The 57,671-nt window shown below is 36.6% G+C and carries 46 protein-coding genes, 9 tRNA genes, 1 other RNA gene and 1 pseudogene (2 of these 57 cut by a window edge); 27 read left to right on the top strand and 30 right to left on the bottom strand.

Translation table 11 applies throughout. The annotated features are described in order from the left end of the window. A protein-coding gene (locus E7Z79_RS00550; protein ID WP_303738029.1) for an NAD-binding protein crosses the window boundary here: on the top strand, window positions 1–444 show its final stretch. 687 nt of this gene lie to the left of the window's left edge; the window shows 444 of its 1,131 coding nt (coding positions 688–1,131); the start codon falls outside the window, past its left edge; it ends in the stop codon at window positions 442–444. Between the two features lie 6 nt (window positions 445–450). Here the strand turns inward: E7Z79_RS00550 and E7Z79_RS00545 are convergent, their stop codons facing one another. The 4 genes from E7Z79_RS00545 to E7Z79_RS00530 form a co-directional block, all read right to left on the bottom strand. Then, on the bottom strand, window positions 451–2,229 hold the full coding sequence (locus tag E7Z79_RS00545) for a hypothetical protein (RefSeq protein WP_303738028.1): 1,779 nt from the start codon (window positions 2,227–2,229) through the stop codon (window positions 451–453). Between the two features lie 241 nt (window positions 2,230–2,470). Next, complete coding sequence (gene fhcD / locus E7Z79_RS00540) at window positions 2,471–3,355, bottom strand: formylmethanofuran--tetrahydromethanopterin N-formyltransferase (protein WP_303738027.1); 885 nt, start codon at window positions 3,353–3,355, stop codon at window positions 2,471–2,473. Window positions 3,356–3,474: 119 nt separating this feature from the next. Beyond that, window positions 3,475–4,539 (bottom strand): acyltransferase, encoded by a 1,065-nt coding sequence (locus tag E7Z79_RS00535; protein WP_303738026.1) that lies wholly within the window; start codon window positions 4,537–4,539, stop codon window positions 3,475–3,477. An 11-nt stretch (window positions 4,540–4,550) separates the two neighbouring features. Beyond that, a complete protein-coding gene (locus E7Z79_RS00530) occupies window positions 4,551–5,603 on the bottom strand; it encodes a UPF0104 family protein (RefSeq protein WP_303738025.1) in 1,053 nt (350 codons plus the stop codon). A gap of 63 nt (window positions 5,604–5,666) precedes the next feature. On the opposite strand from E7Z79_RS00530, the gene E7Z79_RS00525 reads away from it, so the two are divergent. After that, window positions 5,667–7,100, top strand: a complete 1,434-nt coding sequence (locus E7Z79_RS00525; protein WP_303738024.1) for a TrkH family potassium uptake protein — start codon at window positions 5,667–5,669, stop codon at window positions 7,098–7,100. A 55-nt stretch (window positions 7,101–7,155) separates the two neighbouring features. Continuing rightward, entirely contained in the window at window positions 7,156–7,806 is a 651-nt protein-coding gene (locus E7Z79_RS00520) for a TrkA family potassium uptake protein (protein WP_303738023.1), read from the top strand. On the opposite strand, the gene E7Z79_RS00515 is transcribed toward E7Z79_RS00520, so the two are convergent. From E7Z79_RS00515 to E7Z79_RS00480, 8 genes are all read right to left on the bottom strand, one after another. Continuing rightward, the gene (locus E7Z79_RS00515; RefSeq protein WP_303738022.1) at window positions 7,795–8,400 is read right to left on the bottom strand and encodes an MBL fold metallo-hydrolase; all 606 of its coding nucleotides are present in this window, start codon (window positions 8,398–8,400) and stop codon (window positions 7,795–7,797) included. The two genes, E7Z79_RS00520 and E7Z79_RS00515, sit on opposite strands and share 12 nt — an antisense overlap. A gap of 60 nt (window positions 8,401–8,460) precedes the next feature. Continuing rightward, a tRNA-Trp gene (locus E7Z79_RS00510) sits at window positions 8,461–8,609 on the bottom strand. Between the two features lie 51 nt (window positions 8,610–8,660). After that, window positions 8,661–9,071, bottom strand: a complete 411-nt coding sequence (hjc, locus tag E7Z79_RS00505; protein WP_303738021.1) for a Holliday junction resolvase Hjc — start codon at window positions 9,069–9,071, stop codon at window positions 8,661–8,663. A gap of 93 nt (window positions 9,072–9,164) precedes the next feature. Beyond that, window positions 9,165–9,240, bottom strand: a tRNA-His gene (locus E7Z79_RS00500). A 34-nt stretch (window positions 9,241–9,274) separates the two neighbouring features. Beyond that, window positions 9,275–9,357: transfer RNA gene (locus E7Z79_RS00495), tRNA-Leu, on the bottom strand. A 56-nt stretch (window positions 9,358–9,413) separates the two neighbouring features. Continuing rightward, window positions 9,414–9,488, bottom strand: a tRNA-Glu gene (locus tag E7Z79_RS00490). 26 nt (window positions 9,489–9,514) lie between these two features. Continuing rightward, window positions 9,515–9,588 (bottom strand) — tRNA-Ile (locus tag E7Z79_RS00485). Between the two features lie 5 nt (window positions 9,589–9,593). Beyond that, window positions 9,594–9,666, bottom strand: a tRNA-Asn gene (locus E7Z79_RS00480). 191 nt (window positions 9,667–9,857) lie between these two features. Between E7Z79_RS00480 and E7Z79_RS00475 the strand changes: the two genes are divergently transcribed. The 10 genes and pseudogenes from E7Z79_RS00475 to E7Z79_RS00430 all read left to right on the top strand — a co-directional run bounded on the left by E7Z79_RS00475 (window position 9,858) and on the right by E7Z79_RS00430 (window position 20,037). Continuing rightward, on the top strand, window positions 9,858–10,838 hold the full coding sequence (locus tag E7Z79_RS00475; protein WP_292751886.1) for a radical SAM protein: 981 nt from the start codon (window positions 9,858–9,860) through the stop codon (window positions 10,836–10,838). A 26-nt stretch (window positions 10,839–10,864) separates the two neighbouring features. Then, complete coding sequence (locus E7Z79_RS00470; RefSeq protein WP_292751889.1) at window positions 10,865–11,836, top strand: NAD(P)H-dependent glycerol-3-phosphate dehydrogenase; 972 nt, start codon at window positions 10,865–10,867, stop codon at window positions 11,834–11,836. Window positions 11,837–11,875: 39 nt separating this feature from the next. Further along, entirely contained in the window at window positions 11,876–12,643 is a 768-nt protein-coding gene (locus E7Z79_RS00465; RefSeq protein ID WP_292751892.1) for a phosphocholine cytidylyltransferase family protein, read from the top strand. Window positions 12,644–12,791: 148 nt separating this feature from the next. Beyond that, on the top strand, window positions 12,792–14,144 hold the full coding sequence (gene gatB / locus E7Z79_RS00460; RefSeq protein WP_292751895.1) for an Asp-tRNA(Asn)/Glu-tRNA(Gln) amidotransferase subunit GatB: 1,353 nt from the start codon (window positions 12,792–12,794) through the stop codon (window positions 14,142–14,144). Between the two features lie 11 nt (window positions 14,145–14,155). Next, window positions 14,156–14,959: a CBS domain-containing protein gene (locus E7Z79_RS00455; RefSeq protein WP_292751897.1), complete on the top strand. Its 804-nt coding sequence runs from the start codon at window positions 14,156–14,158 to the stop codon at window positions 14,957–14,959. Beyond that, the gene (gene hisE, locus E7Z79_RS00450) at window positions 14,959–15,249 is read left to right on the top strand and encodes a phosphoribosyl-ATP diphosphatase (protein ID WP_292751900.1); all 291 of its coding nucleotides are present in this window, start codon (window positions 14,959–14,961) and stop codon (window positions 15,247–15,249) included. Before E7Z79_RS00455 ends, hisE begins: the two co-directional genes overlap by 1 nt. Window positions 15,250–15,286: 37 nt before the next feature. After that, window positions 15,287–16,054, top strand: coding sequence for an ABC transporter permease (locus E7Z79_RS00445; protein ID WP_292751903.1), 768 nt, complete (start codon window positions 15,287–15,289; stop codon window positions 16,052–16,054). Window positions 16,055–16,142: 88 nt separating this feature from the next. Then, window positions 16,143–16,892, top strand: a pseudogene (locus E7Z79_RS00440) (ABC transporter ATP-binding protein); the annotation flags it as partial. Between the two features lie 8 nt (window positions 16,893–16,900). Beyond that, complete coding sequence (locus E7Z79_RS00435) at window positions 16,901–17,473, top strand: hypothetical protein (protein WP_292751910.1); 573 nt, start codon at window positions 16,901–16,903, stop codon at window positions 17,471–17,473. 8 nt (window positions 17,474–17,481) lie between these two features. Continuing rightward, the gene (locus tag E7Z79_RS00430; RefSeq protein ID WP_292751913.1) at window positions 17,482–20,037 is read left to right on the top strand and encodes a CDP-glycerol glycerophosphotransferase family protein; all 2,556 of its coding nucleotides are present in this window, start codon (window positions 17,482–17,484) and stop codon (window positions 20,035–20,037) included. Here the strand turns inward: E7Z79_RS00430 and E7Z79_RS00425 are convergent. Together E7Z79_RS00425 and larB are read right to left on the bottom strand one after the other, a co-directional pair. Continuing rightward, a complete protein-coding gene (locus E7Z79_RS00425) occupies window positions 20,026–20,586 on the bottom strand; it encodes a GNAT family N-acetyltransferase (RefSeq protein ID WP_292751916.1) in 561 nt (186 codons plus the stop codon). The two genes, E7Z79_RS00430 and E7Z79_RS00425, sit on opposite strands and share 12 nt — an antisense overlap. Continuing rightward, window positions 20,587–21,348, bottom strand: coding sequence for a nickel pincer cofactor biosynthesis protein LarB (gene larB / locus E7Z79_RS00420; protein ID WP_292751919.1), 762 nt, complete (start codon window positions 21,346–21,348; stop codon window positions 20,587–20,589). 55 nt (window positions 21,349–21,403) lie between these two features. Between larB and hypF the strand changes: the two genes are divergently transcribed. Continuing rightward, the gene (gene hypF, locus E7Z79_RS00415; RefSeq protein WP_292751922.1) at window positions 21,404–23,644 is read left to right on the top strand and encodes a carbamoyltransferase HypF; all 2,241 of its coding nucleotides are present in this window, start codon (window positions 21,404–21,406) and stop codon (window positions 23,642–23,644) included. A gap of 6 nt (window positions 23,645–23,650) precedes the next feature. Here the strand turns inward: hypF and E7Z79_RS00410 are convergent, their stop codons facing one another. Both E7Z79_RS00410 and E7Z79_RS00405 read right to left on the bottom strand, forming a co-directional pair. Then, window positions 23,651–23,815, bottom strand: coding sequence for a hypothetical protein (locus E7Z79_RS00410; RefSeq protein WP_292751925.1), 165 nt, complete (start codon window positions 23,813–23,815; stop codon window positions 23,651–23,653). Between the two features lie 198 nt (window positions 23,816–24,013). Then, window positions 24,014–24,589: an ArsR family transcriptional regulator gene (locus E7Z79_RS00405; protein WP_292751928.1), complete on the bottom strand. Its 576-nt coding sequence runs from the start codon at window positions 24,587–24,589 to the stop codon at window positions 24,014–24,016. Between the two features lie 245 nt (window positions 24,590–24,834). Between E7Z79_RS00405 and E7Z79_RS00400 the strand changes: the two genes are divergently transcribed. The 3 genes from E7Z79_RS00400 (at window position 24,835) to dnaJ (ending at window position 28,573) form a co-directional block, all read left to right on the top strand. Beyond that, a complete protein-coding gene (locus E7Z79_RS00400; RefSeq protein WP_292751931.1) occupies window positions 24,835–25,377 on the top strand; it encodes a nucleotide exchange factor GrpE in 543 nt (180 codons plus the stop codon). A 43-nt stretch (window positions 25,378–25,420) separates the two neighbouring features. Further along, a complete protein-coding gene (dnaK, locus tag E7Z79_RS00395) occupies window positions 25,421–27,298 on the top strand; it encodes a molecular chaperone DnaK (protein ID WP_303738020.1) in 1,878 nt (625 codons plus the stop codon). 129 nt (window positions 27,299–27,427) lie between these two features. Further along, window positions 27,428–28,573 carry a molecular chaperone DnaJ gene (dnaJ, locus tag E7Z79_RS00390; RefSeq protein ID WP_292751941.1) on the top strand — a complete coding sequence of 382 codons (1,146 nt, stop codon included), beginning with the start codon at window positions 27,428–27,430 and terminating at the stop codon, window positions 28,571–28,573. A 230-nt stretch (window positions 28,574–28,803) separates the two neighbouring features. On the opposite strand, the gene E7Z79_RS00385 is transcribed toward dnaJ, so the two are convergent. From E7Z79_RS00385 to E7Z79_RS00375, 3 genes are all read right to left on the bottom strand, one after another. Beyond that, the gene (locus E7Z79_RS00385; RefSeq protein WP_292751944.1) at window positions 28,804–33,234 is read right to left on the bottom strand and encodes a hypothetical protein; all 4,431 of its coding nucleotides are present in this window, start codon (window positions 33,232–33,234) and stop codon (window positions 28,804–28,806) included. Between the two features lie 200 nt (window positions 33,235–33,434). Then, complete coding sequence (locus E7Z79_RS00380; RefSeq protein ID WP_292751947.1) at window positions 33,435–37,856, bottom strand: right-handed parallel beta-helix repeat-containing protein; 4,422 nt, start codon at window positions 37,854–37,856, stop codon at window positions 33,435–33,437. A gap of 106 nt (window positions 37,857–37,962) precedes the next feature. Continuing rightward, window positions 37,963–42,729: a cobaltochelatase subunit CobN gene (locus E7Z79_RS00375; protein WP_292751950.1), complete on the bottom strand. Its 4,767-nt coding sequence runs from the start codon at window positions 42,727–42,729 to the stop codon at window positions 37,963–37,965. Window positions 42,730–43,034: 305 nt separating this feature from the next. Between E7Z79_RS00375 and E7Z79_RS00370 the strand changes: the two genes are divergently transcribed. Next, the gene (locus E7Z79_RS00370; protein WP_292751953.1) at window positions 43,035–43,871 is read left to right on the top strand and encodes a DUF1002 domain-containing protein; all 837 of its coding nucleotides are present in this window, start codon (window positions 43,035–43,037) and stop codon (window positions 43,869–43,871) included. Between the two features lie 21 nt (window positions 43,872–43,892). Here the strand turns inward: E7Z79_RS00370 and E7Z79_RS00365 are convergent, their stop codons facing one another. Continuing rightward, the gene (locus E7Z79_RS00365) at window positions 43,893–44,219 is read right to left on the bottom strand and encodes a hypothetical protein (RefSeq protein ID WP_292751956.1); all 327 of its coding nucleotides are present in this window, start codon (window positions 44,217–44,219) and stop codon (window positions 43,893–43,895) included. Window positions 44,220–44,350: 131 nt separating this feature from the next. Between E7Z79_RS00365 and E7Z79_RS00360 the strand changes: the two genes are divergently transcribed. Genes E7Z79_RS00360 through E7Z79_RS00345 form a run of 4 tightly spaced genes read left to right on the top strand, consistent with a single transcriptional unit; the run spans window position 44,351 to window position 48,384 of the window. Beyond that, window positions 44,351–44,638: a hypothetical protein gene (locus E7Z79_RS00360; protein ID WP_292751959.1), complete on the top strand. Its 288-nt coding sequence runs from the start codon at window positions 44,351–44,353 to the stop codon at window positions 44,636–44,638. A 2-nt stretch (window positions 44,639–44,640) separates the two neighbouring features. Next, a complete protein-coding gene (locus E7Z79_RS00355) occupies window positions 44,641–44,913 on the top strand; it encodes a hypothetical protein (protein ID WP_292751962.1) in 273 nt (90 codons plus the stop codon). Window positions 44,914–44,954: 41 nt separating this feature from the next. Further along, a complete protein-coding gene (locus E7Z79_RS00350; RefSeq protein WP_292751965.1) occupies window positions 44,955–46,793 on the top strand; it encodes a YhgE/Pip domain-containing protein in 1,839 nt (612 codons plus the stop codon). A 46-nt stretch (window positions 46,794–46,839) separates the two neighbouring features. Further along, window positions 46,840–48,384 carry a hypothetical protein gene (locus E7Z79_RS00345; protein WP_292751968.1) on the top strand — a complete coding sequence of 515 codons (1,545 nt, stop codon included), beginning with the start codon at window positions 46,840–46,842 and terminating at the stop codon, window positions 48,382–48,384. A 252-nt stretch (window positions 48,385–48,636) separates the two neighbouring features. Here the strand turns inward: E7Z79_RS00345 and E7Z79_RS00340 are convergent, their stop codons facing one another. Further along, window positions 48,637–49,278, bottom strand: coding sequence for a site-2 protease family protein (locus tag E7Z79_RS00340; RefSeq protein ID WP_292751971.1), 642 nt, complete (start codon window positions 49,276–49,278; stop codon window positions 48,637–48,639). Window positions 49,279–49,659: 381 nt separating this feature from the next. Between E7Z79_RS00340 and E7Z79_RS00335 the strand changes: the two genes are divergently transcribed. Further along, a complete protein-coding gene (locus E7Z79_RS00335; RefSeq protein ID WP_292751974.1) occupies window positions 49,660–49,848 on the top strand; it encodes a 2TM domain-containing protein in 189 nt (62 codons plus the stop codon). Between the two features lie 100 nt (window positions 49,849–49,948). Here the strand turns inward: E7Z79_RS00335 and rnpB are convergent. The 4 genes from rnpB to E7Z79_RS00315 all read right to left on the bottom strand — a co-directional run bounded on the left by rnpB (window position 49,949) and on the right by E7Z79_RS00315 (window position 51,341). Beyond that, an RNA gene (gene rnpB, locus E7Z79_RS00330) (RNase P RNA component) lies at window positions 49,949–50,229 on the bottom strand. A gap of 20 nt (window positions 50,230–50,249) precedes the next feature. Then, window positions 50,250–50,324 (bottom strand) — tRNA-Met (locus E7Z79_RS00325). An 85-nt stretch (window positions 50,325–50,409) separates the two neighbouring features. Beyond that, window positions 50,410–50,928, bottom strand: a complete 519-nt coding sequence (locus E7Z79_RS00320) for a hypothetical protein (protein ID WP_292751979.1) — start codon at window positions 50,926–50,928, stop codon at window positions 50,410–50,412. Between the two features lie 8 nt (window positions 50,929–50,936). Further along, a complete protein-coding gene (locus E7Z79_RS00315) occupies window positions 50,937–51,341 on the bottom strand; it encodes a hypothetical protein (RefSeq protein ID WP_292751983.1) in 405 nt (134 codons plus the stop codon). Between the two features lie 98 nt (window positions 51,342–51,439). Between E7Z79_RS00315 and map the strand changes: the two genes are divergently transcribed. Further along, window positions 51,440–52,357 carry a type II methionyl aminopeptidase gene (gene map, locus E7Z79_RS00310; protein WP_292751986.1) on the top strand — a complete coding sequence of 306 codons (918 nt, stop codon included), beginning with the start codon at window positions 51,440–51,442 and terminating at the stop codon, window positions 52,355–52,357. A 166-nt stretch (window positions 52,358–52,523) separates the two neighbouring features. Here the strand turns inward: map and frhB are convergent, their stop codons facing one another. From frhB to frhA, 4 genes are read right to left on the bottom strand one after another with little or no spacing between them, the layout of a single operon-like run. Beyond that, a complete protein-coding gene (frhB, locus tag E7Z79_RS00305) occupies window positions 52,524–53,375 on the bottom strand; it encodes a coenzyme F420 hydrogenase subunit beta (RefSeq protein ID WP_292751989.1) in 852 nt (283 codons plus the stop codon). An 11-nt stretch (window positions 53,376–53,386) separates the two neighbouring features. After that, entirely contained in the window at window positions 53,387–54,235 is an 849-nt protein-coding gene (gene frhG / locus E7Z79_RS00300) for a coenzyme F420 hydrogenase subunit gamma (protein ID WP_303738019.1), read from the bottom strand. Next, window positions 54,235–54,804: a hydrogenase maturation protease gene (locus E7Z79_RS00295; protein WP_303738018.1), complete on the bottom strand. Its 570-nt coding sequence runs from the start codon at window positions 54,802–54,804 to the stop codon at window positions 54,235–54,237. The genes frhG and E7Z79_RS00295 overlap by 1 nt, the downstream gene beginning before the upstream one ends. 19 nt (window positions 54,805–54,823) lie before the next feature. Beyond that, on the bottom strand, window positions 54,824–56,038 hold the full coding sequence (gene frhA, locus E7Z79_RS00290) for a coenzyme F420 hydrogenase subunit alpha (RefSeq protein WP_303738017.1): 1,215 nt from the start codon (window positions 56,036–56,038) through the stop codon (window positions 54,824–54,826). A gap of 156 nt (window positions 56,039–56,194) precedes the next feature. Here frhA and E7Z79_RS00285 point away from each other — a divergent pair, with 156 nt between their 5' ends. From E7Z79_RS00285 to E7Z79_RS00275, 3 genes are all read left to right on the top strand, one after another. Next, the gene (locus E7Z79_RS00285) at window positions 56,195–56,713 is read left to right on the top strand and encodes an endoglucanase (protein WP_303738016.1); all 519 of its coding nucleotides are present in this window, start codon (window positions 56,195–56,197) and stop codon (window positions 56,711–56,713) included. A 90-nt stretch (window positions 56,714–56,803) separates the two neighbouring features. Further along, window positions 56,804–56,877, top strand: a tRNA-Arg gene (locus tag E7Z79_RS00280). Window positions 56,878–56,932: 55 nt separating this feature from the next. Continuing rightward, window positions 56,933–57,006 (top strand) — tRNA-Arg (locus E7Z79_RS00275). A 3-nt stretch (window positions 57,007–57,009) separates the two neighbouring features. On the opposite strand, the gene E7Z79_RS00270 is transcribed toward E7Z79_RS00275, so the two are convergent. Then, window positions 57,010–57,671, bottom strand: partial view of a TIGR00375 family protein gene (locus E7Z79_RS00270; RefSeq protein ID WP_303738015.1) — the 3' portion only. The gene runs 517 nt beyond the window's last position; the window shows 662 of its 1,179 coding nt (coding positions 518–1,179); its start codon lies off the right edge, out of view; the stop codon is at window positions 57,010–57,012.

Raw genomic sequence — 57,671 nt, 5'->3', positions numbered from 1 at the left:
GACAAGATAGTGTCTCCCGAAATAATAGGTGGAGAAGATCTCTACTACGAATCCACAAGACCTCATATATTAAGAGTTACAGTGAAACACTCAGCTGATGAGATATATGACGAATTTAAGATTTTTGCAAAACATCATTGCACATTGGAAAACATCGAATACCACATTCCAGGAATCGAAACACCACTGACCCGTGAAATCAAGGCTATGAAATTGCATGACGGCAAAAGATATCAAAATTACCTAAACAGCCATGACGACCAAAAAAATGCATTAGAAAACTTATATAAAACTGTGAATAACGTACATTCCCACCGCATTTCAGGTCCTGACCAAAAAACATTCGATAAGCTGCTAAAAGATCTGGAAAAACAGGAAGAGATAATCGGAGTTAATCTGACCAATGAAGAAATAGCTACAATCACATCCAAAGAAATAAGATAAGTACAATTAAGTTATTTTAATTGTACTTGTGGCGGATACATGATATTTAAAATTGGCAGAATATATTTTGACCTTATGGGTGCCCGCCTTTAGGAATTTCGGATTAAACTTCGCAATTCCTTTTGAATTTGTTTTAACCGCATAAACCTTTTTGCCTATCTTTAATCTTAACTTGAGATTTTTGATTGGCTCTTTAGTTTTTTTATTTTTAACGGTTATCTTTAACATCTTAGATTCATTGCGCATTTTAGTTAATTTATAAGCTTTGACCTTGGTTTGTGTTTTGACCAACTTGTCAATGCTTCCAAACTTATGAACGCCAAGACATAATCTTGAAGGCGGATTCGGCAAGTCATATTTGGAGTAAAACTTTCCTTTAAAACTAATGTCATCAATTAGATATCCTGTGCTTCTTCCAACCATATTGCCATTATCGTTTGCAGCAAAAACCTTAAGATATGAAGAGGTCTTGCCCTCTTTTGTTGTTGATTTCCAATGGAATATGGTTATATCTCTTCTGTTAACCCCATAGGAATCTGTTGCTGCAACTTTCATTCCAGCTTTCACCGGATTTTTGGAAAGTCCCTTCCAGTTTCCATACCTGAAATAAGACTGAAGATTCGGAACATCAATATATTCGCCAGGGTTTAATTTGCCTGTCCAAATGCCGCTGCTCCAAACAGCACCATAGTTTCCATTCGGTGCCTTGATTGAAAAGTGACCCAAGGACAATCTCCTTTCATAATCCTGAATTGCTCCAAGGTATGATTGCTTAATCTTACCTGATTTGACTATTTTGCCCGCTATTCTTTCAATAGCTGCGTTGATATCCGGATCATCAATGCCTCCTGTTGCAAACATCCATCCATCTGCGGTTGTAACAAGGTGGAAAAAGTAACTGTCGGTTTTAAATTGCTTGATTGCGGATTTGCCTTCCAGCTTATATTTCACAATATGCAACAACTTCTCATTTGTTGCATCCCTTCTAAATCCTGCAACGGATTCGTATTTGCTTACCTGAAGAAACACTGAAGAACAACCCATTTCAGCAGTTTGCTTGATGGTCAATTTCGCTTTTGACTTTTTAGCCTTCAAATACTTGTTCTTCTTAATGAAGGTCACTACCTTATAAGACCCAACCTTAAGATTTTTCTTCAATTTTGCAATGCCCTTTGAATTGGTGGTGGCCCAGCAAGTTTTCTTATATTTGTTGTTTTTATAAACAATGAACGCTAATTTTACGCCTTCAACTGGTTTTTTAGTGACTTTATTAATGACTTTTGCCTTGAAATAAAACCCAGATTCGAAATAGGTCTTGAAATTTTTAGTGGTGATTTGCAAATCTGCCTTATTGACTTTGACGATAGCCTTTGCGCTGCTTGGAGCATATCTGTCATCACCCATAAAATCAAATTTTGCAGTGTATTTGCCAGTTTTTAGATTTAGCTTTAAAATTACCATGCCCGCTTTATCTGTGAGCTTATCATAATTCTTGTTGTCAATAAATATAGAAACCTTCTTGTTTGAAATTGGTCGATTATCAGCATCTTTTAAATAGGCAACCAAATCAGATTTTTCCATATAATATGTTTTTACATCTTTAGCTTCAATTTTAGTGGTTTCCTGAGAAACAGTTACATTTTCGTCAGCAATGCTTTCAATCTCCTCAGCAATAGGAGCTTCAGAAATTTCCTGATAAGGGATTTCCTCATCAACGGAGATTTCATCAGTGCCATTCTGATTGGCTGAAACCATCCCAACGGTCAAAAATATTAAAATTACCATTAATGGCAGCATATATTTTCTGTTTAGCATATGTATTACCGTAGTTACTTGTTTAACTGAAATTTTTTGATTATTATTTAATGAATTACTGAGTTTATGTTTAAATTTTCAGTTTAATCTGCTAATATTATATCTGTCAATGAAACTTTATATTAGTTTTGATTTGATTGTTTAAAAAAAATAGAAGTTATACAATTAGAGAAAAAAAACAAAAAAAGAGAAAAGAAGAGAGTTTAACTCTCTAGAATAATTCTTGTAAGTGGATTTGGTAAGGACCTAAGCTTCCGCCGTAGTTACCAGCACCAATTTCGATAACACCAGGTACTTGACAAGCAGCTTCGATACCTGCTTTCATAGCAGCTTTGACAGCTTCTTCGTCAACACCGTCAATAACGATTTCCATGTTACCGAATACGTTTTCTGGTAATTCAGTTTCTACTTGATCTTTTAAAGTTACACATTCTTTTTCGTTGGTGGATGCGCTCATGAAAGAGTATTTGGAACCAGTTTTAGAACCGGAAGCAACCATACCACCAGAGAAAGGAGTGATTACACCAGGAACAGCGTGAATAGCATCAACAGCAGCTTCAGCAGCAACGATAGAAGACATTTGACTGTCAGCCATGATGAAGAAGTTTCCACCAGCTACTCCGTCTTTGCATCCCATTTCATCTTCTACTAAGAATTCACCGGACATGATAGGAATCACGTGCATTTTTTTACCGTCAACATCTTTTTCAGTTTCGAATCCGTCACCGAAGAATTTGAGTTGTTTTCCGGTTGGGAAGGATTCTTCACTTTCTAAAGCATTGAATGCTGCTGCAGTAGGAGCGGTTAAAACACATTGTCCGATTCTGTCCATGATTTGTCCGCCTAAAGCTTTTTTGGACATGTGGCAAATCATAATTGCATAACCTGGTCTTCCATCTGGGGATTCAGTTGGAGGAACATATTGGTCAATACCTGCTTCTGCAGGACATCCGATAACTGAAGTAGCAAATCCGGTAGCTTCAGTAGCTGCAATTTTAGCTAAATGTTTAGTAGCTGCAGTAATAATCAATCTAGATACTTTAATTCCAAAACCTTCAGCAAAGGTATCTTGTATTTCTACGCCATTAATTTCCATATTTTCACCAAAATTTTTTTAAAATTTAATTTTTTGTGATAAATAAATTTATGATAATATATTAAAATAAAGTTTTCTATTTTTACTGAAAAATACTATTTATTTAACCAGAAAAAAAGTCATTTGACTCCAATATAATCATCAATAATTGGTATTTTTGCCAAAACATAAATTACAAGCCATGATAAAATAAACCCGACAATGAAAAATACAATAAAGTCAAATGCAAAATTCATGTGAAATATCCTACGGGTAACCATAATCATCTGACTGTGAATCAAATACATCCCATAACTGCACACCGCAACTGATGAGACCACACTTTTAACCTGATTTCGAGGATTATTTAAACTTGGAGTTGTTTTGAATAAGCAAAAGACTCCAATAGCCTCCATCATGACTGGAATCGAATATCTATGAAAAACAAACATCATTTCAGTGCCCATAATGCCATAGGAATAAATGAACATCAGAATTGAAGGCACAACAATTAAAATCGATGCAATGATTGAATTGTTGAAGGTTTTTCTTTCACAGTATCTCAGATAATACCCCAGAACAACAAAACCTACCGGACTTATGAAAAATGACAGAATTTCAGGGACAGGAAGCATTAAAGAATAAGCTGCTATAATATATAATGCCCAAACTATCAGAAAACACTCCACTTTACGCATATCAGTGCCATTAATCCATCTATTGAGTATCGGCATCAGCAGATACATCGCAAGCATCATCCAGAAAAACCAGTAGACTTCAGATCCCGGCGCCACACAAATCAAGGTATCAATAAATACCTTAATCATATCCAAAACACCGAATTGAGTTACAAAATTAATGTTTGGAATGAGATATGATGATGAAATCAGAATTATGCTGAATACGAGTGACCAGAAAATAAACGGTTTTGCAATGCGGGGAATTCTCTTATAAAAAAAACTTTTAATATCCCAATCACGCCCTAAAAGCAGGGCACCTGAAAGCATCAGGAAGAGAGCGATGCCTATTCTAAAGAAATTGCCTGCAAACATCACAAAAAGACCATCTGCAGAATGAATGGTTGAGATATTATAGTTCATTATCTCTCCAAGATGCCCGGTTACATGCAGCAACACAACACATAAGATGGCAACAGCCCTTATGGCATCAAAGTAAAATATTCGTTTAGAATTGGTGCTTTGCATGAAATAGCCTTCTATTCCTCATTTTCAGAATGTTCCTCAATTTCATCGGAAGAACCCAAGGAAATCTTATCAAGAACTGATGAGCCATAATATGGCAGAATAACCAAACCGAGAATGGTGGCCATCCAGAATGAAATCAGCCTCTCGATTACTGTAGCGGCCGCACTGATAGATGCGGTTATGCCCGCTGCTGAGTAGAAAATAATCATTATTCCGTCAACTGCTCCAAGACCTCCAGGAAGAAGCGGAATCATACCTGCAAGAGAAGCCAAAATAAAGACTTCACCAATGATTACCGGACTTACAGATGCTCCGAATGCAAGGAAAACGAAATAAACCCTTAAGATTTCGAAGATCCAAATTACAAAGGATAACGGCAATGCATAGTACAATACGTTTTTGTTTGAAATTACCATCTTCATGGTGTCCTGAAAACCTCTTATGACTCCATGAATCTTTTCTTCCAATTCATCTGAATTCTTTTTATAGAATCTTCTGACCAAACCGATAATCCAACCGTCAACTCTTGCGCCGAAGTTAGGATTGATGGACATGTAAATGATTAAAATCAGGATTATAACTATTGCAATTACTGCAACAACCATCAGGATGAGCAACCATAAGTCAAAATTAAATGTCAAAGTCATACCGATAATTGTCAATACCGCCAACACAACAAAAGGAAATGTGTCCAATGCTCTATCTGCCACAACTGTTGCGAAGGTCTCTTCCATCGGATAATTCTCTTCGCGAGACAAGAGGTATGCCCTCACCGGCTCTCCTCCGCCACGGCCTGAAGGAGTGATATTGTTAACTGCAAGACCCACCAAAACCATAGGGAGCAATTTTTTTATTCCGACATCAATGTCAACGAGATTATTCAATATTTTCCATCTCAAAGTGTACAGGTAATAAGTGAAAACTTGCATCGCTATAGCTATAGCGATAAATTCCAATTTGGCAATTTTTAAAGCGGCAATTACCTGGTCTATTCCTACAAGATAGAGCATCACTGCCAATATTACCAAACTGACTCCCAAAAAGAATACGGTTTTTTTATCCATATAATATAATTTCTTTATTTATTACTTATAAATTTATATAGAAATTTGTTCTAATTTTAATTAATGAAATATATTACAAAAACGGACTTAGTAATTGTTGCCAGAAATTCAGGATATTTGATGATAGGAATCGGCATGATGTGCCTGATACCTTTAATTTTCGATTTGATTTATTTTGAATTTGACATTCTCAGTTTTGTCATTCCTGGATTGATTTCAATATTATTGGGCGTTTTTGCACTAACATATTTCGAGGATAAAGTAAGCAAAAAAATGCGTTTCAAACATGGAATGATGATATCAGCATTCGCATGGATGTGGGCAAGCCTCATTGGAGGGTTTGTCTTTACATTATGCACCCATATCCCTATCATCGACGGAGTCTTTGAAAGCATGTCCGCCTTGACAGGAACTGGAATCACCATGTTTATGGACGTGGAAATCTTACCTCACAGCATCTTATTTTTTAGAGCTTTCGAACAATGGGTTGGTGGATTGGGAGTAGTGGTTATGGTCATAGCAGTATTGACAAAACCGGGCTCAGTTTCATCTAAGCTATATCACTCAGAAGCTCGTGAAGACCGTATCAAGCCAAGTATTAAAGCAACAATGGAAAAAACCATTGAAATTTATGCCATCTATACAATTGCCGGAATCATATTATACCTGCTTGCGGGAATGCCCCTTTTCGATTCAGTCTGCAATACATTCCACATTGTTTCAACTGGGGGAATGAGCATCAAAAATGCGAATATGGGATTCTATCATAATGACGCCATCTATTTGATTTCAATTGTTCTGATGATTTTGGGAGCCACAAGCTTTTTGGTGCATTATAAAGTCATCAAGACAAGGGGAAAATCCCTGCTTGGAGACCTGCAGTTTCAGATAATCATATCCGTGATTGCAGTTGTCACACTGATGCTTTATTTTGTATCACACATTGTTCCAATCGACCTGTTATTCACTGTCGTGTCCGCAATTACAACAACAGGAGCAAGCGTGGCATCACCTACCACAATGGCAAACTGGCCGCCATTCGTAATAATATGTCTGATGTGTCTAATGTTGACCGGAGGATCCAACGGCTCAACAGTAGGTGCAATCAAGCTTGTCCGTATGATTACATACTTTAAAGGAATATATCGCCACATCAGAGAGATAATGTCTCCTGAAGGAAGAGTGGTTCCCGTCAGATTGCATGGACACACCATTCCCGAAAAGGCAATCGCACAGGCAGGAAGCTACATAACACTTTATATGATGTTCATAATGTTTACATGGGCACTGTTCTGTCTGTTCGGTTATGATCCGTTCAAGAGTCTGTTTGCAGCAATGACCCTTCAGGGAAACAACGGCCTTGAGCTTGGAATAATCAACTATACATTAGATCCTATACTTAAGATAGTCAGCATATTCGATATGTGGACAGGAAGGCTTGAAATATACCCTGTACTGATTACACTAAGGGCAGCCTTTGAGATTTTCAAAAGATAATATTTATATTGTCATAAAATATATATTGATTATCAATAGTTTAAGAGGCGATATTGTGTATGCAATAATAATGGGAGGGGGCCGTGTAGGACTTGCCCTTGCAAATTTATTGATTGATACAGGAGCAGACATTACATTAATCGAAAGTGACGAAACATTATGCAATGATATTGCAGGAGAACTCGATGCTTTGGTCATTCATGGAAACGGAACCAGTTCCAAACTGCTTGAGGAAGCGAATATTGAAGACGCCGATTTTTTCATTGCTACAACCGGAAACGATGAAGCAAACCTTTTATCATGCATCTTGGTTAGGAAATACGATGTTGAAACCATCGTTGCACGTGTAAGTAACCCTGACCACGAAGAAGCATTTAAAGAAGTGGGAATCGACAAGGTTATAAGTCCAGAAATCAGTGCCGCAAGAGACCTGGCACAATTTGTCATGAATCCTAGAGCTTCAAAAATCACTACCCTTGGTGAGGGTAATGCCGAAATCATTGAAATGACAATAACTAACGATAAGCTCATCGGTAAACGCTTTAAAGATGTTTCTCCGGAAAAGGACTACATCATTATTGCCGCTTATCAAAATGGTAAACTTGTTATCCCACAGCCTGAAAATATAATCAGCAGAGGAGAGAAAGTTTCCATTCTTGTAAAAAGAGGAGCCTTAAAACAGGTATCCAAAAAGTTAGAGCAATGAATAAGACAGTTTAATATGATTTTTTCCATTGTTCTCCACAATTGGGCCATGACCGGGATAGATGTTTTTAACATCTAATTCCATCAATTTTTCAACGCTATTTTTCATATCATTGTAATCTCCACCAATATCCATTCTGCCAACACCACCGCCGGCGAATATGGTATCACCTGAGATTAGATTTTCACCATCCCACAGACAGATTCCGCCGCTTGTATGGCCGGGAGTGTGAATTACCTCAAAATCCCCAATCTTATCACCGTCTTCCAGTTCAATGTCAACCCTTGAATTGCCGTCATTGTCGAATGCTGATAGGGAAGTTCCCAAAGTATCCTTGTTTTTCATTGAGATTGCATCCATCCTATGAACTGCAATCTTTGCATTTGGGAAGAACTGATTGCCTCCTATATGATCGAAATGGCAATGGGTATTCACAACTAATTCAATGTCTTCAGGTTCGACACCGTTTTCACGGAGTTTAGAAAATAAATAATCCTTATTTTGACCAGCGCCAGTGTCAACTAAAATATTATCATTAATCAAATAGCAGTTTGAATCATAGTTAAAACCTATTATAAAAACAATTGAACTCATGAAAGATAATATAATCAAGAAAGTAATTAAAAGTTTTGAAAAAAAAGTTTTGTATAAAAATGGGGTCATAGGGATTTGAACCCCAATCCGGGGATGTCTCTTGCCTCAGTACTCCAATTGTTCATCACAACAGGTACTGTTCAGTTACGCGTATATTTTCTTCAAAGACAACTGGAGTCCCCGATGCTGCCAGGTTACACCATAACCCCACATAACATACAGTAATAGATTACATTTTAATAATATATAAATATTTGCAATTATTCAAATTTCATTTGCTTGTCAATACCCGCTATTTCATCTATTTCAAAGCCCTTTTCAAGCGCATAATCCTTTTCAACCCTATAATTTCCGTTCCTAGTTCTAGGAGTATTTTGAGGTTCCAAAAATAGCCATTTTGTATATTTAAATCTGACTCCAATATAAGGCTTAGCGCCAAAAATTTTTGAAAATTCACAAAGGGCAGTGATTTGCTCTTCTTCAATGTAGATCTTTTCCTTGGTGGTTGTCTTTACCTCAATAGCCAAATAAATTTTACCATTTCCAGCTAAAACATCAGGTAAAGGCCTTTTGGTCGCACCACCAGAAGCGGGAGCTCTCATTGCAGCAAAATTCCTCTCCCATAATTTATGTACCAAATCCCTTTCTTCAGCAGAACCTTTTTTTGCCATAATAACACTCAATTAATTATCTAAAACTAACCCTATATAAACTAAATGAGAGAGCATTTGAAAAGTAATATTGAAAAAAATAGTTTTTATAAATGGGGCCGGAGCCGAGATTCGAACCCGAGTCCCGGGATCCACAGTCCCGGAGGATGACCGCCTACCCTACCCCGGCATTTATGATAAATTATATAAAAAAATTGTTAAAGTGCGGGAGCAGGGATTTGAACCCTGGTAGACCTGCGTCAACAGGTCCTAAGCCTGTCCCCTTTGGCCTCTCGGGCACCCCCGCTTATAAAAGTAAGGATACGTAGAAACCATTAAAAATCTTAACAAATTTTTTTTGAATGCTCCGGCCGGGATTCGAACCCGAGTCTTCGGCTCGAAAGGCCGAAATGATTGGCCGGACTACACCACCGGAGCAAATACACATATGAAATTTAGTAACATGGGCCCAATGGGGTTCGAACCCATGACCTTCCGGTTATGAGCCGGACGCTCTACCTGGCTAAGCTATGGGCCCAAAAGCGCCATCGACAGGGCTCGAACCTGTGACCAATCGGTTAACAGCCGAACGCTCTACCTACTGAGCTACGATGGCATGAGACACCCATCTATCTTAACCAAATATTGCCCATGATTAAAAATCAAAAGACTTTAAACAGTAATAATAACTATGCAAGACATAGTATATAAAGGTTTTGATTATTTCAATTTTTTTTATAGAAATTGAAGTACAACATTAATTTTAATTCTTACTATTATATAAACTTTAAGGACAAATATACTACCATGGACTCTAACATTTTTGATCTAATTAAAAAAGCTAATGAAATCACTTTAAAAAACCACGGTGATTTAATCACTCTTGAGCGAGCAGTATTCCTATCCTGGTGGTGCGATAAGGGAGATTGTGCATTTTGCTATATGTCCACCCAAAAAAACAAGATAAAAGATCCAAAAAAGGCAAGAAGAAACGTTTCAAACATCTATGCAGAGGCAGAGATGTGCAGACGCCTCGACTGGAATATCGAGTTTTTATCAGGAGGGTACGAATCATTCACCACACAGGAAATCAAGGAGATTGCAACAACCATAAAAGACATAACTGGAGATGGTGTTTGGTTGAATACTGGAATCACTGATGATTTAGCTGAATTCGGATCAGAAATTAAAGGCATAACCGGTGCCGTGGAAGTTGCCAATCCCACAATACACAACAGAGTCTGCCCGTCAAAAAAGTTAGAGGACATCAGCAATATGCTGGACGTAGCCGATGATTTGGGATTTAAAAAGGCAATTACAATAATCCTGGGATTGGGAGAAACATTGGATGATGTCGACTACATCATAGATTATATTAAAGACCATAAAATTGACAGGGTAATCTTTTACTCCCTCAACCCACACAAAGAAACTGTTTACGCAAATTCCTCCCAGCCTGCTTCCCTTTACTATGCGCAAGTTGTTGCTCAAGTAAGGCTGGCATTTCCGGATATTGAAATAATCTGCGGAACTTGGATTGACAATCTGGCCAATATTGGAATACTGATTCTGAGCGGAGCCAATGGAATTACAAAGTTTCCACTGTTCAAAATGTTTGGAACCAAATACGGAAAAAGGGTTGAAGAGGAAGTCAAATGGGCAGGAAGAAAATTGAAAGGAACATTTACCGACAAGACACAGTTAGGGCCTGAGAAAAGTGAAGTTTCACCTGACCTTGACAGATTCATAAAAAGATATGTAAAGGAGTCCTTAAAGAATAAATATTAACTATAATATTAACAAAAGGTGCAATGATGACATTAAAAGTAGGTGTTATAGGGGCAGGTTCTCTAGGTACTGCGCTTTCACAAACTGCAAGTGAAAATGTTGACCAGATATTATTACACGCCAGAAGAGAGGAAGTGTGCGATGAAATTAATAATATCGGATATAATACCCATTACTACCCCAACCACAAATTGAATGACAATATCAAGGCAACCACTGATTTGAAAGACTTAAGGGGATGTAATGTCATATTCCTGGCAATCCCGTCATCTGCTTTTAGAGAAACATTAAAAAATTTAAAGGAAATCATTTCAAAGGATGCCATACTTGTTACAACCGCAAAAGGAATCGAATATCCTTCCCTAAAAACAATGGGAGATTTGATATCCGAATATTTTGACGAGAATTATGTTGCATTATCAGGACCGAATTTTGCATCCGAGATAATGGCAAGGCAACCTACCCTCACAAATATAGCATCAAGAAAACCTGAAAACTCAAAAATTGTCAAGGAAGTGCTTTGCACCAAACAATTCAAAGTAAAAATCATTGATGACATAAGGGGAATTGAGCTTTGCGGCATACTGAAGAATATCAATGCGATAGCCAATGGAATCTGCGAAGGAATGAAAATTAACGAAAACGCAAGATATGGAATTATGACTAAAGGATTTGAAGATACCATGCGCATTATCGAAGCCTTTGGAGGAGTCCGTGAAACCGCATATGAATATTGCGGATTTGGAGATCTGATTCTGACTTCCACTTCAACCGAAAGCAGAAACCATACCCTTGGAATTTTATATGGTCAAAGGCTCATTATAGATGAAACTGCAAGCGGAATCGTGTTTGAAGGAAAAAATTCGATTAGATCCATCAGGGACATCTGTACAAATGAAAATATCAACAGCCCCATTGTAGATTTCGTTTACGATGTGATGATTGAAAAAATGAACCCCTTCAAGGCATTTGACATATTATGGCAAAAGATTGAATAGAAATAAGCATTCTTGCACTGTAACACTGGAGTTGAAAATATGATTGGAGTAATTTTATCAGCGGGAATGGGTACAAGATTGATGCCCCTCACAAAAGACATTCCAAAGCCTCTGCTTGAAATCAATGGAATGACACTTCTTGAGCGGATGTTGAGGAACCTGATGAATGAAAACATTGATAAATTCATTGTGATTGTCGGATACAATAGGCAAAAGGTCATGGATTTGACCCCCAAATTAGAAGAGAAATATTCAATTGACATTAAAATCCTTGAAAACGAAAGATATGACGTTACAAATACTTCAGTTTCAACACATATCGCAAGCAAATACATTGAAGAAAATCATCCGGACGACTTCATCCTGATTAATGGGGACAATGTGGTCGATCCCGAAATCATCACAAGGATAGCCGAAAGGCAAAACACCAGTCTGATTGTGGACAACTTCAAGAATCTGAATGAAGAGTCATTCAAATTAATCATTGAAAACGAAAGCCTCAACGATGATGAGACAATAGCCAACGGAACAATAGCAGAAATAGGCAAAGGAATTGATATTGACAGTTCCACAGGAGAATTTATTGGCGTTTCAAGGGTATGCAAAGAAGACCTGGCGAAATTCAACGAAATCCTTGAAGATTTGATTGATGAAGATGAACAGAACTATTACGATTTTGCATTTAAAAAATTGAGCAAAATCACTGAAATCGATTATGTTTTGACAAACGGACTTAAATGGACCGAAATTGATGACCATAACGATTGGAAACAAGCCCAAAAATTAATTGATGAATTTGAAAATTAATTCATTAATCATTATTTCTTTTTTTAATTTTTCAAAACTCAAAAAAACCCCCTATTTTCAACAATATTTATAAATTGATATAAACAAATATAATGATAATATAAAAAATTATCCTAATGGAGGAATTATTATTAGTGACGATGTTGACATGATGTGTGGACTTGAAATCCACGTACAATTAGAAACCGAATCAAAATTATTCTGTGATTGTCCTACAAACTATCAGGACGCACCTATTAACACAAACATCTGTCCAGTTTGTCTTAATCAACCAGGTGCAAAACCACATCCTACAAATGAAAAAGCTCTTGAAAACGCATTGATGATTGCTTTAATGCTCAACTGTGAAATCGATCAAGACGTAATCTATTTCATGAGAAAACATTACGATTATCCTGACTTGCCATCCGGTTATCAGAGAACTTCCGTTCCTATCGGAATCAATGGTGAACTAAACGGTGTCAGAATCAGAGAAATTCACGCTGAAGAAGACCCAGGTCAATTCAAACCTGACAGAGGTACCGTAAACTTCAACCGTTCAGGAATACCATTGGTTGAAATCGTAACCGAACCGGACATAAAATCTCCAGAGGAAGCAAGGAACTTTTTAAAAGAGTTAATCCGTGTTATACAATATAGTGGAGGAGGCCGTGGCGAAGGTACCATGAGAGCGGACGTAAACATCTCCATCAACGGCGGAAACAGGGTTGAAATGAAAAACATCAACTCCATCAAAGGTGCATACAAAGCATTGAAATTTGAACTAATAAGGCAAAAGAACCTTGAGAAAAGAGGAGTTGAAGTCAAACAGGAAACCCGTGCTTACCTAGAATCCCAAATGATTACTGTAGGTATGAGGATGAAGGAAGACGCTGATGATTACAGATTCATCACAGACCCTGACCTTCCACCAATGAAAATATCCGATGAGACCATTCAAAGGATTTTAGACACCATGCCTGAAGCTCCACACAACAAGGTTAAAAGATTTGTTAAAGATTATGACATTGATGAGGAATCAGCAAAAGTATTGACTTCAGAATTAGATTTAGCCATTGCATATGAGGAAGTTGCAAAAGAAGTCGACCCTAAATTTGCCGCAAAAGTGATGAGAGACGAACTCAAAAGGGTATTGTCATACAACAAATTAGACTTTGCGGACAGTGGAATCACCTCTCAAGATTTAATTGAATTCTTAAATATGCTTCAAAACAAAGAGATTACCGCAAAAGCGGGCCACAAAATTATCGAGCAAATGCCGAATAATGATAAATCTCCAAAACAAATCGCTGAAGATTTAGGTTTGCTTGGTGTTGTTAATGAGGATGAAGTTTTAGCAGCCGTAAAACAGGCTATTGAAGAAAATCCAAAAGCGGTTGATGATTATTTAGCAGGACAAAAAGCTTCATTGAACTTCTTGGTTGGTCAAGTAATGAGATTGACCCGTGGAAAAGCAGACCCAGGAGAGACTGTTAAACTTTTAAGAGAGAATATCGAATAGGAGGAAACCGAATGGGAAAAAAATCTTTTGTTAAAGACTATATGACCAAAGATGTTATAAGCGTTTCTCCAGATACAAAAACCACTGACATTATTAAGTTAATGCAGAAAAGTCATCACAACAGTTACCCTGTAGTAAAAGACGGAAAACTGGTCGGAATGGTAACCGCATTCGATATTGTAGCTAAAGAAGAATCAGATACCGTTGCTGGAATAATGAGTACAAAATTAGTTGTCGCTAATCAGAATTTATCAATTAACGATGCCTCAAGAGTCATGTTCAGAAGAGGCATATCCAGAATGCCAGTCGTAGATGTCGACGGAACATTAGTGGGAATTATCACAAATACAGATATGGTCCGTTCACACATCGAAAGATCAACTCCAAATAAAGTTGAATACTTCAAAAAGACAATGGAACAACTTTATGGAATCAAAACAACATTGAAACATATGCGCGTTGAAACCAACAAGTTAAGGCCAACCCAAGACAGAGTTTATGCCGATGAACTTGAAGGAAGGGCGTATGAATTAGAAAAAGGGCTTGCCGAACCTGCAATTGTTGTGAAAACCGGAGACAGGTGGATTTTAGTTGACGGTCACCACAGAGCTGTGGCTTCAGCTCAAAGGGGCTATGAAACTGTTGATTCATATGTGGTTGATTTAGGCAAAGACATCAAATTAGGTATGGAGAAAACTGCAGACAAGGCAGGAATCTACACCTTTGATGACATTGAAATCATTGATGACGATAAACATCCATTGATTGCACTTACCGAAAGTATGCAAGACCAAGAATCCAAAGGTGACGATTAATGGACAATGACAAAATCATAAGAGAAGTTTATGAAGTCCTGGAGTCAAGAAGGGACAATCCCATTGATTCCTACACTTCCAACATCATGAAAGACAGCGATAAGAAGGCTGAAGACAAAATACTTGAAAAGATAGCTGAAGAAGCGGGAGAAGTATTGATTGCTTCTAAAAACGATGAAAATCTTGTATATGAATCCGTCGACTTAATATTTCATACATTATTGCTTCTGGTTTACAAGGGAGTGGAAATTGATGAAATATTTGAAGAATTTGCAAGAAGGCGGAAATGAGTAATTAATAATAAGTAAATAAAAAATATTGGTTATTATGTTCGATACACGTTCTGAAAGAAAATTCTTGCTGAAACAACTGGTTAAAAGGGATTTGACCTCAAAATATAAGGACTCCGCATTAGGTATACTCTGGAGTTTTTTCAATCCACTATTAATCATGCTGGTTTTCACCGCAATTTTCTCAATGCTTTTCGGTAGAAGCATTGACAATTTCCCAGTTTATTTTTTATCAGGAAGAGTGATTTATGATTTTTATAATGCTGCAACAAAAGGGGCAATGAATTCAATCAGAAAAAACGGAAACCTCTTAAAAAAGATATTCATTCCAAAATATATGTTTTCTGTAAGTGCAGTTTGTTATGAATTCATAAATTTCCTTATATCCTTTGTAATCCTTTTTGGAGTAATGCTGATTACCGGTGCATCATTCCATCTCACCGCATTGTTTGCAATAGTTCCAATATTCCTATTGTTCCTGTTAATATTCGGTGCAGGATTGGTATTGGCAGTATGTAACACTTACTTTTCAGATATCGGTTATCTGTACAACGTATTCCTATTGGTACTGATGTATGCATCAGCATTGTTCTACCCTATGGAAATCGTTCCTGCAAAGGTTCAAATAATATTCTCCTTAAATCCGGTTTATGTAGCAATCTCCTGCTTTAGGGATTGCGTTGTATATGGAGTCATACCTAATATAACCTCCCTCGGATACCTTGCAGTGTTTTCCCTGACAACTCTATTCATTGGAATAATATTATTTAGTATTTATGAGAAAAAATTAACATTAGAATTATAATCAGGTTTTTATTATGGGTTTAATAGAAAAAATCAGAAGTGGATTCATACAAAATGAAAATAAAATGATTCCGAACAATGGCGGAGATAAGGAAGTCGCCATTAGGGTTAATCATTTAACAATGGAATTCAAAATCACAAAAGATAAGATCGATACTCTTAAAGAGTATGTTATCAGAACTATTAAACGAAATAAAAAGGAAAAGGAAAAAGTTAGGGTTTTAAATGACATAACTTTCGATGTTTATAAGGGAGACCGTGTTGGAATTCTTGGATTCAATGGTGCAGGAAAAAGTACCCTTTTAAAAATATTGGCCGGAATCTATGAACCTACCCATGGAAGCATAAGCATAAACGGCAAAATTGCGCCGCTGCTGGAACTGGGAGCAGGTTTCGATAAAAATTACACCGGCAAAAATAACATTTACCTGAATGGCGCATTCTTAAGTATGGATGAAGATTTCATCAATGCTAAATATGATGAAATTCTGGAGTTTTCAGAACTGGGAGAATATATCAATTATCCCGTCAAAAATTATTCATCAGGTATGAGGGCAAAACTCGGTTTTTCCATAGCTACACTGGTCGAACCTGACATTCTTATTGTTGACGAAATATTGTCCGTTGGGGACATTAAATTCAGAAAGAAAAGTTCTGAAAAGATTAAATCAATGATGAGTGAAGGAGTGACCGTGCTTCTCGTTTCACATTCAATCGGACAAATCAGAGAAATTTGCGACAAGTGCATCTGGATTGAAGATGGACGCTTAATTATGGAAGGGGAAGCCAATGAAGTTTGTGATGCATACGTAAGAAGTGCAGAAGCCGGAAAGAAATAGGTGTTAGAATGGATAGAAGATGGATAGCAATATTAATAATTTTGATTATAGGCGTGGGATGCGGATTTTTCATTGCACAACATTCAACAACCATAGGACATGCCATTGCAGATGTCAGCAAAAGTACAGTATCCCAACCTTACGGTTTTTCAGTAGGCTCATCAGATGACACCAACCTGGAACTGGAAAATAGAAATACAAAAGAAAAAATATTCATTGAAGATTTAGGGCCTAAAGACACTGCAAAAAAAAGCTTCAAAAGCAAATTGAAAGAGATTTCCGAATCTGATACTGTCAAAATTATAGACAATAAAACTATAAACACTCCAAATGGCCTAAAACTGTACATTGCACATTATACGGATTCAGATAAGGAATCCCTAAAGAACCAGTCCATTGCTTACTATTACACATATGACCATACATTCTATACAAAATTGACTGGATTCGATGATATTGGCAATTTAGATGAAAAAATAATTTTTATCAGTGATTCAATACAGCCTGACTATAAAAAACCTCAGGACCCTCAGGAAAAGCAATCCGAATTAAGTGTCGATATGAATGATGTAAGGTCTTAAGATTAGTGATGAAATTGATATTTTCAGTAATCATAGCAGCATACAACTCAGAAAAATGGCTTAATGAATCAATGGATTCATTGATTAAACAGGATTTGGATTTTGAGAATAATATTGAAGTCATTATTGTTGATGATGCAAGCAACGACAGTACAAAATCAATATGCCAAGATTATGTATCCAGATATCCGAATAACTTCAAGTATATTCGAAATTCTGAAAATAGAGGTCCCTCATTTTCAAGAAACATTGGCCTTGAGCATGCAACAGGACAATATATTAATTTTTTAGACAGTGATGATAATCTTTCAAAAAACACTTTAAAAGACGTTTTAGCTATTTTTAACAATCATTCGGATGTGGATCTTGTTTCCGTCCCGATTTATTTTTTTGAAGCTATGGATGGGGAACATTATCTGAACTACAAGTTTGACGAAACCCGTGTCGTCAATCTGCTTGAACATCCCGAATATTACCAGTTATCAGGTCCCAGCAGCTTTATTCGAAAGGATGCGGTAGGAAATATAAGATTTCCGGACATAATCACTTCAGAAGATGTTGTTTTTGTTAATGAAGTTTTAATCAATAACCCGAATATCGGCCTATGCAAAACCGGAAGATACAATTACAGAAAAAGAAAAGACAAATCATCAATAATCGATAATTCCCAGCTTAAAAAAGGATATTACGCAGACAGATGCAATAATTATTTTAAACACCTGATTGATAAAAGCCTGGACAAATATGGAAAAGTCGCCAAGTTCATTCAGAATGTCATCCTATATGATATACGCTGGATGCTTGAGGTTGAAAACATCCCTGAAATTCTGGATTCCAATGAAATGAACGATTTTAAAAACTCCCTTAAGGATGTTTTGTCATTTATCGATGAAGACAGCATCATGGAATATGACCTGATGGATGATGATGCCAAGCTGAAATGCCTTTTTGCCAAATACGGAAAACTGTCTGCTGAAATTGTAAATCAATTTGACATGAACACCGTGTTCATTGACGTTTATGACATAATAGACAATGAGTTATATGTTCTGGCCAATGTCTCAAACATTTATGACAGGGAAATTGACGTGTATGTCAACAATCAGAAAATAGAAACCCGAAATGTCAGATTCCCTCAAAGAAACAAATACTGCATCGATTCAATATATTCTAAGGACCACTCATTTGAGTTCAGACTGCCTTTAAGCAAAGAAAAAGACTTTGAAATCGAATTCCGACAGAACAATGACACTTTAGATATTGACTTTTCAAGGCCGTGCAACTTTTCAAGGGTTGTGGGCTATGCAAAAACCAAAGACTACCTGAGCATTTTAAAGGAAAATAAAATCATTATCGAGAAAAAGACAACATTAAAATGGATAAAGCATGAAATCAAGACAATAGCTAGAATGCTTAAAAAAAGGGAAGCAGGATTCCATGTTGGAGTCCCATTCAGAATAGCTTACATGTTAGGTTATCCCTTCCTGAGAAACAAGCATATATGGTTTTATATGGACAGGCCGGAAGTGTCTGACGACAACGGAGAGCATCTCTTCAAATATGCCGTCGACAAGGATCCGAATATAAAAAAATATTTCATAATAAGAAAGGACAGCAAGGATTTCGACAGAATGAAAAAGATTGGGAATGTCATCGGATTTAAATCCATGAAACACAGATATCTTGGAATGTTTGCCGAAAACATAGTAACTTCACATCCGGACAATGAAATAATTTATCCCTTCTGGGGAAGATATCCATACTTTGCAGGCCTCTTAAAATCCAACAACGTATTCCTGCAGCATGGTATAATCAAGGAAGACATTTCATCATGGCTAAACAAGACCAATATGAACCTGTCATTCTTCCTTACAAGCGCAAAGCTGGAATATGAATCAATATTCAAATATCCATATAATTACGATGAAAATGTGGTCCAATTGCTGGGCCTTCCAAGATATGACAACCTTGAAAACCAGAAGGACAAAAAACAGATTGTCATAATGCCTTCATGGAGACGAAATCTTGACAGGAAATCCCATGATTACATTAAGGAAAGCGAATATTTCAAAAGATTCAATTCATTGATTAACAGTGAAAGATTGATTGAAAAGGCCCGTGAATACAACTATGAAATAATATTCAGACCTCATCCGAAAGTCTATGCCTTTATTGACATGTTTGATGAAAACGATTACGTTAAGATAGATTATGACCGAATAAGATATCAGACACTGTTCAATAGCGGATCGCTTCTCATTACCGATTACTCATCCGTGGCATTTGATTTTGCCTATCTCTACAAACCTGTGATATATTACCATTACAGCGATGACTATCATTTTGATGCGGAACACAGCTTCTTTGATTATAAAACAATGGGATTGGGAGAAATCGCAAATGATGAGGACTGCCTGATTGATTTGATTGTCGAATATATGGAAAACGACTGTAAAATTAAAGAGGAATATTACAACAGGATTAAAGATTTCTATCTATTTACCGACAAGAACAATTGCAAAAGGGTCTATGAGGCCATTAAAAAAATCCCATTAAAGGATTAGCTCCATATTATACATTCCCCTTTCAAAACTTCCGATTTTGACACTCTTTTTATTGAATTCTTTAAATCCTATACGCTCATAAAGCTTTTTTGCACCGGAATTTCTAAAATCAGCATCAATGGTTACTCTCTTGTAGTTTTTGGATTTGGCATATTCTATCACGTCGCAAACAACCTTTCTTCCGATTCCCTGACCTCTCAATCTGGAATCGATGGCTATTTCAGCAAGATACAAATCATCATCTTCGATGTCGGCCAATGCAAAATGGTCCAAAATATCCACTATCAGCAGCCTTGGTGATTTTAGATAGAACTTGTGTGAAAGCTCTGAATCATAAATCATCAATACTCCTATTATTTCGCCGTCATCATCCAAAATGACCTTGAAAAAATGTCCCAGTTCCCTTTTAGGCAAATCCTTAGCAATGGTCTTGACGGCGCTTTTCTCATCTTTAAAAAGCATGTCAAATGTTCTGTAGTCCACATCGTAGACCAATTTGGCAACCTTATTCAAATCATGTTTATCGGGATCAAAGGTTTCATATCTCATTTAATCACTATTTACAATTGTTAGGGCAAACACTCCCGCTCCAAATCCGTTATCTATATTTACAACGGCAATTCCCGGAGCGCATGATTGAAGCATTGCATCAAGCGCCACCCTTCCTCCTTCTCCAACACCATAGCCTACAGATGTTGGAACTGCAATTACAGGCACGTCCACAAGGCCTGCGACAACTGACGGCAGAGCGCCTTCCATTCCCGCACATACTATAAATGCACGGACTCCTTCGCCTACCATATGGGCTATTTGAGGAAAGAGCCTGTGAATTCCGGCAACCCCTATATCATAGGAGGTTATCGCTTCGCATCCTCCTTCTTCAACTATGACTCGTGCCTCTTCTGCGATATTGATGTCTGAAGTTCCTGCAGTTATAATTCCGATTTTTGCAATTGGGTCTTTTTTAGTGATTTCATGCCGTATAATCAGTATTTGAGCCCTTCTGTTATAATCAAAGATATATGAGTTCTTACCCAAATCTTCAATGATTCTTTCATAGCGCTCTTGAGACAATTTTGTTATTATCAAATCCTGACTGCTGTTTTCAAGATAATTTCTGATGATTATAATCAAGTCCTCATAGTCCTTGCTTGGTGAAAATACAGCTTCGGGAAAGCCGGTCCTTTCTGTTCTCTTAATGTCAAATTGGACAACATCATCGAACTCCAATATATTATCAGCCTTGAGAAGTCTTTCGGCTTCATCTATATTGAGCTCCCCACTTAGCAATCTTTCAAGAATATCTTTCATAATATAATATATAGGATAAAATTATATAAAATTTAACTTACAATATTATAATTTAATGAAGGCTTTAATGATTTTAACTCAAGGAATTGTCCAAGGCGTGGGATTCAGACCATATGTCTATAGGCTAGCTGTAGATTTAGACCTCAAAGGATATGTCAGAAATCTTGGAAATGTTGTTGAAATCATTATTGAAGGAGAAAAAACCTCTGATTTTGTTGATAGACTACCTAAGGAATTGCCTCCGATAGCCAAAATAGATTCCATGGAAGTCAGTGAAATCGAAATTGAAAACCGCACCGATTTTGAAATAATTGAAAGCGGAGACACCTACTCCGGGGTCAGCGTGATTCCACCGGACATTGCAATATGCGACAAATGCCTTGAAGAAATCAGAAATCCTCAAGACAGACGCTATAAATATCCGTTCAATGCATGTACCGACTGCGGACCAAGATTTACAGTCATTGAAAGCGTTCCTTATGACCGCATTAGAACTTCAATGGAGGATTTCCCGTTATGTGATGACTGCCTTGTCGAGTACAAACAGCCATTGGACAGGCGTTATCATGGAGAGGCGATCTGCTGCAGCGACTGCGGACCCCAAATGGAGATATATGAAGGGAACGTTAAATTGGATGTGGAAAACCCAATCAAAAAAGGTGCTGAGATTCTGAAGGATGGGAAAATCCTTGCAATCAAGGGAATAGGAGGAACACACCTCGTCGTTGATGCATACAATGATGATGCAATCAAAGAGCTGAGGTCAAGGCTCAACAGGCCCAATCAGGCATTTGCAGTAATGTGCAGGGATTTGGAAAGCCTTGAAAAATATGCCCTTTTAAGCGAGAAGGAAATAGAAACAATAACCTCCAACAAAAGGCCAATTGTAATCCTAAAGAAAAATGAAGGATACAGATTCCCTGAAAGCCTATCTCCAGGCCTTCACAACATTGGAGTGATGCTTCCATACTCTCCGATGCATTATTTATTGTTTGATGAAAGCGACATCGACACGTATGTCATGACCTCCGCCAACATTCCGGGCGAACCGATGATGATTGAAAACGGTGAAATCATAAACGGCGTCAATGACTATTCCCTGGTTCACAACCGAAGGATACTGAACAGGTGCGACGATTCGGTCATCAGATTCAGAAACAACGAGCTTTCATTCATCAGACGGTCACGGGGATACACTCCCGAACCGTATACAATCAGATATGATGTCAATAACCTCAACGTATTGGCATTGGGACCCGAGCTTGACGTGACATTCTCAATAGCAAAGGGAGACAAGGTATACCCTTCACAGCACATCGGAAATACCAACAAGCCCAAAACATTGATGTTTTTAAGGAATGCCATTGAAAACATGGAAAGGATTACAAAAATCAATGAGTTCGATGTAATTGCCTGTGACATGCACCCCCATTTCTTTACAACCCGCCTGGCACATGAACTGGCTGAAAAGTATGGTGCGGAAGTCCTGCCGGTTCAGCATCATCATGCGCACACCGTGGCACTTGCAAATGACCATGGCATCGATGAGATGATCAGCATTTCAGCCGATGGAGTGGGCTATGGAAGCGACGGAACAAGCTGGGGCGGAGAAATCCTATACACAGACATCAATTCATTTGAAAGGATGGCTCATCTTGAACCTCAACTGATGCCGGGAGGAGATGTTGCAACAAGATATCCTGCAAGAATGCTTGCAAGCATCCTTAAGGATGACGATTTGATTGGAAACTATATTGATTACTTCAAATATGGTGAAATTGAAATTAAAAATATCAAAAAGCAGATTGATGCGGGCATAAATGTTGGAATAACCACAAGTACAGGCAGAGTCCTTGACTCAATGGCTGTTGCTCTTGAAATCTGCCATGAGCGTACATATGAAGGCGAATGCTCAATGAAGCTTGAATCAGCAGCATATTATGCTACAAAAGAGCTGGAAATTCCTGCAGTCATAGAAGGCAATCAGCTGAACACCACCGAAATCCTGAGAGAGGTCGTAAGGCTATACCAGAATGGCGAGAAAAAGGCAGATGTTGCAGCCGCCGGCCAGATTGCAGTTGCAATCGGATTGAGTGAACTTGCAATTCAAGCGGCAGATAAAAAACAGGTTAGTGACATTGGTGCAACCGGAGGAGTATTCTATAATGAAGCCATAACCGAATGTGTCAAGAATTATGTTGAGGAAAACAGTTATAATTTCATACAACACTTAAATACCTGTGCAGGGGATGGTTCTGTTTCTCTTGGTCAAAGTATTGTTGCAAAAAAGATTTGAAAAGTATTAATTGGACAATACTTTTTTAACAAAATCTAAGTTATAACCAGTTAAATTAACAATATTTTTAACACTGCAACCATTTTCAAACATGTTCAAAACTGTTTGTTTCATACTTTCTTCAACTTTATCATTAGCAATTCTTTGAGCATAATCTTCAACGATTTTCATATTACCACCTAATAGATTTACTACTGTTTTTTTAATTGAATCACTTTTAACGAATTTATCAGCCAATATTAACTCAATTCCTTTGATGAATTGAGCAATTTCATAATCCCAATCATTGATATTTGATATTAAGTATGTAGTTCTTAAAAATATGATATAAAAAAGTAAAAAAAGTGTTTGAAAATTAATTCAAACAATCTATCTATTTTTCATGGTCCTTTCAAGGATATATTCTGCTCTCTCCAAAAGGTTACCATATAATCTGATTTGATTTCTCAACTCATCGATTGCTTCGAGTTGTCCATCGTCGATTCTCTTTTCGATATCCAATAGTTTGGACCATTCGTCTCCTGATGGCAGCTGCAATGTATTGAGCATGTCGTCTGTAAACTGCACATCAAAGTTATTTCTGTTGATTGTAATGTGTATGTTGACTTCGTTCTGCAAATCGTAGTATTTACGCGGACGGCCTCTTAAAATCTTTTTATAAGAAGAATTTAGGATACCTATATCTTCCATTGCACGCAAGTGTGCGATAATGGCTTTTTGTCCAATGTCAAGTTCATTGGAAATTTCACTTACAAACATAGGTTCTTCCCTTAAAAGATTTATAATGTCTCTTCTAGTCTTACAACCCATTACATCAAGTATATCCTCTACATCAATGTCGTCTGAAGGTCCATTGTAGTTGGTTCTCAATTCAATGTGACCTTGAGGTTTATTGACATTTCTGCGAGGTCTTTCGTTTTTCTCAATGTCGTTTGTATTAGTCATGTATATACCTTATGTATCGAAACCTTTATATAACTTTTTGTTACTATAATAATGTAAGAGAAAGATAACTTTTTGTTACTTTAATATTTGGTTCAGAAAAACTTAAAGTAATAACTCTTAAATGATGAACCATTTTCCTATATGTCCATAAATTCCCAAAAACTGAATATTAAAGAGCAAAAAGGAAAATTCTCGGTATAGAGTTATTACATAGGTTTTTCAAATAACCTAAAAAAGGTGTAACTATGACTGATGAAAATAAAAGCGAAACTGAAGTAGAAACTCAAGATTTGGAAGAGAAATATGAAGCTCTTCTTGAAGAAAAAAATCAGGAGATTGAAAAGCTTCAAAAAGATCTTGAAAAATCCGAAAGTGAAACCCAGGAATACATCTCACTATCACAAAGACTTCAAGCTGATTTCGAAAATTTCAAAAAGATAACTGACAAGAGAAATCAGGAGCTAGTAAAATTCGCTAATGAAAATGTTATAAAAGATTTCCTAGACTGTTATGAAGACTTCGGCAGAGCTTTAGAAACCGAAAATGATGAAGATTTAAGAAAAGGTATTGAATTGATCTACAATAAGTTTAGTGATGTGCTGGCAAAAGAAGGAGTAAGCGAAATTCCTGCAAAAGGAGAAAAATTCGATTTGAACAAGCATGAAGCATTGATGGTTCAAGATTCTCCTGATGTCGAAAACGGATACATTATTGAAGAGTTGATGAAAGGATACATGTACAAGGACAAAGTCCTCAAATACTCAAAAGTTATAGTTTGTAAAAAATAACGTTTATTAAATAATAATATATTAAAAAAATAAGGTGATAATTATGTCTGATACTAAAAAAGAAAAAATTATTGGAATTGATTTAGGTACAAGTAACTCAGCTGCATCTGTGCTTGTGGGAGGAAAACCAACCACAATCCCTTCCGCAGAAGGTGCAAGCCAATACGGTAAATCATTTCCAAGTTACGTTGCATTTACCGAAGACGGTCAAATGCTAGTCGGTGAACCAGCAAGAAGACAAGCAGTAACAAACCCTGAAAATACCATTTCAGCAATCAAAAGAAGCATGGGTACCGATCACAAAGTTACCGTGAACGGAAAACAATACTCTCCACAAGAGATTTCCGCATTTATCTTACAAAAAATCAAAAAAGATGCAGAAACCTTCCTCGGAGAACCTATCCAAAAAGCTGTAATTACCGTACCTGCATACTTTGACGACAACCAAAGGACCGCAACAAAAGATGCAGGAACAATCGCAGGACTGGACGTTGTAAGGCTCGTAAACGAACCAACCGCAGCAAGCCTCGCATACGGTCTTGACAAAGCTGAAGAAGATGACATGAACATCATGGTATACGATTTAGGTGGAGGTACCCTGGACGTAACCATCATGGAATTCGGTGGAGGAGTATTTGAAGTAAGATCCACCAGCGGAGACACCCAACTCGGTGGTACCGATATGGATAACGTATTAATCAAATACTTAGCTGATGAGTTCAAAGCACAAGAAGGCGTTGACCTGATGGACAACGACCAAGCTGTACAAAGGTTAAGAGAAGCTGCAGAAAAAGCAAAAATCGAATTGTCCACTACCACAACTACCGAAGTCAACTTGCCTTTCATTGCAATGGGAACTGACGGAACCCCTAAAAACCTAATCATTTCACTTACAAGAGCAAAATTAGAAGAGCTCGTCGATTCAATTGTCGAAAAATCAGGCAAACCAATGCAACAAGCATTAGATGACGCTAAAATGAGCAAATCAGAAATTGACAAAATCATCTTAGTCGGTGGACCTACCAGAATGCCAATCGTACAGAAATTCGTAGAAAAATTCATAGGAAAACCAGTCGAACGTGGTATTGACCCAATGGAATGTGTATCCATGGGTGCTGCTATTCAAGGAGGAGTATTAGCCGGTGAAATTAAAGACATCGTATTGTTAGACGTTACTCCATTATCCTTAGGTATCGAAACCTTAGGTGGAGTTTCAACCACTTTAATCGAAAGGAACACAACAATCCCTACCAAGAAAAGCCAAGTATTCTCCACAGCTGCCGACAATCAGCCTTCAGTAGACATCAACGTACTTCAAGGTGAAAGGAAAATGGCAGCAGACAACACTTCACTCGGACGTTTCCAACTTGTGGGAATCCCACCTGCACCAAGAGGCGTTCCTCAAATTGAAGTAACCTTTGATATTGACGCAAACGGTATTATCAATGTAACCGCTAAAGACAAAGGAACAGGCAAAGAACAAGCAATCACAATTACCTCTTCCACCAAACTGTCCGATGAGGAAATCGAACAAAAAATCAAAGAAGCGGAAATGAATGCTGAAGCAGATAAGAAAAGACAAGAAGAAATCGAAATCAGAAACAATGCAGACTCATTAATTTACACTTCAGAAAAAACTTTAGATGAACTTAAAGATCAAGTATCTGAAGATGAAAAGACTAAAGTCGAAGGACTTGTAGCTGAATTAAGAGAACTTATAGCTGGCGATGACGTTGATGCCATTAAAGCAAAGTCTGATGAATTATCCAACGTAATTCAAGAAATTGGTGCAAAAATCTACCAACAAGCACAGGCAGAAGCACAAGCTCAACAACAAGCAGGAGCTGACCCTAATGCAGGTGCTGGCGACAACAGCGATGATGACACAATAGATGCAGACTATGAAGTAAAAGACGATTAGATTAAATAATACAGTTTTATTGGATTGTTAGGTTAAGACAAAATCAGAATCAGAATCAAAAAAATAGTTAAACTAACAATTAAAATAAAACTATTATTTATTCTATTTATTATTTTTTAAGGTGAACAAATGGCAGACAAGCGAGATTATTATGAAGTTTTAGGCGTTGACAAAAACGCCGATGAGAAAACAATTAAAAAAGCTTATCGTAAATTAGCCAGACAATACCATCCGGACGTTTGTGATGAACCAGATGCAGAAGATAAGTTTAAAGAAGTAAGTGAAGCTTACGCTGTCTTGTCTGACGATGAAAAACGTCAAAGGTATGACCAATTCGGTCATGCAGGAATGGATGGATTTACAGCTGAAGATTTCTATCAAAACGTGAACTTCGACGACATTTTCCAGGGATTCGATATAGGAAACATATTCGATATGTTCTTCGGAGGAGGAGGTGCCCGCTCCAGAGGAAGGAATGCAGGCCCTCAAAGAGGTTCAGACATATATACTGAAGTTCCAATAACTCTTGAAGAGGCATTCCAAGGCTGTGAAAAGGAAATCAAAATCACAAGAAGCGAATTGTGTCCAACATGCCACGGTTCCAAATCAAAGCCTGGATCCGACCCTGAAACCTGTACAACCTGTGGAGGAACAGGCCAAATCAAGGAAGTCAGCAACACTTTCCTAGGCCAGATGGTTAACGTAAGGGCGTGCAGAGACTGTGGCGGAACAGGTAAGATAATTACAGATCCATGTGAAGACTGCCACGGTAAGGGAAGCAAAAGAAAAACAAAAACAATCAAAATCGAAATTCCTGAAGGAGTCGACGAAGGCAATCACTTAAGGGTTTCAGGTGAAGGAAACTGCGGCGAAAAAGCAGGTCTCGAAGGGGACTTGATTGTAACTATCCACATCAAAAGGGACAAGAAATTCACCCGTGAAGGCGACCACCTGTACATGGAACAGCAAGTGAGTTTCCCGCAAGCGGCATTGGGTGATGTTTTAAGCATTCCTACCATTGAGGGGAAAGAGGTTGAATTCAAGATTGCTCCTGGAACACAAAGCGGTACTGTATTCAAACTAAGAGGCCAAGGAATGAACTCCGTCAGGCACAAAGGTAGAGGAAACATGTACGTTACCGTTACTGTTGTAGTTCCTAAAAAATTAAATTCAAAACAAAAAGACTTGCTCAAGCAGTTCGCCGAAATCAGCGGAGATGAAATCAAGCAGGTCAAAAAAGGACTCTTCGACAGGGTCAAGGATGCAATGGAGTAGATTAGTCAACACTAATTTACTTTTTTTACTATTTTTTATTACCGATTTTCAAGGCAAAAATAAGTGCCACAAATATTGAAGCAACGATACATTAAATGTTATTTTGTAATGAAATCATATACAATAAATTATAGGTTATCGAATATAATTAAGTGACATTTTAAAAACAGTAATTATAAATTGAGTAATCTATATGAAAAAATAAAAAAAGTAATAGAGATTAAAAATCCCTATTTTTTAACAGTAATTTTAACTGATTTTGCAACTTTATTGTAAAGGTTGTTTCCAGCAAAGTTAACTTTAGCAGTGTATTTGCCTTTTTTCTTTAAGTTTTTAACTTTAAAGGTAGCTTTACCTTTAGCGTTGGTGGTTGCTTTGTAGGTTTTACCTTTAACTTTTAAGGTTACTTTAGCTTTTTTGATTGCTTTACCTTTACTGTCTTTTAAGGTTACAGTGTATTTTTTGGTTTTGACTTTAGCTTTGAAAGTTTTCTTTTTAGCAGTCAATTTGGCTGCTTCTTTGCTGATTTTGATAGTTGCAGTCTTGGTGGATTCTGCATAATATGCATCTCCAGCAAACTTAACTGTTAACTTTTGAGTTCCAGCTTTAGAAGCAGTGATTTTGTAATTAACTACACCTTTATCATCAGTGGTATATTCTTTACCGTTGATAGTTACTTTTTGATTTGCTAAAACCTTACCTGAGTTGTCTTTTAAGACAATTTGGTAATTTACACCAGATTTAGTGGCGGTTACTAAAAGTGATTTGTCTGGAGCGGTAATTGCTGATGGTGCTTTGGTAATGGCGACATAATTATAAACAGATTTATAAAGGTAGTTATTATCGCCCTCAAATTTAATCAAAGCAAGATATTCTTCAGGAACCACATTAATATTGAATGTGGCTTTACCGTTCATATCAGTAACGTTAGCGAATGTTTGACCTGCAAGAGATACAGTAACTGTTTTATTAGACACTGGACGACCGTATTCATCTAAAAGTTTAACTGTAAAGAGATCATCAGTGCCGTAAACTTTGGTAAACTCAACAGCAGCAACAACAACTTTGAGCTTATCGGTAGGAACACCTGTGTTTCCAGATTCAGTTATATTACCTGTTCCATAAATAGTCATATCACCTTCACCTTCATTACTGGTCATTTTGTTATCGGCAATAGTACCATTATTGTCACCTAATTTAGCCGCATAATCTCCGGTTGTTTCAATCTCATTGTTTGTAATAGTGAAATTACCTTTTTTGATTACAACACCAGTATCAGCGATTCCCATTTGATCCCAAATAGATTTATCGCCTACTTTTGAAGCATTGGAAGTAATATTGTTGTTATCAATGGTTATTTCATCAATATAAGCACCAATACCTATAGTATGATTACCACTTACTTTAATATCATTTTCAATTATTTCTGCTTCGGTTCCACCTACTTCAATACCTACAACATAATAAGCTTCACCGGTTATGTTATTCTTTTGAATAGTAATGGTGACCGGCATGTAATTCATTCCAGAGTAAATCGGGTAAGCAGAGTTAGCAGCAGTAGTGTCTATATTATTTGAAACGATTATTCCTTCAGCAGTGCCTTCAACATCAATGCCACATGCATATTCGTCAGATGTTACAACAATATTGTTGTCTGAAATAACAAAATACTCGTCATTAATAATGATAGCATAGGTATAACCTGCACCATTAACAAGTATATCGTTAGAAACAACTTTTGCATTAGCGGAATTCAAAATATCAATACCATAAATAGTATCCCAGCTAGTGCCTCCATTAGTGCTTATAGTAATATTATTGTTGTTTAATATCGCATCATCACAACCCACTATAACAATACCTTCACTGAAAGATTCACGGGTAGCGCCCCAGTTAACAGCAAAGGTAGGAATAGCAATGTCAAAATCATTATCTCTAATTACAAGATCACTATTTTTAACGAAAACAGCATATGATCTGGTATTATTGGATGAGTCATAAATTGGGTAACCCCAATCATCATAGCCAATGATTACGAATTGGTTATCAACCATACCATTGAATGTTACATTGTTATCAACAATAGTTAAGTTAACTTCTTCAGCAACAATAGCATAATTATTAACTTTACCACTATTAGCATTAACAACAATATCATTATCTATAATTTTCACAATATCATTTGTTGAATCAGCATTGATTCCTATGGCATTAGAAGCGATTTTATTATCAGTTATGATTGCATTACCACTAATTACTTTAATACCACAGTTATCAGTTTTCATACTATCCCAAACAGGATTATCTCCAACATTTGAAGCAAAAGCATTAATAATATTGTCCTTTATTTCAACCTTGGAAACTTTAGTTCCAATACCAATAGTATGATTACCATCTACATAAATAACATTTTCATAAATATGAGCTTCTGAAGCAGCAATCTCTAAACCAACAACATAGTAAGCTTCACCTTTAATTTCATTGTTATTTATGGAAACCACTACGTCCTGACCTGCTACCATACCAGTGTAAATCGGATAAGCGGAATTGGTTGCAGTAGCAGTGACAATATTGTTCTCAATCTCACCTTTAGCTGCACCTTCAACATCAATGCCACATGCATATTCGTCAGAGGTTACAGTAATGTTATTAGTATATATTTTGAAAAGTTCATCATTGATAATGATACCATAGGAATAACCTGCACCATTAAGAACTATATCGTTAACTACAACGGTTGGATTAGCGGAATTCAAAATATCAATACCGTAAATAGTATCCCAACTATTACCGCCATTAGCACTTATTGTAATATTATTGTTGCTTAATACCGCATCATCACAACCTGCTAAAACAATACCTTCACTGAAAGATTCACGGGCAGCACCCCAGTTTACAGCAAAGGTAGGAATGGCAATATCAAAATTATTATCCGCAATCTTAACATCACTATTTTTAATGAAAACACCATAGGCGTGAGTGTTATTGCTGGTATCATAAATAGGATAACCCCAATCATCATAGCCAATGGTTACGAATTGGTAATCAACCATACCTGCGTATGTTACATTGTTATTAATAATAGTTAAATCATCAATCTCACTAGCAACAATAGCAAAATTATCAATTTTACCAGTGTTAGCAATCACATTAATATCATTTTTTCTGATAACAACAGTGCCTTCTTCAACTGCTTCAATACCTACATTAGTAGAGGAGATATTATTATTTTCAATAGTTACATCACCTAAAACAGCAATAGCAATACTTTCTTTACCTAAAATAGTGTCACCGGTAGGGTCATCACCAATATTTGTACCAAAACACTCAATTGTATTTTTAGAAATAGTAGATTCACCATTTTTAGCACTGTCACAAATTCCGACTGTGTAATTACCTTTTACTGAAATATTATTGTTAGTAATTTCAGAATCCCATTGTGATAACTCTATACCACAGGCAAAGTAGGATTCAACATCAATAGTGTTATCAACATAATTAACACCATCAATAATACCCATAGTTAAAACACCACTAATAATACCATAAGTTGCGCCAGGTGCTTTAAGTGAAATTGTGTTATTTTTTACAATACCCTCTTCAGAAGGTCCTTCGACTTCAATAGCGTTTGCATAATAATTATCAGAGGAAATTGTTAATTGATTGTCTGAAACTTCAAAATCGTTTCCTGCAATCAAAATACCATAAATATAATTGTAACCTGTTGCTTTAATTACATTGTTTTTAATTAAAACTTCTTCAGAAACAATAGGATCCTCTGAAATGAGATTCATTGGATTTCCCCTAACAGAAATACCTACTATTGAATCTAATTTACCATAATGATTATTATATTTAATATTCATTTCATTGTCGATGATATTTACATCGTAACAATAAAATAAATCAATACCTGCAGAGAATATTTTAGTATTTTCAAGTGAATACATGTCAGGATGTTTTATAGCAACTGAAGGAAGTGTAATATCAAAATTGTTTTTTTGAATTATAATCTCGTCTGAAGATATTTCTTCTTCCTCATCCCCTTCAATACGAATAGCATTATTTATGTAAGTTCCGTTTGTGCATCCAACATAAGTTATATTGTTGTTAATAATTTTCAAAGTATCGACAGAAAATGCATAAATTGCATAACTATCAGAATCTTCAACAGCAGTGAAATTTATTTTACAGTCAGAAATTATTACATTAGAAACTTCAGACATAGTGATTAATGCATAATCTGAACCTGTTAAATCAAAACCATTTATTTCAACATCATCTGAAGAAATTACAAAGGATACTCCGTTAAATATTGCATTTTTTCCAGTGAACTTAATTTCTCGATCAATGGTAATGTAATTTACATCAATTCCGGAAAAGTCCCCTTCAAAAATTAATTCATCATCTGTTACGGTATCCAACAAATTACCTGAATCATCAAAGTAATTGTGGAACGTATTATTTGTTACAACATTTTCCGCTTTCAAAACATCATCAAAGCCGTCATCAGCTTCAACAACACCTTCATCCTCAACACTAAGCGGTGCATTATCTTCTTGAACGCTTAGAACATCTTGATCAATGGTTACTTCATCATCCACTTCTGATAATGTTACATTTTCATCAGCCGCAAAAGTTGCACTAACTGATAAAACCATTAAAAAAAGTAGAAGCAATGAAATAATCAGGGCTTTTTGTTTAATATTTACACCTCTTTATTATTATTAAATTAAAGTATAGTCTAATAAATTTGATGAATAAAAATTATAGATTGACTATATTAAAAAATAGTAATTAAATATATTTAAATGTTATTAAAGGTTATTTGAAAAAAAAGTAAAATAAAGGTTAATAACCTTTACTTTTTGATTTTGATTGTATTTTTAATTGTGCATCCGCCAAAACTTGAACTGATAGAATATTTACCTACTTTCAAATTCTTAATGGATGCAGTAGCTACGCCTTTTTTATTTGTTCTGGCAGTGTATTTTTTACCTTTGATTTTAAAAGTAACCTTTTTCTTTTTCACTGCTTTACCATTCTTATCAACCACTTTTACTGAAAATTTAATCTTTTTAGCTTTTTTCGCTACGATATTTTTTGCAGTCAGGGTAGGCTTGAAAGTTAGCTTGTTTGAAACTTTATCGCCTTTAAACTCTGAAGTGATTGTGTAGGTTCCGGCTTTAAGTTTGAGTACTTTGGTGGCATAACCGTTTTTATCTGTCTGGACTTTGTAAGTTTGACCGTTTACTTTAATGGTTACGACATTTCCAGCACCATAACTTCCGTCAGATCCTTTTACACGCACTTTATAGGTTATTGTGTTTCCATAATAGACAGTATAACTTTTGCTTTCAACAATTGAAGGCAAAACAGTTATTTTTGCAGTATTTTTAGAATCATAATACTGTGCATCACCTGCAAATGAAACAGAAACTGAATAGCTGCCTTTGGAAATAACCGGCATGATTATTTCTCCTTTGGAATTGGTTGAAATATCATAAGTTTTTGAACCGATTTTCACTGAAACCAACTTATTAGGTAACAAATTACCTTTTGCATCTTTCAAAATGGCTAAAACACCACCAGGATAAACATTTGTATTGATTGTGAGTTTTGTGCTTAGTAATTTATAAGCAGTTAAATTAGCATTTGCAGAAGTTGATTTGAAATAATCCGGATTAATAATTTTTGCAATGATTAATGGAGAAGCATCATATATTTCAGGTATTTCTCCCATGAGAGAAGCTATACCATTGACATCACTGACAGCCTTACCAACATAACTTTCATAACCCTCATCGTTGACGTAAAATTCGACAGTTATTCCCTCAACGCCAATGCCTAAAATGTTTTTAATTACAGCTATGAATTCAGCGTTCCTATGCATTGCACCAGTTGTATTGTATAAAACTACATCCAAGTCTCCATCTTCAACACTTAAAAGAGCGGAGAATTCGGTTAACCTGAAGTATTTTTTATTTACTAATGCTGAAATGGTATATGAAGCTGGAGTGTAGTCAACAAAACTATATTCGGATTTTGCTTCACCATTTGTTATAATGGCCTCACTAATGACATTACCGTCTAAATCCATAAATTTGACTGTTGCACCTTCCAAAGCATTATCTTCAGTTGTGAAAACAAATGTTCCATTTTCCAAGTAATTGATATTGATATCTTGAAGAATACCATTAACCAAATACTTATAATTGTTCCTTACAACATTATTTGACGCATCATTTACTCCATCATCACCTATTCCCAATTCTGAAACCAGATAATTGTCTTCGATGACATTATTAATTGCATCTTCATCTAAGAGTATTGCATAACCTTTATTAGAAGTGATTTCATTGTTTGTAATATTATTATTAGTTGAATTAGAATCAAGATAAATTCCAGCATTTCCTTCAGAGATTACATCATGATTGTTAAATGAAATCGCTTCACCAGTTCCATTAGCGATTATTTCATTTTCAACAATTTCATTATTAACAGAATTGGCAAGTGCAAATCCATAAGCTAGTTTTGCATTGATTTCAAAATTATTTTCGCTAATTTTATTATTATTTGAATTGAAAGCTTCAATTCCATATACAACATCGGAATTTATTACGAATGTATTTTTATTGATAATGGAATTTTGTGGCTTTTCCAAATTAATACCATAAGCTACACAATCAGATTGCATATTAACAATATTTGAAGTAATTATTGTATCGGTAGATTCCTGCCCAATCACAAATCCTTCAACGAAATATGTTCCTTCCAATAGGATTTGATTGTTAATAAAGCGAGTATTTGTTGCACCTTGACCTTCAGGAGCATTATGTCCCTCAGTATATCCTAAAACTCCCATTCCATAGATATAATTATCATTACCGTATACATAGATATTATTTGATGAGAAAGTGTTATCATGACTATTATAATACAAGTCAATACCTACAAGGGAGTTAGTGGATTGATTGGTGCCAACTGTCCTATTTAATTTAGAAGTGACATTAACCCTATTTCCAGAAACGTTGTTTCCGGAAGCATAAATCATTAAAATTCCGTAAGTTCTGAAAATTCCTGTGACATAATGATTTCCGTCAAAGCAACTACCGTCAAGGCAACTTCCATCTAAACAATTACCATCCAGACAATTACCGTCTAAACAATTACCATCCAAACAGTTACCATCCAGACAATTACCGTCTAAACAATTACCATCCAAGCAATTACCATCCAAACAGTTTCCGTCTAAACAATTACCATCCAAGCAATTGCCGTCAATGCAGTTACCGTCAATACAAGTTTCACCACCGGAAAGGGCATAAATGTTACCTGTACCTTCAGTTTTAATGGTGTTGTTGATAAAATTACAGTCCTCAACTGTGTGGGCGAGGAGTGTGTAAGTTAAATAACTGCCGCTGGAGAATAGCCTGTTGTTCAATACATCAACATTGCTTGATTCCACCACATAAATTGCATAGGCTGAATTTAGGTCGAAAACTTCAATATCACAATTTTTAATTGTTGCTCCGAATACCCTATAGGCAACTACTCCCCAACAATTTGATCCTCCGGCATCATTGTTTCTAATCACTAAATTCTCGAGCCATGCACCGTCAGAAGATACTTGGAAAGTAGTGTTGTAGAAGATTGCATTTTGACCATTGATTTTGACACCTCTATTGACAAGGATTCTTAGATTGTGGAATTCTCCTTCAAAATTTAATATATCCCCATCTTTAATATCTGATTTGAATGCTCCATTGTCTTCCAAGAAAGTAGTATTTAAATTGGAAGGAGTTACTGTGTAGGTTGTTCCATTAAAATTGTAAACCGGAACTGATGGATCATATTCACCTTCAGGAGTTAAAACCTTACCTCCATTTTTTGGAATATTGTTCGGACCTATCACATTTTCCGAATTAGCATCAGCGTCCCTTGCATCAATAGCATAAGTGTTGCCTGTGAATATATAGTTATTTACGATAGTAATGTTTCCAGGCATTCTTTTTGAACTTAATTTTTGGATTAGAACACCGACACCGGATTGGCTTGTAATGTTATTACCTATGACTGTTAGGTTATAAGAATAAGAATTATATAAAATTCCCACACCTGAAAGTGTTGAAATATTATTGTTTTTAATTATTATATCAGAACCCTGCGGGTGTATTCCAGTACCTCTATAAGCTATCTGGACAATATTGTTTTCTACAGTAGAATGGTCCAACACTGAAATTCCCGCACCGCTGGATAATATTCTTGCATTTAAAATTGTATTATTTGCAATAGTTGAATAAGTGCCTCCAACAATTCCTATATCTCCACCTACTTCAATATTAGGGTGATTATAATCCGCACCAGTCATATTAATTATCCAATTATTAATAATAATATTGCCTGATGCCTGGGATGACACACCACGATATGCTCCAATAATCCTATTTGAGTCAACTGTGTTATTTGCACCCATTAATTGAATTCCATAACTCCAGGAAGTAGGAAGAACGTGATATTTTATAGTGTTATTGTAAATCAAATTAAAATTGGAGTTTCCTCCTTTCAAAGGACCTCCAGAGTAGCTTGATAAGTAAATTGCATTTGCATCATCACAACCGATTAGATTATTTGCTATATAATTGTAATGAGCTCCACTTATAAGCAATGGAGGAGTTGAACGAGTTCCATGACCGTAAGTAATTCCATATGCATTTAAATTGTTATGAGTGACATTATTATAATTTGCACTATTTGCAATACAAACCGCATAAGATGAAGCCCCAGTATTGTTAATAAAACAATCCTGAATGGTACAATAACTTACTCCATTTAAGAAAATACCATATGTTGTTTCTTTTGTATTGAAAATGTTCAATTTTGAAATAGAGCTTCCGGAAGCTCCATCAGAAAATGTAAACATGCAATTGGATAATCTGACATTGTCTTTTCCAACAACATTTACTGACTTTTTAAAAACAAACTTTAAATTTGAAAAATCGCCTTCAAGATTAATTGTATCTCCTTCACTTGCGGAAGAATCCTTTAATTCCCCTGTAGATGCATCAAAATAATTATAATAATTTGATTTATTAACCGTGTGGGAATTAGCAGATACAATATCCTCACTATCAGAAGCCACAACATCCTCAGATGCAACTTCCTCCAAAACAGTTCCATCATCACTTGAGATAGTGTCATTCAAATCATCGGCAGCACTCACAGCGCCGATAGACACTAAAAGTAATAATAAAACTAATAAAATATTAATTTTTTTAATCATGATATACCTCTTTTACATAAATAATCTATACTATTATTATGTATTGAAATAAAGTATATTTAAAAATTACTAAATTTGAAAAAAATAAAAAAAAGTTGATGATTAATTAATAATCATCATATTCGTCTTCATCATTTCTTACATATCCGACAAGGAATATTGCAATCAGAACAATTATTGCAATGATAACAAATATCGGCATGCTTGATTCAGTTGCACTTGCAGATTTGGCCGCTGAGTTTTCTGACAATTCATATGCTTTTGCGCCTGACTCTCCGGAACCGCTATCGGAAGCGGAACTTGAAGAGCTTGAAAGTTCACTGGCAGATCTTGCATCTCCACTTTCTGAACCGTCTGCACCAACGGCAGTTCTTCCTCCGTCGCTGCTACTGGACCTGTCGTTTGATGTTCCGTTTACCAATTGCTGCGCATTGGAGTTTTGATTTCCGGAGTTTGAATCACCATTGCTTGAACCGCCTTGTTGCTGTGAGTTGGAGGCCTGGTTTTCCTCTTCAGGCATCTGATATAAAGGATCAGTATTTGTTGCCTGTGCAAGTATCTCTGCAAATTTCTGTTTTTCAGCAGGAGTTAATGAACTCATTTGGATAAGCTGTGCGTTGAAAGCAAGGTTTTTACATGTGTGGTGACAACATGCTACACCATATTTGTTTACGTTATCTATATACTTGTCAACCAGCTCCTTATATGTCTTCATGTCTGTATGCCAGGTCCCCTGGTCTGCAAGGTAAATCATCCAAGCAAGTGAAGTCTGATAACCTGATGCTGTTGTTGCACTGTTGACATATCCGTCCATGCCCAACAGCTCATTGGCCAATTGATTACCCAATTGGGTATCAAGATTGTTTCCACTTACTGTCAAACCTCCAAACATGTTCTGGATTCTAGCCGCATAGGAGTTCATTCCGGCACCACCGCCGGTAATGAGCGGCATGTAATATTTAGGGTTCAAAAGCATTGTTCTTATTTCAAAATCGATTTCCTCTTCATAGGTTCTTGCAATATAATTGTTTTTGCTTCTTATATCTACAAATGAAGTGTCTGGCCTTTCCTGACCTGACCTTTCCTTCAATATATTAGCAGCATTGTACAATCCGCCAAACCAGTCATAGTAATCATCTGAATCGAACAGTCTCCATGTACTGTCAAAGTTCTGAGTAATCAAATCAGTCTTGTTGAGCAGATATATGAAGTTGTCCTTTTGATTTGTTATTACAATATTGCCGTTATCGTCTATTGTCCAGGAGTAGGATACCCTTGAGAGATACACGTCCATTGCGAACTCGTTGACGGTGTTTATATCCCAATCGGCTGTGTTCGGAATAAGTGTTGACATACCTGTTCCTTCAAGGACATTGCCTGGAAGACCGAACAGCCTGTCAAGTGAAGGGTTTTCAGCATAATGCTTTTTCACGTAGTTGTTGGTGGCGTTTTCGCCTTCAGCAAATGCTGCTAATTTTACCGCCTTCAACATCCATGATAGCCAGTCCTTATTGCTTGTAACGATACTTGCAAACACGTCAATCCTTGGTCTGTTTACAACACTGCCATTGGTTAATTTAACGGTTAACTTATCCAAAGGAAGCATTTCAACACCAATTACTTTTCCGTTGTCTGCCCATACTGGCTTACATCCAAGGAAATAAAGGAATTCTGCTACGCCAATACCTTCAGTTCTTGATATTTCAGTACCCCATAAGATCAATGAAGTCAATTCCGGCCATTTGCCGTGTTTTTCATAATATTCAGAGAGCAACAAATCAACGATTTTGATTGCTGATTCATAAGCTGACTCTGAAGGCATTCTTGTAGGGTCTGATGCATAACCGTCATAACCAGTAGGAATTGAATCACCATAGGAAGGGTCTGCAAAGAGTCCTGATTTCACATATCCTCCTTCAAGAGCGGTCAATATAGCATTCCATTCGTTGTTGTTTTGGATATTGACAATGACCTGTTCGGCATACAATGTTGAGTTGTATAATGAAGATCCGACCGGAATGTTATATTTCTGTGCCAAATCACTTATTGAAGAGCCGTTTACCAAATCGGTCACATAATCTCTTAGGAACTGCTTGATTGCACTGGCTTGAACCAGATAATTGAGATTTCCTGAAATGTCCTCGTAGAAATTCATTCCCTTGAGTTCAGGATACAGGAATTCCATGATGTATGTGTAAATCTTGGTTTGGGAAGTTGTGATTGTAATGACCTCTTCCACAAGCTCCTCACCTGTCAATATTTTACCCAATGTATGCAAACCGTAACTTATGAAATCATCACTCATCGCTTCCAAATACAAGTGAAGGTCATCCAACCACTGGTCAAATGTTTCAGCTTCTGTAAAGTTTCTGAAACCTAATGTTGGAGCCAGTTTGATGATTTTTGCCTTATATTCTTCAGCGTTTGATGATACATCGAGAGCCACCTGGTCCTTATAGTATGTAATATAATTATTTAATACGGTGTAGTTACCATATAAACCGGATGTCACCATTGCCGGGGTCATGTGAGTGATCAGCAATGCTGCAATCCTGTCCCTTGCAACCATGGCCTCACCAGGGTTGGATACGATATAAGGATATAGTGTCGGATTCAATGTCAGCTCGAAAGTCCAGTCACCTGCAACAGCACCCAAGTTAGTGCCCGGGAGCCATTCGAGGGTTCCGTGGGTTCCCATATTGACGATTGCGTTTACCTTTGCGGTCTTGTCCAGCCATTTGTAGAATGACACATAGTACTGTGTCGGAGGCAAAGTCAAGTCGTGGTAATTTTCAACCGTTTTGAGCTCTTCCCAACCTCTACTTGGCTGGAATGTGACAAATACCTTACCGAACCACATTCCCGGAACGATCATGTACTGCTCATCTGTGCCGTTATATACCATTGACGGACCCAAACCTGAACCCCAGTAATCGGTCATGTTCTTTATGAGGTCGGCTGGAATGTCCCTGATCAGATTACGGAAGTCCCTTGTTGAAATCAGCTGATTGTGTTTGACAAGTTCATTATAGTTTTCCTCGACGTACTGTCTCAAAAGACCGTAAGCCCATGAACCCTTGTTACCCATTTTGAAAATGCGGTCCTCAAGTTCCTGTGGAGTCATCCTTTCACGGATGTCCCCTCCGGTATCATAACCCTGCTCATATAACTTGACAATCAGATCATAAGTTGATTGGGTTACATTGAGATATGAAGCACCGATTTCAGCCTTGCCCGGAGGATAGTTGTAAAGTACAATAGCTATGGTCTTATCGTGATTTTCCAAATCCTTCAAATCAGCCCAGCCACAGCTCAGCTTAACCATCTTATCCACACCGGTCTGGATTACATGAGTATCACCTGCATCGTCAACATATGACAGGATAACCGGTCCGTAGACACCTTCAAAACTTGGGTAGGTTACAGCATAGGTCCATTCGATTTGAGGACCCAGTTCGGAATTAAAACTGTATTCAGATATTTCATTAACACCTTTGAGAACAGCCAAGTCTATTTCAGATAAATCAGGTTCTGCTGAACCATTGGCATAACTTAAAGACCAACTATATAGTGAAGTGATCAGTGAAATTCCCAATCTTGAGGAATTTGTGATGCCTTTTAATATAGAAGACATTGAAGGGGCAGTGCTTGTCTTGAATACATTAAAGGCAGGCCTGCCGCTTGCGGCATAACTTCTAATCAAAGCATCCACAACATCTCCACCACCATAGTAAGTAGCGATAGCTATGAGCTTTTTATCCGGAGAAAATTTGGCTTCGTAATCGTTTTCAAAATCGCTGAATAAAGATTTGGGATTTAATTCGCGTTCAACCCAATTTTGATAGTTCTCATTCATCCAGTTGAGGCTGCCGTCAGGGGTTTTGGAATAACCCGGATTTGTTGTAATCCACTCATGAATCAGATTTGCTTCAGGAACAAGAGTATACATTCCCAAATCAGGATGGTAAAAACCACATTCTGGACTCATCATAGGAATTCCGTCATCGGTCAATGTAGGATTGGAATATTTTTCAGGTTCGATTAGATAACGAACGTAATTAAAGTAATTTTCCATGTTCTTAACCAGAACGGTTGAGTCCTTGATATCTTCCGCCTGGAAATAGGATCCGATGTAAGTATTTTCAATAGTATCATAGATATTATTGCTTGGATTGGCTCCAATGATATGCATACCAGTTGTATTCAATATCTCTTGTGAGTAAACTCCGAAAGTGTATGCGACCTTATATTTATTGTTAGCCGGAGAGTTCTTCAACAATTGCTTTAGATATGCTGCTGTAAACTTGTTATAAGCTGAGTTTTCAGCAAACATGTCAATGTGGATGTAGTTTGCATATTCCGCCAACCATGCCCTTGACTCGTCGAAGTTAGTGGTACTGATGTATGCAACACGCCTTGACATGTTCATCAGCAGGTCAACCTTTTCGTTGTGAGAAGCGTAATCCACCAATAATAGCATGTCTGGAACAAACATCACATCCTTAATGTCCAATGTACCGCTGTTTTTAGTAAAATCAATACCTTTGAGATAAATCGGATTGTATGTCAGGTAGGTAAACTCCAAATTATATATTTGAGAACCTAATCCTGTGAATGTTGCAATACCATTATTATTGGTTGTCTGAGTTGAAATCAACTTATTTGTAGAATTTTCATACAACTTTACGGTAGCTCCCTTAAGTTCAATTCCATCTTCCGTCCATGTTTTGCCTGTTTCATTGAAAGAATCATAAACGTGAACATTAATTACATTATTCCCTGCTTCAAGGATTCCCTCATCTGATTGAGAAGACTGAACATCCGGAACATCTGGAACTTGCGTTATCTCTTCTAACTCGCTTGGAGCACTCACCACATCAGATATTGTTTCATTATCTCCTGCAAATACGCAGCTTACAGAAAATACAAGTAATATTGAAATAATTAATGCAAATAATAATCTTTTATCCGTTTTCGTTTTTTCACCTCCTTCATGCCCAATTGAAACATAGCAAAATATAATATTTACTATAAGTTTAAATTTGATTTGAAAACATATAAAATTAACTAAACTTAATTAAAGTTATCCCGGACTCAAAAATTGTATACACAAAAAAGATACATTTAAATACTTAAATGACTAAACAAAATTTACCAATATTTTAAGAGGTGATACTAATGCGCAAGATAATGATTTTACTAGCGATAATCATTGTTGGAATGCTCATTCCAGTGGGATTTTCAACAAGTGACACCCAAGTGGTAATAACCTATGGTGAGACAACCTACAACAACGCAAATTATAAAAATACTGTAGACGGATTTTTTGTAAACAATGCAGGCATCGATTTGAAAAACGTGGACTCAAAAATTATCACAGCTTCAGACGTGAACAAGATTTCAAGTTCAATAACAGGCAAGACCTACTCCTCAGATCAGGTATTTTCATCCGCACTCGTGGATTTGAACGAAAATGACAATCTGGAAGTGAGTGTTGACAAATCCAAAATTACAACAATCACAGGAGACATGTACCTTTCCGCACTTAAATCAGCGGGAATCACAGCCGGACACGTTTACGTGACAAGCCCTGTTGAAGCGACCGGTGAATCCGCCCTTGCAGGAATCATGAACTCATACGAAGTGGTGACAGAGGTTGAAATTCCGGAACCTGTAAAAGAAGCCGCAAACAATGAAATCTACACTCAAGCTGAAATAGTTAAGAACTCAGATGTAAATGCAGATGATCTGTCCAAAATGGTTGATGACGTGAAAGAGGAAGTTCAAGAGAATAATGTTACAGACCACACAACCATCGTGAACATCATCAACAACTACACAGTCATAAACAACATAAACATTACAGACAGCGACATCGAAAACCTTGCAACAAGCATTGAACAAATTCAAAACGTGCAGGGCGACATCAACAACTATCAAAACGAAGTTTCAGATGTCTTGAACGATACCAATGCCAGTGATGCAAAAGGATTATTAGATGGGTTATTCAACTGAATAATCCATTAATTTCATTTTTTAAATCAGTTTTCTCAATTCTCTGAGATTCATCTCGATGAACTCCCTATTTTTAGGATTGGACAGTATCTCATATTGCTTTATTTTTGTCTGAATATAAGCCTGCCTCAACAGCCTCTGCAACTCGTCAACATCACTGTTCAATATGGCATGCAATTTAGATCTTTCCTCGTCATTTAAAGCGTTCAAATGAGATTCGATTGCTGATTTGAACTTAATTACAAGATTTGAATTCCTTTTTGCCATTCCATTCAATATAAATGCTGGGGCTAGCAAAAAAAGATGTTCATGTTCTTTTAAATCTTCATATGTAATTTTTTCTTTCATATTTACACCTTTTAATTCAATGTGCCTTAAACTAATTATTTATCAATTATATGTAAATCATATTTATTTTTTGTTAATTCAATAGAAACTCTTTTATATATACATAATGATAAATATTATTGGTGAATTTAATGTTAGAAGAATATTTACCTTTTGTGGGATTAATAATTTTTGGAAATATAGAGAACCTTATACTATCCTCTCAAGGAGTGGTTCAAGGTGTGAATCCTAAGGTTTTAGGGATGTTAAGTATCTTTGCAGTTATTGTCTGGCTAGTAATCGGATTTGTAGCAACAGATGTTGCAATACAATATGCCAATTACATCACATTCATTGGTGGCCTTGCAATATTCATTTTAGGTCTTATTTCAATTAAAGATGCTGTAATAAACATTAGAAAAGCAAAAAGAGGTGAATAATAATGGTAAATTTAAAAGATTATGCTCCATTTACTGGACTGCTAATTTTTGGAAACATCGAAAACCTCATTTTAGCTTCACAGGGTGCTGTAGCGCATGTAAACCCTATAATCCTAAGTGTATTAAGTATCATTGCCGTAATCATCTGGCTGCTTCTGGGAACCTACGGAACAAAAATAGCAATCAAATATGCAGATTACATCGAAATAATCGGCGGATTGGCCATTGTCATTTTAGGTTTGCAGTCCATGCTTGAGGCAATGGGATTCTTATAAACAATCCTGCAACATCATGAATAAACAAGACGAGGTGTAAAATGGGTAGAAAGGACATAGGCAATATTCTAGAGATAATGAGAAACGATATCAAATCAGCATTTTCAAATCCTATCGTAACAATAGTGCTGATTGGAATAATTATTCTGCCTTCCCTTTATGCACTTATAAACATATATGCATGTTGGGACCCTTACGGAAACACTGATGAAGTGGAATTTGCAATTGCAAACCTTGATAACGGCACATCCTTTGAAGGAACTAAAATAAATGTTGGAAATGAGCTTGTTAAGGACTTGAAGAACAATACCAAATTCAAATGGACATTTGTCACGGAGGATGAGCTGCGGGACGGGGTTCATAAGGGAGACTATTATGCAGGCATAGTGGTGCCCAAAAACCTGAGTGAGAACATCGTTTCGATTACCACAGATAACCCTGAACAGGCAAAATTGGAATACGTCGTAAACGTTAAAGCCAACCCAGTGGCTGCCAAACTAACCAATACCGCAGCCAATACTGTTTATTCCAATCTAAATGCAAAGATTGTTGAATTTATAAATCTTGCGGCATACGGCAAGCTTGGAGAATTGCAGGAAGGTCTTGCTTCCGGAGCTCAACAGTTGTCTGAAGGAGGAGCTCTGCTTCAAGAGGGTGCAGGAGAAGTTTCTTCAGGTGCGGCCCAAGTTGAAGATGGAGCCTCACAAGTTCAAGAGGGATCCGAGCAAATACAGGCAGGATCAGAATTACTACAAGAAAAGTCTGGAAAAATAGATGAAGGTGAAAAGCTTATTGAATCAAATAACAATTTCCTTCAAGAAAAATCAGATGAACTTCAAAAAGGTGCTGAGGAAGTTGAATCCAGTGTTGATCCATCCTTAATACCTGAAGGCCCTGTTAAAGAATATGCTGATGGAGTTTCTCAAGTTGCAGACGGAAGTGGGCAAATTGCAGAAGGTTCTAGCGAACTGGCAAAAGGTTCAGTCCAATTGGCAGAGGGTTCAAAACAAATCACTAACGGTAGTGTATTTTTAGCTGAAAAATCCGGAGAATTAGCGGGAGGTTCAGCTGAATTGGCCGAAGGTTCAGTGACTCTTGCAGCAGGAGCGGAAATGCTTTCAAATGCTGCTGCACAAGCATTATTCTCAGCATCAGCAGGCCTTTTCTCATCTGCAGATGCACTTTCAAGCATTACAGGAATCAATGAGACACTTCTCGGAGACTATTTCTTCTCACCGGTCAAACTGGAAACAACTGAAGTGTTCTCAGTGCCTGATTATGGATCTAGCGTAGCACCATTTTATATTGCATTGTCAATGTGGGTTGGAGCATTAATTACATGTGTAATGATAGAACCTAAATCAAGTGTGGGAACCAAGTATTCCCCATTCGAAATGTATGTGGGCAAACAAACAATCTATGTGATAATGAGTATCCTGCAGGCTTGTGTAACCCTGATTGGGTCATACATCCTTGGAATCCATGTAGATAATTATCCGTTGTTCTACTTCTCAGCGATACTGGTATCGGTAGTGTTCATGTTATTGATATATTCTGTCATAACGGCTATCGGAACTGTTGGAAAAGCAGCCATAGTGCTTCTTTTAGTATTCCAGATATCTGCAACAGGCGGAATTTATCCTATCGAAATCATGGGCAAATTCTTCCAATTCATACATCCATACATGCCAATGACATATGCAATTAACCTATTGCGTGAGGCGCAGCTTGGAGTGGTCTGGTCGAATTACTTCTTTGCATTGGCCATTCTTATAGCAATTGGGCTCGTGGCCATTATCTGTTCAATATTTGTTAAAGAAAAAGCGGACAAGGCTTCAAAATACTTTGAAGAACGTTTAGAAGAAAGTGGATTATTTTAGGAGTTATTTCAATAACTTCTAATAATTTTTTGAAAGGGAGAAAACAATGAGAAAAAAGAGTTTACTGATAATTTTATTGGTTGCTGGTATTCTTTTTAGTGTTTCAGGCGTTGTAGCCGGTGACGTTGATGATGTGACATTAACTAGCGATGCGAATGATACAGCCATATCCATTGACAACAATGATTTTGCTGTCGAAAGTGACATCGACGATATGGAAGTGTCCAGCAATGCTGAAGACCATCCCTTAGAGGAAAGCAGCACAGAGAATAAAGACGACGGTACCTTCACAGCACTGCAATTGAAAGTCTCTAATGCAGATGCGGGAAGCACAATTAACTTATACAACGATTATAAGTACAACAGCGGCTTTAAACTCACTACCGGAGTTTTCATCAATAAGGATATAACCATCAACGGAAACGGACATAGCATCGACGGAATGGGTCAATCTAGAATTTTTAATATCAATTACGGCAATGGATTAAAGTTTAATAAGGTCACATTGAAGAACATCAATTTCAAAAACGGCAACGCCAAGATTTACGGCGGTGCAATATTAAACTTTGGAGAATTGGCAGTTGACCACTGTACCTTCACAAGCAATAAGGCGGGCACTGCAGGTGGAGCTATTAATTCTTTAGGCGCATTAACCTTAAAAAATTCTAAATTTTACAAGAATACTGCTGGTGGAGATGCAGGTGCAGTCTTTTCACTAACATTGAAAAAAGGTGCAGGATTCTATTACCAGTATTTTGAAGGTCGCAATGCCACAGAGGATCAAAACATTATGTTTACTTTAATGCAAGCAGTTCTTGAACCTGGTAAAGACACAATATCCAACTGTGTATTCACCGAAAACCAAGCTAAGGGTCGTGGAGGAGGAGCAGTCTATGCATTTTCCCATATTGACATCAATTCCTGCACATTCAAATCAAATAAAGCTAATGAAAGTGGTGGTGCTGTATTTGCAAATAAAAACATTGTCATAAAAAATTCCAAATTCAGCTACAACACAGTGAAAAAAAGGGGCGGTGCTGTTTACTTCAGATGCCATTCACTTACTGGCCACTATAATGATGGCAAATGGGTTAGTGACATTAATTACTACACCTGTTTAATCGAATCCTCAACATTCAAAAGAAATGTTGCCAAAAATGGCGGAGCAATATACGGATTCAAATATAATGATACCGATAAAAAGCATGGCGCCAAAGCGGTGAAATGTACCTTTGATGAGAATAAAGCAAAGAAAGGAAGGGATGTATACGGTGGAACCGCTTCAAAATGCAAATTCCTTTACTATAAGTTAACATTGAAAAAGGCCACCATAAAAAAATCCGCCAAAAAGCTTGTGCTGAAAGCTACTTTGAAAAAAGCTAAGAAAGCTGTTAAAGGTAAAAAAGTTATATTCAAGTTCAGAGGCAAATACTACAAGGCAAAAACCAATAAGAAAGGCGTTGCTAAAGTAATCATTAAAAAATCCGTGCTTGACACTCTTAAAGTCAGCAAAAAAGTAACCATTAAAGCGACATATAAAGCATTTTCCGGAAAGGTTATTGCTAAGAAAAAATTTAAAGTTGTAGAGTAAATGTTTAAACATTTACTTTAATTATTTTTTTAAACACGTCTATTTTTTCCAATCGAATTATTGATTGTACACTTATTTAAATTATATCATTCAGATTTTCTATTTGATTTAAATAATCGTTGTTGCCATTAAATTAAATTACAAAACCAAAGCAAAAAGTTTAATTTGTGAAATCTATATGGGCCAACAAAAATCAATTAATTATGTCAAATTAGTGTTTGCAAGAAAGAATGTTGCATGCAAAAAAATAGATTATATTTTTAAAAACATTTTAACCAGATTTTCAGGCCCAATCATTATAGACACCAACATCAACATTGCTGAAATTGCGAATATGACAAACCAAATTTTAATGTTCCACTTAAAAACTTTAATCCCATCCAGTGTATAAAAAGGAAGCATGTTAAATGCAGCCAAAAAGCTATTAACAGAGAATCCTATAGCATCAATCAGAAATATGTAATAAAGAATATCGGAATATGGTGTAAGAGGATATATCAAAACGGCAATTACAATGAAAATTAATCCAAATGCAATATTGAGCATTGGCCCCGCAACTGCAATTCTCCCAACTATCTCATCAGACATATCTTCAGCATAGATGCGGGCTTCACCGGGCAATGCGATTACAATTCCAAAAAATGATGTGACAAATGCAATCAGCAACCCTATAGGCCATAATCTAAATTCAGCCTTGTAACCATATCTCATGGCCATGAATTTGTGCCCAAACTCATGAGATACAGATCCGATTCCGGCACCGATCAGGACAATAGGCAAAATTGAAATGAATCCCTGAACATCAAATTTGACATTCGATATAGCAAAACAAATAGAAAGTACAATAAATGCAATTATTGATTCAATGAATTCCCTTTTTGTTAACTGAAACATAATATTAGATATACATTTTTAAATATAAAACTTTTTCTTACATTCAATGCCCCTATTTGCAAAAAATTAATAAACATCGTTTACCTACCATTCAATTCTAGTAGATAATCACTTAAAAAATCCGTAATGAAACGATGACAGTTATAATAATTCCATGAATCTTTCCATTTATCTTGAAAAATTTTAAAAAAAAATAATTAATATTTTGGCATGTTAAGAGTAACCCATATAAAATCGTGTGGGTTACCTATGAAATATAGGCAAAAACTACTTTCATTTCTGACATTTCATTTTAAATAGATAACCCATTATATAAACAATCAGGGTATGCTTAAATAATATTAATAATATAGTAAGATTATAAAAATCTCAGGTGATGAAATGGCCGACAAGTCAGATAAAAAAATCAATTTTAAAGAACATATATTAAGATTTATCCTCGTTACTGTAGTATTATTTTTAATAAATCTTATATTCACACCAAACCACTGGTGGTTCTATTTTCCAATGGTAATAGTTGCAATTATATTAATAGCCAAGTATATAAAAGTCGTTTTTATCGATGATTAACCTTGATACTAACTGAATAGTAAAATATGAGTGATTTTACCTTCTTTTTAAATTATGAAAGTTTAACTATGAAAATAAGCAATGTGTAATTAATATTTTGGCATGTTAAGAGTAACCCACATTCTGTTTGTACAGCATTCATCTTAGCGAACTACCTTGCCTACAACAAATGATTATCGGCACCTTTGCTCTTGCATCCTATGGAATGGCCGTTTCACCGCTTCTTTTAATGTCCTCAATTAAATATCATCGTCTACCATTAAAAGTCGTGTCGTTTCTGCTCCAGAGTCATACTTCTCAGTATACGTCTTTCAACGCCATAGTTTTGTTTGATGTGCGGAGTTTCCTTAGTTAAAATACCAGCAGCTGTCTTTAACTTGCCAAAAAATATTAATTAAAATTAGCAGGGCCTAGATTTGAACTAGGGATCTCAGGGTTATGAGCCCTGCGGGTTCACCAGACTACCCCACCCTGCTATATGAAAATCAGTAACACTACTAAATATGATTCATATAATATATAAAGTTTTCGTTAAATTGGAAGAAATCAAAGAAAATAACATCAGTTATTTTCTAATGATTCGATTCTTTTATCCAAGTCGTTTAACTTTTCTTCAGTGGATTTTTGGAATTCTTCGGAAGATTTCTTGAATTCATTAAAATCTTTCTCCAAATTATCCACGTTAGCAGTTGTCTCTGAAAATTTAGATTGAAGATCTTCTAAATCTTCAGTAGTGGCTAAAGACCAGTCCTTAATCAATTCTTCACTTTTAGCATCCAAAAATGCATCGATTTTGTTAGAAAAAGCATCTGTGTTCAAAGCGGACATGTCAATGTCACTTAATTTAACTTTGATTCTTTTACCCATGGAATTGCCTTTCTCTGCGGAAGGTTCATCTTTAGATAAATCAGCATAATCTGAAGAATTACTTAAAACTTCATCCATGTGCGCATCAGCACTTTGTGGAATATAAGAACGTAATTTATCCATGGTGGCAGGACTATTCAATAAATAATAATAAACTAAAACTGCAATTGCAATAATTAGGATAATGACTGCAACTACTTCCATAGCATCCATATTCTCACCTATTTCATTCCTTTAAGTTTCTTCTCTTTTTCTTCAATTTCTGTAAGCATTTTTTCAAGTTTTCTCTGTTCGGTTTCAGCTTCCAATCTTGCTAATCTTTCATTGATTTCAGAATGAAGGAACCCAACACGACTTCTTGCTTCGGTGGTAGATTGTCTTATTTCAGAAAGACGATCTTGCTGATCCTGCGGTAATGGAATAGGATTATCCATTAATCTTTTGGATTCTATGTCTTTTTCAACCATGGACATTTTCTTAAGCTCAATCTCTTTTTCAAGAATTGCAATTGAATTTTTGGATTGAGCGATACTTCTCCATTGGAAAACAATGATAATTAATACAATAGCTATGATAACCAATACAAGTAATAAAAACATTTGGTCAGGTATTGTAGGAATATCCATTTTTTAACCTCCAATTAATATATAATGTATACTAATAAATTAATATATAAACTTTATCAATTAAATATTTAATTGATTAACACAGAAGGTAAAAACTTATGATGGAATCTTATATACAATCAGGAAAAATAGCTTCCAAAATACGTGACGAAGCTTCAAAAATGATAAAAGAAGGAACATTGGTCATTGACCTAGTTGAATATGTGGAAAGCGAAATATTAAAATCAGGTGCCCAAATTGCATTTCCTTGCAACGTATCATTGAATGAAGTGGCTGCACATTATACCTCTCCTGCAAATGACAAAACCGTAATTAAAGCGGGAGACATGGTGAAACTAGACTTGGGAGCAATGGTTGATGGATATATTGCAGATACCGCCATCACTGTTATCGCTGATGGAAACATTGATGAAAACTATACCCAAGACGAGATCAATCTTCATGAGGAGATAGTTGAAGCATCCGAAGCCGGCCTTGAAGCGGCAATCGCAACCGCAAGGGCTGGAATTGAAGTCTCAAAAATCGGTGAAGCGGTTCATGAAGCAATTTCCGAGTACAAATTAAACCCAATATTCAATTTAACCGGCCATAGCCTGGAACAGAATAACCTGCATGCGGGAATTTCAATCCCAAACTACGATAATCATGATCACTACATCCTGGATGAAGGTCAGGCGGTAGCAATCGAACCCTTTGCAACAAACGGAGAGGGGATTGTAAACGATGCTCCGGGACATTACATATTCTCATACATGAAAAACAGACCGTTCAGAATGAAAAGCACACAAAGAGTCCTGAAATATATTCAAAACAACCACCGGTTTGTTCCATTTTCAGGAAGATGGATTACCAGTGAATTCGGTGAGAGAAAAGGAAACATTGCATTAAAGCAATTGTCAGATGCGATGGCAGTCTATGCATATGCTCCACTGCGTGAAAAACAGGATTGCTTTGTAAGCCAAAAAGAACACACATTAATTATTGAAAAGGACGGCTGTACCGTTACAACCATTTAAATAAGATGAAGAGAGCGCTCTCTTCATTAACATTATATTTACAATATATAATGAAATCACTTTTTTTACAACAATTTCATATGAAAAAATAGTATTAGATTAGTTTTAAAAAAAATGCGACCAATAAAAGTCAATTAAAAAAAATAAAAAAAAGAAAGAAGTGGAATTAGTATTCCACAGGAAGTGGTAATCCCATTTTTGCTCTTCTTTCACGTTCTTTGCCGTTTTTGTCCTTTTTACCTTTAGCTAATTTTTCAAGTAAAGGAAGACCAGGTTTTACATCGTCCATTGGTTTTGTTTCAATTAAACCAGCGTCAACAGCAGCTTTAAAGATTGATTCACCGTCATCGGTTCTGGTTAAAACAGTGGACCATCCGTCAGGAGATCCTACAGAACCGGTTGATACGTCAGCCCATTCACATACGTAATCCATACAGATGTTACATCCAGCTTGTTCGTATCCGTGGGTTTCTTTAATAGCTAAACCAGAGTCTTCGCCGTCTTTGGTTAACCAGAATTTACCTTTACCGATGTCCATTTTGGTAGCATCTTGTAATGAGTCAAATCCTAATTTTGCGGTTGCGAAAGTATCAAGGGAAGCCATAGGGAAGTTTTCCATACAGTAGATACCTATGATTAATTTGATTTTATCAGCAACAAATCTTGCAAATGGATAAGCTTGTGCTTTTCTTAAACCTTGGGTTTGACATGGAGTTGCTACAACACCGACTTTTTCTAAACCATATTGACGGGTAGCTTCTTTTACAGCGGATAAGGTTGGGGACATTGAGTATTTGGTACCTGCTGCTGCGATAACTTCATCAGCGGAAGTTACTACAGTAGGAATAGGTCTCCAATCTTCATCAGGAGTTCCAGCTACAACTGCACCTTCAATGATTCCTTCATCAATTGCGTAACAGAGTAATGCTGAAACGATTCCTCCGTCTTGTGATACATCAGTAATTTTGCTATCAGTAGCTCTTGCAGATAATGCTTCTTTATAAGTTCCTAATGGCATGTTCATTCCTCCTATAATCCAGTTTCCTCTTTAATTCTTTTTATAGGTAACCATGCTCTTGGACACATTGCATAACAAGATCCACATTTAATACATCTGTCTCTATCACAGCTAGGTCTACCTTCAGAAAAGCCCATAGCTCTTGTAGGACAAGCTAGAGCACAAGTTCCACATCCAGTACATAATCCGTTACGGATTACGTTGGTTAATACGTCACAGCCACATCCAGCGTTACAAGCAGCTTTATCAATAGCAGGTTGTAAGTATTCCATGTCTCCGTTACATAATGCAACAACTGTTTTTGCAATCATTTCAGGAGCTACAGGACAACCAGGAAGTGCGCAGTCAACTTTAACTAAAGAACTGATTGGTGCAAAAGATTCGTGTTTAGGTTGTGCTTGTTGGCCTCCGCGTGCGAAGGTTGTGAAACAACCGGTCATAGCACAGGAACCGAATGCACAGATTAAGCCAGATTTTTCTCTTGCCATTAATAATTCTTGTACACTGTGTTCATCTTGTAAACATACGGATCCTTCAATTAAACATAAGTCCATTTCAGGCATTTCTTCAGCGTAAGTACCGTGAACCCATTTGTCTACTAAAGTTTGTCCGTAAACAATATCAATCATATCGGTTAATACAGTAGATAAAATGTCGTAGTTTTCGGTTAAAGACATTGCATCTCCAGTACAACCACTTAAGTGAATGTAACCGATACGTGGTTTAGCTGCAGCTTTTGTTTCTTCTGCAGGAGCAGCTTCAACAGGTTTTTCAGGAGCAGCTTCAACTTTTTCCTCTACTTTTGGTTCGATTTTTTCTTCTTTGGAACCGCCAAAAGCTTTTTTCAATTTATCAAACATTATTTTACCCCAATTTCTTTTAAAATAATATCAATAGTTTTAGGAACAGCCTTGATTACGGGTTCTGTTAAACCCAAATCCACATCCGGAGTTGGAATTAAAGCAGGTTTGCAACCCACTACAACCACTTCACATTTTTCAGATATTTTCTGAAGCGGTTCTTCAACAGTCATTCCGTGAGGATTGTCATATTTTCCTATTTTCATTATATTCGGATCGAATACATCAACGGTTCCAGGTTCTGCATCAAATTCAACAACATCAATAACAATCAGTTTTTTCCAATCGTATTCCTCGTACAATGGGAAAAAGTTTGTTGGAGCTGCAGTACCACCGTCAATGAACTGGATACTTTCAGGTAATGTTATTCCTTCAAATTTTTCCTGGATTTCAGCCAGAACATCTTTGTCGAATTCATCTTCAACATAAGCTGTGACAGCCGGGTCATAGTAATCATTCTTATCGTTGCAGTATTTTTGCAATATGTTTATGATAACAGGACCGAATCCGTCATCCTTAAATAATACATTCCCGCATCCTATGACAATAATCTCCGAATCATAAGGCATTTAAAATTTCCTCCACTACTTAGATTCTCACCATTTCATTTTTGAGAATGGATTTGTCTTCATCGTCAACTACCATTACATGAGTAGCACAGGATAAACATGGATCGTAAGCTCTGATTACATGTGGACCTAACTCATGGTGGAATCCTTCGGTTGCAGGACCCATTGTTGGAATGTTCCAAGTAGTTGGTACAATTGCAGAGTAGAATTGGGTTTTTCCTTCTTTAACTTGAGCCATGTGTACGTCAGTTCCTCTAGGACCTTCAATAACACCAAATCCAAGTTCACCAGTTCCTCTCTTATCGTAAGATACGTTTGCAGGTGCTGCAGTATCAATTGCATCTAATGCTTCCATACAAGCGTCGTAATTTTTCAACATTTCTTGAGCACGAGCGAGATGTTGAGCAACTACACCTTTGTCTTTGAAGCCTGAGAATTTTTCCATTCTTGCTCTTGGACCGGTTTCAACATTTACACCTTCCCATAATGGAATTACTGAACATGCTTTTTTACCGATTTCTGGGTCATCATACCATGCTTCAGGTAATACTTCTGAGAATTTGTCCATATCAAAGTCATTGGTACCGTAAGTTGCATCCATTGCCATTAACGGTTGGTTAACAACACCTAAATCTGCAGGTAAACCAGCTTCTTGAACACAGTTTGCAATAAATTCAACGTGTGCGTCAAGTATTGGTTTTAATGCTGTCATTCTTTCGATTAATCTTTCTTTGGTGAATGGTGTAATGTTTCTAGCCATTCCTCCAACCCTAATATCGGATGGGTGGATACCTTCACCAGCAATCATGTCTACAACATATTGAACATGTTTTCTTACTTCACTTACGCTGTTAACTGCATCTGCGAATTTGTCCGCTGGGACAACGTCAGGTGCAACTAAGAAGTGGTGAATTGCTGCACTGTTAATTCCGTGTGCTGCTGCAACAGCTTTTCTTAACAATTTAGCTGCTTTAGGAATTTCGATACCTAAAGCCATATCCATAGCTTCTGCGGATGCTAAAGTGTGTGGAATAGGACATACTCCACAAATCCTTTGACATAAAACAGGAGCGGTTTCAGGTGCTTTGTTAAGAACCATCTTTTCTAAACCCCTTACAGGAGTTATACTTAAATACATACCTTTTGTAACAATCCCTTCGTCGTCTACTTCCATGACAAGTTCGGCATGGCCCTCTTGACGAGTTGTAGGGGATATAACTACTCTATCTTTCAAATATGTCACCTCAATTATAAATTAGAAACTAACATTAAGTATATATGTCTGTCATTATTAATAAGCATTTCAAAAATTATAAATCGAAATATATATAAAAGATGAGAAACTAATTTTACTTATTATGATTAAATACGATTGATAGGAGGGAAAAAATTGGATAAAGCAAATATAATCATTTCAATAATTATTGTATTATGTATCGCAGCAGCAGTTACTGCATACGGCATAACCAATACTGAAAACCCAATATTCTCTAATTTATCTAGTATGGGAGCAAATGACGCTGGAAATGGAATTGGAAATAATACCACTTTAGGAAATCATTCTTCTTCCGTAGCAACCACTGCTGGAAGTTCCAGTAGTTCCGGAAGTGGATCTGGTTCATCAAGTAGTGATTCAGGTAGTTCTTCCTCAAGTTCATCAAGCAGTCCAGCACCTTCAAGCAGCGACAGTGGAGACTCAAATAGTGATGATAGCGGAAGCACAAGCACACAAATGTCCTATTCAGATGCACAAGCTATTGCAGCTGACTCTGTATTAGAAGATGGATGCTACGTTGGTGACGGTTACTATTCCGATGGAGTATGGTATTTCAATATCTATGACCAAGATGGAAATCTTGTAGACACCATCAGCGTTGATGACGCTAGCGGAAGTACTGGAAGAGGATAAAATTTATTTTTAATCCTTTCTTTTTTTATTTTTAAAAAAATAGTTAAGTATATATAACAAGAAAAATAAAATTATTATTGCTATATGTAAGGGCCCGTAGCCTAGCTGGATAGGGCGTCGGACTTCTAATCCGAAGACCCCGGGTTCAAATCCCGGCGGGTCCGTCCTTATAATTTCTTTTTTTTGTAAAAGTTAATTTTAGTGACTTAATAATATTTTGGGCTTGTAGCCTAGTCTGGAAGGGCGTAAGACTCCTAATCTTAAGATCGAGGGTTCAAATCCCTCCAAGTCCGTTTTTAAAAACTGTCTAAAGTGACAACTTTAGGCATCTTTTCTTCTTTTTTAAACAATATCTGACCATACTTGCCACCGCCGCCAGGAACAACATCAATAGAATCATTTCTAAAAGATTCAATGGCCAATGAAACATTTCCATCGATTCTTTTGATTTCATCCAACGGCGCGTCAATCAAAACATTGATTTCTGTGCCGAAACTGTCAATCAATTTCTGCCAGATTCCCTGCACGAACTTTGTGGTAACACCCTTATCATGAACAGAAGAGATTATCTCAGCCAAAGGCATCAGATGAACATATTTCGGTCTTAAATCAGGATGGACCGGCTTGTCGAAATCCGCAATTTCCGATATTCTGAAGTCAACACCCTTTTTGATTGTGCCTCCGCATGAACATTTCATCCGATTTTCTTGAGCGGCAATAGGATCAACCAATTTATGGCACTTGGTGCATGCAGTCATGTGATATTTTCCCAAATTGGGCACGAGACCGTAATTTGCCTTGACATCCCTTTTCCTAAAAGCCTTTTTGATTGAAGAATAGGAAATGTCTTCCAATTCTATCCGATTGAATTCACGACCTAACCTGTGTGGCCATGGGGAGTGGGCATCTGAGTTTGTCAAAAACACAAAATCCTTGAGTTCTGAAATCCTGTCGGCCA

This window comes from Methanobrevibacter thaueri, assembly GCF_015062905.1.
GTDB classification, from domain to species: Archaea; Methanobacteriota; Methanobacteria; order Methanobacteriales; family Methanobacteriaceae; genus Methanocatella; species Methanocatella thaueri_A.
The sequence above is the reverse complement of the archived record's forward strand: the minus strand, read 5'-3'. Positions and strand labels throughout refer to the sequence as shown.

Bases quoted from the DNA above. Each gene is read 5' to 3' on its own strand.
- E7Z79_RS00465 (WP_292751892.1), top strand. From the start codon at position 11,876: ATGATTGGAGTAATTTTATCAGCGGGAATGGGTACAAGATTGATGCCC.
- E7Z79_RS00455 (WP_292751897.1), top strand. From the start codon at position 14,156: ATGGGAAAAAAATCTTTTGTTAAAGACTATATGACCAAAGATGTTATA.
- E7Z79_RS00350 (WP_292751965.1), top strand. From the start codon at position 44,955: ATGGGTAGAAAGGACATAGGCAATATTCTAGAGATAATGAGAAACGAT.
- dnaJ (WP_292751941.1), top strand. From the start codon at position 27,428: ATGGCAGACAAGCGAGATTATTATGAAGTTTTAGGCGTTGACAAAAAC.
- frhB (WP_292751989.1), bottom strand. From the start codon at position 53,375: ATGCCATTAGGAACTTATAAAGAAGCATTATCTGCAAGAGCTACTGAT.
- larB (WP_292751919.1), bottom strand. From the start codon at position 21,348: ATGAAAGATATTCTTGAAAGATTGCTAAGTGGGGAGCTCAATATAGAT.
- gatB (WP_292751895.1), top strand. From the start codon at position 12,792: ATGATGTGTGGACTTGAAATCCACGTACAATTAGAAACCGAATCAAAA.
- E7Z79_RS00385 (WP_292751944.1), bottom strand. From the start codon at position 33,234: ATGGTTTTATCAGTTAGTGCAACTTTTGCGGCTGATGAAAATGTAACA.
- E7Z79_RS00405 (WP_292751928.1), bottom strand. From the start codon at position 24,589: ATGACTAATACAAACGACATTGAGAAAAACGAAAGACCTCGCAGAAAT.
- E7Z79_RS00530 (WP_303738025.1), bottom strand. From the start codon at position 5,603: ATGGATAAAAAAACCGTATTCTTTTTGGGAGTCAGTTTGGTAATATTG.
- E7Z79_RS00365 (WP_292751956.1), bottom strand. From the start codon at position 44,219: ATGAAAGAAAAAATTACATATGAAGATTTAAAAGAACATGAACATCTT.
- E7Z79_RS00545 (WP_303738028.1), bottom strand. From the start codon at position 2,229: ATGGTAATTTTAATATTTTTGACCGTTGGGATGGTTTCAGCCAATCAG.
- E7Z79_RS00335 (WP_292751974.1), top strand. From the start codon at position 49,660: ATGGCCGACAAGTCAGATAAAAAAATCAATTTTAAAGAACATATATTA.
- E7Z79_RS00470 (WP_292751889.1), top strand. From the start codon at position 10,865: ATGACATTAAAAGTAGGTGTTATAGGGGCAGGTTCTCTAGGTACTGCG.
- E7Z79_RS00360 (WP_292751959.1), top strand. From the start codon at position 44,351: ATGTTAGAAGAATATTTACCTTTTGTGGGATTAATAATTTTTGGAAAT.
- E7Z79_RS00435 (WP_292751910.1), top strand. From the start codon at position 16,901: ATGGATAGAAGATGGATAGCAATATTAATAATTTTGATTATAGGCGTG.
- E7Z79_RS00410 (WP_292751925.1), bottom strand. From the start codon at position 23,815: ATGAAAATCGTTGAAGATTATGCTCAAAGAATTGCTAATGATAAAGTT.
- dnaK (WP_303738020.1), top strand. From the start codon at position 25,421: ATGTCTGATACTAAAAAAGAAAAAATTATTGGAATTGATTTAGGTACA.
- E7Z79_RS00320 (WP_292751979.1), bottom strand. From the start codon at position 50,928: ATGGATGCTATGGAAGTAGTTGCAGTCATTATCCTAATTATTGCAATT.
- E7Z79_RS00525 (WP_303738024.1), top strand. From the start codon at position 5,667: ATGAAATATATTACAAAAACGGACTTAGTAATTGTTGCCAGAAATTCA.
- E7Z79_RS00295 (WP_303738018.1), bottom strand. From the start codon at position 54,804: ATGCCTTATGATTCGGAGATTATTGTCATAGGATGCGGGAATGTATTA.
- E7Z79_RS00400 (WP_292751931.1), top strand. From the start codon at position 24,835: ATGACTGATGAAAATAAAAGCGAAACTGAAGTAGAAACTCAAGATTTG.
- E7Z79_RS00425 (WP_292751916.1), bottom strand. From the start codon at position 20,586: ATGAGATATGAAACCTTTGATCCCGATAAACATGATTTGAATAAGGTT.
- E7Z79_RS00380 (WP_292751947.1), bottom strand. From the start codon at position 37,856: ATGATTAAAAAAATTAATATTTTATTAGTTTTATTATTACTTTTAGTG.
- hisE (WP_292751900.1), top strand. From the start codon at position 14,959: ATGGACAATGACAAAATCATAAGAGAAGTTTATGAAGTCCTGGAGTCA.
- E7Z79_RS00345 (WP_292751968.1), top strand. From the start codon at position 46,840: ATGAGAAAAAAGAGTTTACTGATAATTTTATTGGTTGCTGGTATTCTT.
- E7Z79_RS00515 (WP_303738022.1), bottom strand. From the start codon at position 8,400: ATGAGTTCAATTGTTTTTATAATAGGTTTTAACTATGATTCAAACTGC.
- E7Z79_RS00355 (WP_292751962.1), top strand. From the start codon at position 44,641: ATGGTAAATTTAAAAGATTATGCTCCATTTACTGGACTGCTAATTTTT.
- hjc (WP_303738021.1), bottom strand. From the start codon at position 9,071: ATGGCAAAAAAAGGTTCTGCTGAAGAAAGGGATTTGGTACATAAATTA.
- hypF (WP_292751922.1), top strand. From the start codon at position 21,404: ATGAAGGCTTTAATGATTTTAACTCAAGGAATTGTCCAAGGCGTGGGA.
- E7Z79_RS00430 (WP_292751913.1), top strand. From the start codon at position 17,482: ATGAAATTGATATTTTCAGTAATCATAGCAGCATACAACTCAGAAAAA.
- E7Z79_RS00535 (WP_303738026.1), bottom strand. From the start codon at position 4,539: ATGCAAAGCACCAATTCTAAACGAATATTTTACTTTGATGCCATAAGG.
- frhG (WP_303738019.1), bottom strand. From the start codon at position 54,235: ATGTTTGATAAATTGAAAAAAGCTTTTGGCGGTTCCAAAGAAGAAAAA.
- E7Z79_RS00370 (WP_292751953.1), top strand. From the start codon at position 43,035: ATGCGCAAGATAATGATTTTACTAGCGATAATCATTGTTGGAATGCTC.
- E7Z79_RS00340 (WP_292751971.1), bottom strand. From the start codon at position 49,278: ATGTTTCAGTTAACAAAAAGGGAATTCATTGAATCAATAATTGCATTT.
- map (WP_292751986.1), top strand. From the start codon at position 51,440: ATGATGGAATCTTATATACAATCAGGAAAAATAGCTTCCAAAATACGT.
- fhcD (WP_303738027.1), bottom strand. From the start codon at position 3,355: ATGGAAATTAATGGCGTAGAAATACAAGATACCTTTGCTGAAGGTTTT.
- E7Z79_RS00315 (WP_292751983.1), bottom strand. From the start codon at position 51,341: ATGGATATTCCTACAATACCTGACCAAATGTTTTTATTACTTGTATTG.
- E7Z79_RS00445 (WP_292751903.1), top strand. From the start codon at position 15,287: ATGTTCGATACACGTTCTGAAAGAAAATTCTTGCTGAAACAACTGGTT.
- E7Z79_RS00475 (WP_292751886.1), top strand. From the start codon at position 9,858: ATGGACTCTAACATTTTTGATCTAATTAAAAAAGCTAATGAAATCACT.